The sequence below is a fragment of the Pseudomonas sp. 30_B genome (assembly GCF_017491605.1).
GTDB lineage: Bacteria > Pseudomonadota > Gammaproteobacteria > Pseudomonadales > Pseudomonadaceae > Pseudomonas.
Genome location: NZ_JAFGYY010000026.1, coordinates 1 through 56,895 on the forward strand (window position 1 = coordinate 1; position 56,895 = coordinate 56,895).

The following is a 56,895-nucleotide window of genomic DNA, read 5'->3' on the forward strand; positions in this document are numbered from 1 at the left end:
CGTGCCGGGGGAACTGCGGCGGGATGTAGGGCGCCTCGCTGCGCACGCAGCCGTCCAGGTACAGGTAGCGTTCGGCCGGCAGCGGGGTTCTGCGCGGGTAGCGCATCGGCGTCGGTGACAGCAGCAGGTTCAGCCAGGGCGAGTCCTCGAGGAACTGGCCGGGGGGCAGGGCGGGATGCCCGCACTCGGCGAGGAAGCGGGCGAAGCGCTCGTGGGTGGGTTTCACCGCCTGCAGGTAGTGCTCGCGGAAGGTTGCGCAGGCCTCGGGATCGCTGCTGCTGGCCCCGGACAGGTAGGGCGGCACGGCCAGGTCCGGCAGTTCAGTCTCGGCGCAGGAAACCATGCGCACCCAGGGGCAGCCGGCGGCGGCGATGGCCGGGAAGGCGACCACGTTGTCCAGCACGATGGCGTCCGGTTTCAGGCGGGCAAGCAGTTGCTGCAGCGGCTTTTCCGACTCGATGGCGGTATCGATGATGGCTTCCCAGGCCGGCGCCACGTAACTGTCGATCTGCGCCAGCGGCGTCTGGTCGAAGTAGGGCACGTTGCGCTCGATGAAGCGCTCCCAGTAGTGCTGGTGGTCGGCGGCGGACAGCGGCGAATCCAGTTGCAGCGGGTACTCGGCGAAACCGTACTCGGCAAAGATGCCCTGGAAGTGCGAATGGCAGATGAACACCGGGCGCGCGCCGAGGTCGCGCAGCGCCTGGGCGATGCCGATGCAGTTCAGCGCGGCGCCGAAGCTGGCTTCAGGGAAGAAGGCGATGGTTCTGGTTCTTTGCGTCATGGGGCACATCCACGATCGAGCGGGCACTGCGTAAAATGGATAGTGCCTTTTTTCGATAAAAAAAACACCGAGAATGAAAAAATTATCGGCGGGCAGCCGCCGGTGATTGCGGAATTCCGCGATTGGCCGTCTGCGGACGCTGCGCCGCGGACAGCCGCAGGTGCAGTCGCATCAGGTCGGCGGCGACTTCCAGCTGGCCGCGCTCGATCTGCTCGATGATCCGCAAATGCTCGCGCAGCGCTTCCTGCAGGCGGTGCACGCTGACCATCGGCAACAGGTTGGGCAGCCGGCGCAGGCGCTGGTGCTGCAACAGCGCATCGCCGACGAAGCGGTTGCCGCAGCCCAGGGCGATCAGCTCGTGGAAGCTGATGTCCAGCTCGCGGAACTGCGCCACGTCGAAGCGCTCGATGGGCGCCGCCAGCAGTTCCTCCATGGCCCCGCGCAGCAGCGCCAGGCGCGCCAGGTCGGGGTCGAAGCCAGCGGCGAGCAGCGCTTCGGGTTCCAGGATCAGGCGATAGCGCAGGCTGTCTTCCAGCGCCGCGAGGTTGTTCAGCAGCGGGCGGAACGACCAGCTCTGCCCGGCGCCACGTTCCAGCACCTGGTCTTCGCTGAGCTGCGCCAGCACCTTCTGCGCGGCGGCACGGTTGATGTCGTAGCGGCGTATCAGCTCGCTGGCGCTGAGGCTATTGCCTAGCCGGCCGGCCATGCGGTCACGCAATACGGAGGCGGCCAGCGCCTGTTCCTCGGCCTGGGGCAGGGCGGGGCCGAGTACCCGGGCGGACGGGTCGGCGCACAGGCGATAGCCCTTGCCCGGCTCGTGGGCCACCAGTTGCTGCTCCAGCAGCAGGTCGAGACCGGCGCGGATCAATGTACGCGACACGCCGAAGGTGCGCGCCAGTTGCTGCTCGGACAGCGCGTCGCCATCACCCAGGCCATTGTCCTGGGCGTGCTCGATGATCCGTCGGGCGAGTTCCAGATGATTGGTACGCGGTTTTTTTTCGGTGTCCTTGCTCAAACCGTTCTCTCTCCGACAGGGGTTTCAGCGATGCGAGCCCCTTATGCCACAGGGCGGGTGGTGCAACAAGGATGCAGGAAGTTGTTGACTTCGCCAGTCGTTCGGTTTTTATTTTGAAAAAAAGACATGTAACACGCTTTTTCGATCCGCTGCCTTCGAAACAACAACAACCATCGTTAGGTGCGCAACATGAAGCTGAAGACCATGCTCTACGCGGGGGCCACCCTCGCGCTTACGTTGTCGGCCACCACCGCCAGCGCCAAGGATCTCGTGATCTCCATCTGGGACGGCTACATGGCCCCGGATGCCCTCGAGAAGTTCCAGAAGGCCACGGGCCTTGAAGCCGACAAGTCGCTCCACGCCACCAACGAGGAGATCATGGGCAAGCTCATGGCCTCCGGCGGCGAAGGTTACGACGTGGTGTTCGTTTCCTCTCCTTTCGCCGAGATCCTGCACAAGCAGGGCCTGCTTGCCGACATCGATCCGGGCAAGGTGCCGAATCTCAAGAACCTCTACCCCGAAGCGCAGAAGCTCGAGTACGACCCGGGCAACCACTTCTCAGTGCCCTACACCTGGGGTACCACCGGCATCTGCTACCGCTCGGACAAGGTCAGCCCGACTCCGTCGAGCTGGAACGACCTGCTCAAACCGTCCGATGCGCTCAAGGGCAAGACCACCATGCTCGCCACCGACCGCTGGCTGCTGGGCGCGGGCTTCCTCGCCAACGGCTGGTCGGTGAACGACGGCAACCCGGACCAGATCAACGCGGTGCGCGACCAGTTGATCACCACCAAGAAGCGCCTGCTGTCCTTCGACGACACCACCTTCTACTCCAAGCTGGCTTCCGGCGAAGCGCTGATGGCCCACGCCTGGGACGGCTGGTGCAACTACGGCACCCAGGCCAACGACGCGATCAAGTTCGTCGTGCCCAAGGAGGGCTCCGACCTCTGGGTGGACACCATGGTGGTGCTGAAAAGCTCGAAGAACCCCGAGGCGGCCTACCGCTTCATCAACTACATGCTCGAACCGGCCAACCACGCGTGGGTCGCGGAGAACATCCTCTACAAGGTACCCAACCAGGCGGCGATGGCGACGCTCAAGCCCGAGCTGCTGGCCAAGTACCCGAACCTCACCACCACGCCGGCCGAGCTGGTCAAGCAGCAGCAGTTGCGTGACGTCGGCGGGTCCACGCAGAAGGCCTATACCCGCGCCGTGACGGAAATCATGGCGGCGCAGTAGGCCGGGCCGGCTGCGCGTCGGCGATGCGGCGTTGAGAACAAGCGCGGGCTTGCTCATTTAGCGGCCTAAACTCCGCGCCCGCGCTTGTTCTCAACTGGCCTCGCTCTAGCTCGCGCGCCCCGGAAACACACCCAATACGACAACCCTGAACCACCTCGCCTCGCGGGGTTGGGGGAACTACGCATGACCGCTTTGTCCGCCGACCGAAAACTGTCGGCCTGGCTGCTCGCGCCCGGTCTGGGCTGGCTGGCCCTGTTCCTGCTGCTGCCGTGCCTGCTGGTATTGCTCTACAGCTTCCTCGAACGCGGTGCCTACGGCGGCATCGACTATGTGTTCACCTGGGAAAACTACCGCCGCGCGGTGGACCCGCTGTACCTCGACATCCTCCTGCGCTCGGCGAAGATCGCCGGTCTGGCGATGCTCTTCGCGGTGCTGATCGGCTACCCGGCGGCCTACGCCATCACCCGAGCCACGCCGCGTCGGCAGGGGGTGTACCTGTTCCTGGTGATGCTGCCGTTCTGGAGCAACTACCTGATCCGCACCTATGCGTGGATCGTCCTGCTCAACCGCGAGGGCCTGCTCAACCGGCTGTTCAGCCTGCTGGGCTACAGCGGCGAGCCGATCAACCTGCTCTACACCGACGCCACCGTGGTGCTGGGGCTGGTCTACAACTACATCCCCTTCGTCATCCTGGCCATCTACAGCTCCCTGTCGCGCATCGACAACGAACTGTGGGAAGCCTCGCGGGACCTGGGCGCCTCCGGCTGGACCACCTTCCGCCGGATCATCCTGCCACTCTCGGTACCCGGCGTGGCGGCGGGCGCGGTGTTCGTCTTCGTGCTGTCGATCGGCAACTTCATCACCGCCGACCTGCTCGGCGGCAAGCAGGTGCAGATGGTCGGCAACCTGATCTACGCGCAGTTCCTCACCGCGCGGGACTGGCCCTTCGGCTCGGCACTGAGCTTCTTCCTGATCGGCATCATGTTGCTCCTGCTGTTCATCCAGGCCCTGGTTTCGCGCCGGGCCCAGGGCGCGGAGGGCGAAAACCATGCGTAACTCTTCCGGTATCGCCCTCGGTGCGCACCTCTGGCTGGTGTATGCCTTCCTTTATGTACCGATCCTGGTGCTGATCCTGCTGTCGTTCAACGCCAGCGGCCTGCCCACCGCCTGGGGCGGCGCCTCGCTGAAGTGGTACGCCAAACTGCTGGCCAATGCCTCGATCCAGCACGCCGCGCTGAACACCCTGATCGTCGCGCTGACCTCGACCTTCATCGCCTGCCTGCTCGGTACGCTGCTCGCCCTGGGCGTGGAAATGCGCTCGCGCAGCAGCGGCGGCAAGAAGGGCGGCAATCTCGCCGACACCCTGCTGATGGCGCCGATGATCATCCCCGACATCGTGCTGGCCATCGCGCTGCTGAGCTTCTTCAACCTGCTGAAGATGAGCCTGGGGCTGCACTCCATCATCCTCAGCCACGTGGTGTTCAACATCGCCTTCGTCTGCGCGGTGGTGCGCACCCGGCTCAAGCACTTCGACTACTCGATCCTCGAAGCCAGCATCGACCTGGGCGCCGGCTGGTTCACCACCGCGCGCCGGGTGCTGCTGCCGGCGATCTTCCCCGGCGTGCTGGCGGGCGGGCTGCTGGCGTTCACCCTGTCGGTGGACGAATTCATCATCGCCTTCTTCAACGCCGGCTCCGGCAGCGCCTCCACCACGCTGCCGATGCAGATCTACTCGATGATCCGCTTCGGCGTGACCCCCGAGATCAACGCCCTCGCCACCCTGGTGATGCTGGTCAGCTTCACCGCGCTGTTCGCTTCCCAACGTCTGAACAAGGTGCCCAAAGCCCATGAATAAGTCTTCCGACCTGCTCGTGCTGGACCAGGTGAGCAAATCCTATGGCGAGGGTATGACCGCCGTGGACCAGGTTTCCCTGGCGATCCGCGAGAACGAGTTCTTCGCGCTGCTGGGCCCCTCCGGCTGCGGCAAGACCACCCTGATGCGGATGATCGCCGGATTCGAGACGCCCACATCTGGCGCCATCTACCTCGGCGGCCAGGACATCTCGCCGCTGCCGCCGAACAAGCGGCCGCTGAACCTGATGTTCCAGTCCTACGCGCTGTTCCCCAACATGACCGTGCGCAGCAACATCGCCTACGGCCTGGAGATGGAGAAGCTGCCGGCCAGCGAGATTCGCCAGCGGGTGGACCAGGTGCTGGAAACCGCGCAGCTCGGCCAACTGGCCAACCGCCGTCCGGACCAGCTCTCCGGCGGCCAGCGCCAGCGCGTGGCCCTGGCCCGCGCGCTGGTCAAGCGCCCGCGCGTGCTGCTGCTGGACGAACCGCTCGGCGCGCTGGACAAGAAGCTGCGCGAGAAGATGCAGCTGGAACTCAAGCGCCTGCAGCACGAGAGCGGCATCACCTTCATCATGGTCACCCACGACCAGGAAGAGGCCCTGGTGATGTCCGACCGCATGGCGGTGCTGCGCGACGGCAAGGTCTGCCAGTGCGGCAGCCCGAGCGAGCTGTACGAGAACCCGGGCAACCGCTTCGTCGCCGACTTCATCGGCGTCAGCAACCTGATCGACGGCCGCCGCGTGGGCACCAACCGCCTGCAGGCGGGCGATCAGGTGCTCCATATCGAAACCACCGCCGAATCGAGCCCGGAAAGCGTGACCCTGGCCCTGCGCCCGGAACGCCTGCGGGTGATTACCGACGCCACGCCCGCCACCGACAACCAGATCCAGGGTGAGGTGGCCGAAGTGGCCTACCACGGCCTGGACACCAACCTGCACGTGAACACGGCGCTGTCCAGCAAGCCGCTGATCGTCCGCGTGCCGTCTTCGGACTACGACTTCTTGCGTCTTGCCGCCGGCATGCCGGTGCGCCTGGGCTGGGATGCGCGGCATGCCCGCGTGCTGACTCACTGACTGCCTAGAACAACAAGACCTACAGGAGAGCACCATGAGTGAACGCAAAGTCATCGCATTCTTCCCCGAGGCCGCCTACGGCCCGGCCCTCAACTCGGTCGGCATCGCCCAGGCCTGCGAGGCGCTGGGACACAAGGCGGTGTTCCTCACCGACCCGGGCATGACCGGGGTCTACTCGGCCTACGGCTTCGAGGAGCACTACGTGAACATGTCCGAGCCGATGCCGGCCGAGGAGATGGCGCGCTACTGGACCGACTTCATCAACGGCCACATCCCCAACTTCCGCAAGGCGCCCATCGACCAGCTCGACAACTACGTGAAGGAGTGCTGGGAGGCCATCGTCTCCACCGCCAAGTGGGCGCAGAAGGATCTGCCGGCGATCCTCGACAAGATCAAGCCGGACCTGATCTGCGTCGACAACGTGATTCTCTTCCCGGCCATCAAGCAGTACGGCAAGCCCTGGGTGCGCATCATCTCCTGCTCGGAGAACGAGGTGCACGACCCGGACATCCCGCCGTACCTGTCGGGCATGAGCGTGGACGACAAGGCCGGTCACGCGCGCTTCCAGAAGCGCTTCGAGGAAGTGATCGCGCCCATCCATGCCGACTTCAACGACTTCCTCTCCCAGTGCGGCGAGCGGCCGTATCCGCTGGGCGTGTTCTTCGAAGAGTCGCCCTACATGAACCTGCTGCTCTACCCGGACCCGGTGAAGTTCGAGCGCCGCCATCCGCTGCCGGCCCGGCAGTTCCATTACCTGCAGGGCTGCGTGCGCACCGACAAGCCGTATGACATCCCGCCGTTCAAGGCGAACAACGACAAGCCGCTGCTGTATGTCAGCTTCGGCAGCCTCGGCTCGGGCGACGTCGACCTGCTCAAGCGCCTGGTCGCCGCCGTCGGCAAGCTGCCGTATCGCGCCTTGTTCAACGTCGGCGAGCACGTGGAGAAGTACACCGACCTACCGGACAACGTGATCGTCTCCAACTGGTACCCGCAGCCCTCGGTGATCGCCCAGGTCGACGCGGTGATCCACCACGGAGGCAACAACAGCTTCACCGAGTGCCTGTTCTTCGGCAAACCCGCCATCGTCATGCCCTACGTCTGGGACGGCCACGACAACGCCATGCGCGCCCAGGAAAGCGGTCACGGCCTGCGCATGGACCGCTACGACTGGAGCGAGGAAGACCTGGCGCGGAACCTCGCCCAGCTGCTGGGCGACGAACTGATGCGCGAGCGACTGGCGCGCACCAGCGACTACATGCGTTCGCGCAAGGGCCCTGAAGATGCGGCGCGCATCCTCGACCGGCTCATCGCCGGCAAGGCGGTGAACCATGCCTGAGTTCAAGGCTGCGTTCTTCAATGGAGAGTCCACTGCACCGCACATCCGCGGCGCCCGCGACTACGACGACCTGGTGGACTGGGGCGTGCAGTCCGACGCCCTCGAAGGCGCCTCGCACTCCAGCGGCCGCCTGCTGTTCAAGGGGCCGAACAACAGCCCCGAGACCGGCCTGTGGGTCTGCACTCCCGGCCGCTGGCGGCTGTCGATCCCCCGTGACGAGCTGTGCCACTTCGTAGCCGGCCGCGCCACCTATCGCTCCGACGAGGGCGAGGTGATCGAGGTGGAGGCCGACACCCTGGTGCTGTTCCCGGCCGGCTGGACAGGCGAATGCACCGTGCACAGCACCCTCCGCAATCTCTACATGCTGGCGTGATTGCCACCCAAGCCCATCGGCGGATAACCGCAAGCGGTTATCCGCCCTACAAGAGCTCGGCGCGAGAGTCCGAGCTTGTAAACAGGAGTGAACAATGAAGCCCCCCGTAATCCACCGCCCGCTGCAGGTCACCGAACTCAAGGACTGGGGCGTGATCCCGACCATGCTCGAAGGCGAGTCCCACGTCAGCGGCGTGGTCCTGCACAAGGGGCCCGAAGGCCAGTCCGAATGCGGCATCTGGCACTGCACGCCGGGCAAGTGGTTCTGCCATGTCACCAGCGACGAGTTCTGTCATTTCCTCGAAGGCCGCTGCACCTATGTGCATGAGTCCGGCGAGGTGATCGAGATCACCCCGGACACTGCGGCCTTCTTCCCCAAGGACTGGAAGGGCGTGTGCACCGTCCACGAGACGGTGAAAAAGGTCTACATGATTCGGTGATGCCATGAGCCTGACTCTGGAAACCCACCGTGCCGCCGCCCGCGAGATGTTTCTCGCAGGCTGCGGCCATGCCGGCCAGCGCCTGCACGCGCTGCCGGCGGACGCCTCGGCGCGGCGCTACTTCCGCCTGGAAGGGCAGGGCCTGCTGCTGATGGATTCGCCGCCCGGCGCCGAGCCGCTGGCGCCCTACCTGCGGGTGGCGCACCTGCTGCGCGGCTGCGGGCTGTCGGCGCCGAAGGTGCTGGCCTCGGATATCGAACTGGGCCTGGCGCTGGTGGAGGACTTCGGTCATGCCACCTACACCCGGTTGCTCGCCACCGGCCATGACGAGGAGGCGCTGTATCGCCTCGCCGTGGATGCGCTGGTGCGCCTGCATCGGGCCGGCCCCCAGGCCGCCGATGGCGTGCCGGCCTATGACGGCCGGAAGCTGGACGAGGAGGCGGCACTGTTCATCGACTGGTACGCGCCGTTGCTGGTTGGCGAGCAGGCTGCAGCGCGACTGCGCGGGGCCTACCTCGATGCCTTCGCCACGGCGTGCCGCGAAGTCGCCCTGTGCCGCGAGGTGCTGGTGCTGCGCGACTACCACGTCGACAACCTGATGCTGCTGGAGGGCAGGGAAGGTGTCGCCGCCTGCGGCCTGCTGGATTTCCAGGATGCCCTGTGTGGCTCACCCGCCTATGACCTGATGTCCCTGCTCGAAGACGCCCGCCGCGATGTGCCCGAGGCGCTGCGGGCGTCGCTGCTGACGCACTACCTGGACCAGCGCCCGGAAGTCGATGGCCGCCGCTTCATGGCCGACTACCAGGCGCTGGCCGCGCAACGTCACGCCAAGGTGCTGGGCATCTTCGTCCGCCTGGCACGGCGAGACGGCAAGCTCGGCTACCTCGATCACCTGCCACGTGTGCTGCGCCTGTTCCGCGAGGCGCTGGACAGGCCGGCGCTGCATCCATTGCGTGACTTCCTCGATTGCAACCTGGTGCCCTGGCGCGACGAGCTTCCCGCCGCCGCCCTGGATGCCTTGCGCGAACCAATCCTCTGACATTCAAGGAAATGCCATGACCACTTTCACCTGCGATACCCCCATGCTGTTCATCAACCCTGACTACCGGGCCCCGGTGACCCGCCGCGTGCGCCACAACATCGACCCGGCCACCTTGCAGCAGGTCGGCAGCATCGCGCTGTGCGAGCAGGACGACGTGGAAGCCGCCATCGACGCCGCCAACACGGCGCACAAGGACTGGCGCCAGGTGGACGCCAAGACCCGCTCCACGCTGCTGCATCGCCTGGCCGACTCGATGGAACGGGACGAGGCCCTCAAGCGCGAAGTGGCGCGGCTGCTGACCCTGGAAATGGGCAAGCCGTTCCCCGAGGCCATGGGTGAGCTGGCCAACTGCCCGCCGATCTTCCGCTACTTCGCGGAAATGGCCCGGGACGATGCCGGCAAGATCGCCGGCACCACCCAGCTTGGCTCCTTCCAGCACATGCGCTACGACCCCTATGGCGTCAGCGTCCACATCCTGCCGTTCAACTTCCCGATCCTGCTGATCTGCTGGACGGTGGCCGCGTCGCTGGCCGCCGGCAACGCCTGCATCGTCAAGCCGGCCGAAGGCACCACCCTGTGCACGCTGAAGTTCATGGAGCACTTCCGTGTGCTGCCGGCAGGCCTGGTTTCCTGCGTGCCGGGCGACGCCCTGACCGCCCAGCTGCTGGTGCAGTCCGAGCGCACCCACGCCGTCGCCTTCACCGGCAGCGTGGCCGCCGGCCAGGCGGTTGCCCGCACCTGCGCTGAGCGGATGAAGCCGGCAGTCATCGAGGCCGGTGGCAGCGACCCGATGATCATCAGCAAGCACGCACCGCTGGACATCGCCGCCGCCGGCTCGGTGACCGCCGCCTTCCACCTGACCGGGCAGATCTGCACCTCGGCCGAACGCTTCTATGTGGTCGAGGACATTCACGATGAGTTCGTCGCCCGTTTCGCCGAGCGCACCCGCAAGCTGCGCATCGGTCACGGTCTGGAACGCAGCGAGATCGGCCCGCTGGTCAGCGAGGCTGCGCGCGACAAGGTGATCCGCCTGGTGAACGATGCGGTGGCCAAGGGGGCGACCGTCGTCTGTGGCGGGCGTATCCCGCCGGCGAACCCGGTCGGCTGGTTCTACGAGCCGACCATCCTCACCGGCGTCACCGCCGACATGGACATCTGCCACGAGGAGATCTTTGGACCGGTGGCGGCCATCCGCAAGGTCAAGGACTTCGAGGAGGCGCTGCAGCTGGCCAATGACTCGCCGTTCGGCCTCGGCGCCTGCCTGTTCTCCACCGATCTGGCGGAGGTCATGGAAGCCTCCGAGCGGCTGGAAGCAGGCATGGTCTGGGTCAACAACCCGCTGATCGACAACGACGCGCTGCCGTTCGGTGGCTCGAAGATGTCCGGCGTCGGCCGCGAGCTGGGCCGCCAGGGCCTGGACGCCTTCCGTCGCTCGAAGATGGTGATCATCGATCACCAGCCGCAGCTCCACTCCTGGTGGTACCCCTACGCCGACGACGTGTTCTACCAGGGCTGAGAACCGGTTCAAGGTTCCATCAGGGCGCGTGCAGGCCGTCGCATCCCCGAGAGGTGCTGCGATTGGCCTGTGATAAATCAGCGCCCGTTTTTTTCGAGCCGCCGCGGCGCACCCATGGCGCCGCGGCACGACCTGGCTCGATTCCGGACAGGCGCCGAGGAGGGCCTATGAATAACTATTCGACTCTGGCGGTGATTCTTGCCGCCGGACAGGGCACGCGCATGCGCTCGTCGCTGCCCAAGGTGATGCATTGCGTCGGCCACCGGCCGCTGCTCGGCCATGTGCTGGCCACCTGCGAAGCCGCGCGGGTGGACCAGGTGGCGGTGGTGCAGGGGCCGGACACGCCGGCGGTGGCTGACTACCTGATGCGCCAGGCGCCAGGGGCGCGCCGTTTCGTCCAGCGCGAACGCCTGGGCACCGCCCATGCGCTGCTGGCGGCGCGCGCGGCGCTGGAGGAGCACAACGAAGGCTGCGTGCTGGTGCTGTTCGGCGACTCGCCGCTGGTGAGCGTCGAAACCCTTGCCAGGCTGCGCGCCGCCTTGATCGACGGGGCGGCGGTGGCAGTGGCGGGCTTCACCACCGAGCGGCCAGGCGGCTACGGCCGGTTGCTGGTGGAAGATGGCCATCTGCGCGCCATTCGCGAAGCCAAGGATTGCACGGCGGAGGAATTGCAGGTGCGCTTGTGCAACGGCGGGGTAATGGGGCTGCGTGCCGATCACTGCCTTTGGCTGCTGGAACGCATCGGCAATGCCAACGCCCAGGGCGAGTACTACCTGACCGACGCGGTGGAAGTGGCGAACCGTGCCGGGCTCAAGGTGACGGCGGTGGAGGTGGAGGAGGAAGACATCCTCGGCGTCAACGACCGCGAGCAACTGCACGCTGCCGAGCAGGTGTTCCAGCGTCGCCGCCGCCAGCAGGCGATGCGTGCCGGGGTGACCCTGGCGGATGCGCAGTCGGTGTACTTCAGTGCCGACACCGAGCTGGCTGCCGATGTGCTGGTGGAGCCCTGCGTGGTGTTCGGCCCCGGTGTGCGGGTGGCTGCCGGCGTCAGGGTGCCAGCGTTCAGCCGGCTGGAGGCGGTCAGTCTGGAGCGCGATGCGGAGATATCGGCACTCGCCTCCTGACTCCGCCATCGCGCCGGTGTGGCACCGTATTGCGGATAAGATCCGCTCCTACAAAAGCCAATCCACAAGACGCGCTTTTGTAGGAGCGAGCTTGCTCGCGAACTGATCCCGGCGCCAATCCTCCCCGTAGGAGCGCCCCGTGGGCGCGAATCGCGGGCATGGCCCGCTCCTACAAGAACGGGTCACGCACACCTAGGAATGGACTCCGTTCGCGCTGGCGGCCGCAGATCGCCAACCTGACCTGCTCTCAGATATGCCAGATCTGCAGATCCTTGATTACGCACACCGAGGCATCGGTGGCCAGCGTGGTGTCGCTGAAGTCCACCTGGTTGTACACCCCGCCATGGAAGTCGAAGGTCTGCGCCGCCCAGCTGGCGTCGAGCGGCATCGTGGGCACGCTGGAGGTGCGACCGTTGCAGCTGGCCTGCACGCTGAGCATGAGGCTGGACGTGGCCAGTATCAGGATGTCGAAGTCCGCGCCAAGCGGCACGTTGTCCAGCACCGTACTGTTCACCGGAGTGGTCTGGTTGAAGTTCTGGCGAAAGCCCATGGTCAGCTTGCCTTTCTGCCAGAACACTTTGAGCAGCGGGCTGTCATCGTTCTTCACGTGCATCTGCGCCACCACTACCTTCTGCGCCGAGTTCACCTGGGTCACCTTCATCAGTTGGTGATTCACGTGCTCGGTGGCGCCGGTCAGGCTCCAGTAGATGGGCTCCTTCCATTCGCAGCGGGTCCGATGGACGCTCTTGCTCGCCGCTCCCCTGGTCGGCGCGGTGAGCTGCAGGCTGCCGTCCGGCAGTCGGGTGACCAGATCTGGATACTCCGCCAGAGCCACTGGACCGGGAACCTCAATAGCCAGCGTGTCGGTGGGCGTCTTTCCCACTGGCAGCGCGATATTGAGGTTGTCGATGTTCACGTTCATGCCGGCACTCCTTCACGGGTCTATGGGTGCTGGCTTTGACCGGCGCAGAGGAGCCTGTTTCGATTTTTCGGCCGAGCGGTCGCAGTGGGCGCGGTGCTCGGTGAAATCGGCGCGAGCAGCATCCACCACAACCGGAGCGTATCGGCAGGCAAAAAAGGTGGAGAAATCTGCAGGGCTGGCCTCAGCGGCCGGGCAGCATCGGGGTGAGGTGCAGGATGTTCAGCAGGTGCGGGACGCGCAGCGGGTAACAGGCCTGCAGGCGCACGCGAGCTTCGGAGAGGGTCATGTGGCGGGAGAACGAGCGAAGCACGGTCTTGCCCAGGCAGTGACCGTCCTGAAAGTGGACTAGGAATTCATTCATGGCAAAGCGACAGCGGAGAAACACGCACAAAATGGCGCACAGGCCGCAAATGATAGCGACTCTCGCTGTCTCGGCGTTGCCATAAATCATCCTTTACCGGGCTGCTCCGACGGAACTACCTGACCGATCCGACGACCGGCGAGTCGAAAGGGAGTCAGCGTTCTGTGGCGTAGTCCAGGCGCATACCGAAGGCATGCATGAAGAACGCCGACAACTGCAGCTCCAGCATCTGTGCATTGAGCGATGCCAGGTGCGAAGGCTGGCGCCGGGTGCGCCGGCTTACGGCGGTGAATTCCTCATGGACGATGCCCTGCGTCACCGGGTCGGCAATGAGGCGATAACAACTGTCCGGCAGGTCCTCGCGCTGCCTGGCGAGCAGGCTGAGTTCGGGGTGGCCGTCGGCGTTGGTGACGAGTTCCACGCTACAGCGCAGGCCTCGGTCGCGGGCGAAGCGCGAGGCTTCTTCGAAAGCGGGCAGGGCCTTCTGCAGGACCTGGATTTCGAAGGCGAGGAAGAACTGATCGTCGTAATCGACTTCCGGGGTGTTCCGGGCTGCCTGGTTATGCATCGCCGGCCTCTCCTGTGTCGATGAATCAATGAAACCCGCTGCGACCGTCGGGATCGCGTGAGCTTCGTCATCGTGGCATCGCAGCTACTACAACGCACACATCAGTCAACCGGCAATGCCATTTGCCTTAACGAAAGGCCATCTCACTGAAGCGCCACCGGACTGTCAACGAGCAATCCCGCATAAGGGGGGGAGCGGAAATAGCCAAGCGCTCTGCCGTAAGGCATGGCGCAAGCAGGGAGCAGGAACGGCGGTCGGCAGAGGGAGTGTAAAGTTGGCGTTACACGTTCCACACGCCCGTCCGGACTTCGGACGGGCGGTGAGCGTTGCTGTGGTCAGAACGCGAAGTCATCCATGCTCAGGGCGGCGTCGCCGCCGTCGATGATGCTCTGCGCCAGCCCTGGCGCGCGGGTAAGGATGTGTCCGGCGTAGAACTGCGCGGTACGCAGCTTGGCCCGGTAGAACGCGGCATCCCCACTGCCGGAGGTCAGGTGCTGTTGGGCGATCCGTGCGGCGCGCGCCATCTGCCAGCCGCCGGCAACGATGCCGAACAGCTCCAGCAGCGGCACGGAGCCCAGGGCCACCTGCCGTACCTGGTGATCGTAGTGATGGACGACGAAGGTCACGGCGTCGTCCAGGGCATTGATCGCCAGGAACAGGTGATGCCGGATGCCGGCCAGTTGCGCATCCTCATCCGGGAGCGCGCGTTGGGTGTCACGCATCTCCGCGATCAGTGCGGCTGCCGTTTCGCCGCGGTCGCGGGCGATCTTGCGGCCGATCAGGTCACTGGCCTGGATGCCGGTGGTGCCCTCATAAATGGGGGTGATCCGGGCGTCGCGCAGGTGCTGGGCGGCGCCGGTCTCCTCGATGAACCCCATGCCGCCGTGGACCTGTACACCCAGGGAGGCAATGTCCACGGCGTTTTCCGTGCACCAGCCCTTGATCACCGGAATCATCAGATCAACGAAGGCTTGTCGCTTCTGGCGCACGGCACTGACGGGATGGCCATGAGCCTGGTCCATGGCCAGCGCCACTTCACAGGCCAGGGCGCGCATGGCCTCGATGCGCGAACGCATCGACATCAGCATGCGGCGCACGTCCGGATGGCGCAGGATGGCCACTTTTTCGCGGCTGGAGCTACCGGTTTCGCCGCCCTGGATGCGCTGCCGGGCGTAGGTTACGGCGCGCTGGTAGGCCCGCTCGGCCAGGCCGATGCCTTCGATACCCACCGAGAAGCGCGCGGCGTTCATCATGATGAACATGTACTCCAGGCCGCGATTCTCTTCACCGACCAGCCAGCCGGTGGCACCGCCATGGTCGCCAAAGGCCAGCACTGCGGTGGGGCTGCCATGGATGCCGAGCTTGTGCTCGATGGAAACGCAGCGTACGTCGTTGCGTTCGCCCAGGCTTCCATCATCGTTCAGCAGCACCTTGGGCACCACGAACAGCGAGATACCCTTCACGCCCTCAGGCGCGCCAGGCACACGGGCCAGCACCAGGTGGACGATATTGTCGGTGAGGTCGTGCTCGCCGTAGGTGATGAAGATTTTCTGCCCGAACAACCGGTAGGTGCCGTCGCCCCTGGGTTCGGCGCGGCTGCGTACCGCGGAGAGATCGGAACCGGCCTGGGGCTCGGTGAGGTTCATGGTGCCGGTCCATTCGCCGCTCACCAGCTTCGGTAGCCAGGTGCGCTTGAGCTCGTCGGAGCCGCGCAGCTCGATGGCTTCGATGGCGCCGCGGGTGAGCATCGGGCAGAGGCCAAAGGCGACGTTGGCGGCGTTCCACATTTCTTCCACCAGTGCGGAAACCAGTCGCGGTGCGCCCTGGCCACCGAAGTCGGAAGGGCAGGAGAGGGCATTCCAGCCGTTGGCGACGAACTGCTGGTAGGCATTGTGCCAACCGGGGGCGGTCGTCACCTGGCCATCCTGCCAGCGTGCACCCTGGCGGTCGCCTACGACGTTCAGCGGCGACAGCACGCCCTGGGCGAAGCGGCTGGCCTCGGTGAGGATGGCATTCACCAGTTCCGCGCCCATGTCTTCATGGTTGGGCAGCTCGGCCACGGTTTCCAGCAGACGCAATTCGCGCAGGATGAACTGCATGTCGCGCAGCGGGGCGATGTACTCACTCATGTTGGAACTCCTGTGCAGCCAGCGGCGCGGCTTGGTTGTGTGAAGGCCTGCATTTAAGCGGACACGGACCGGGGCAGCGCCCCTCTCTTCGAGTGGGGCGTTCGGGGCTTGTTGAAGAGTTGACCGTCCTTGAGCGCCGGAAGTTTTCACCCCGGGCTCGGAAGTGGACCGTGAGGGCATTGACCTTGGCGGGAATTGACGGGGCAAGCCATGGGCGCTCCGCGGCCGGAGCGCCCACTGGGGTCAGCGGATGCCGGAGTTGCGTAGTGCAGCCGGGGTGAAGTCCGTGGAGGAGTACTTCATGCCGTACTGGGTGCCTTGCTTGGCCTCATTGATCAGGTTCATCACCAGGTAGCGGCCAGCGATGAGGTCATAGAGGGTCTGTGCGGCATACACGCCAGTACCCTCCTGATAGTCACTGGCCTGGTGACCTTCGGCAACCCGCCAGAGCTGGCCACGGCTGTCGTAATGATCGACTTCGGCGAGCATCCAGGTGTCCTCGTCGAAGTACATGTGGCGCTTGGCATACACATGGCGCGCACCGGGCTTGAGGGTGCCCTCGACTTCCCACACGCGGTGCAGTTCGTAACGGGTATGGTCAGGGTTGATGTGACCTGGACGGACGATGTCGGCGAGTTTGAGTTTCGGCGACATCAGGCGATAGCTGTTGTAGGGGATGTAGATTTCCTTCTTGCCGATCAGCTTCCAGTCGTAGCGGTCCGGCGCGCCGTTGTAGAGGTCGGAGTTGTCGGCGGTACGCATGCCGTCGGCGGCGCTGCCAGGGCCGTCATAGGCCACCTCCGGCGCACGGCGGACGCGGCGTTGGCCGGCGTTGTAGGTCCACGCCTGACGAGGGTCCTTGAGCTGGTCGATGGTTTCGTAGGCCAGATTTACCGTGCCGGTCAGGCGCGAGGGCGCGATGATCTCCTGCTTGTAGTAGTACAGGATGTTCGCGCTCTTGGCCGGATCGTTGTCACTCATGAACTGCGGGAATCCGGTGTTCTCCTTGAAACCGACGGCGGTGAAGTCGCCATTGACCTGGGGGGTCACCTGGGCGCTGTAGCGCTCCAGATTGGTTCCGCGGTAGCGGGTTTCATGGTTCCACACCACTTCCACGCCACTCTTGGGGATGGGGAAGGGCGTGTAGTGGCTGGAAAAATTGGCCAGCCCGTTGCCATCGTTGATCAGTTGCACCTGGGTCGCGCCTTTCTTGATGGCGTCGTAGACCGCTTGCGGTGAGCTTGCACTACGGTGGCTGGGGTAGACCGGAATCCTGTAGCTATCCGGATAGCGCTTGAACAGCGCCAGCTGGCCGGGGGTCAACTTGTCCTTGTACTGCTCGGCGTTGCTGGCGGTGATCACGAACAGCGGTTTTTCGCTGGCATAAGGATCGCCCAGAAAACCGTTCTCGACCGGGGCCGCACCCGCTTTCAGGCCACCGGTCCAGGCCGGGATACTGCTGTCGGCATTGCCTTCTTTCTGGGCGCCGACGGGGGTGAGGCTGGTGCCGAGCTTGTCTGCTTCTTGCGGGGAGATGGCTGCCAGTGCGCTTCCGGCAAACAGTGACAGTGCCAAAGCACCGCCGCCCAGGGTGAGGTGATTTTTCATTGTATTGCGTCTCCGCAGTTACGGTTCAGAAGTTCACACCGAGGCTCAGCGAGACGAAGTCGCGGTCGGTCATGGTGTTGTATTTGCCGTCGAAGTAGTTCGTGTAACTGAGCGCGGCGGTGTAGGTATTCCGGTAGTCGGCGTTCAGACCGAGGCTGACGGCCTTGGCGCCTTCCTCGAAGTTCGGGCCGCTGCCTTCCACGTCGTGGGACCAGGCCAGGTTGGGCGAGAGGTTGATCCCGGCGAATACGTTCGGGTAGTCGAGCTGCCCGCGTACGCGGTAGCCCCAGGAGTCAGCGGTGTAGAAGCCATGACTGTTGCACTGCTGCGCCGGGTTGCTGGCGTTGGGCTTCCCGACATTGGTGCCGCGGCAGGTGGCCGCGCCGGTCGCACCAGGCAGGATGCCGGAGCCGAAGGCCGGACTGCGGCCGAAGCGAAGGTCGGTGCCATCGGTGTCGCCCAGACTGTTGATGCGGTTGTAGCCGACCTCGCCGACCAGGGTCAGGCGATCGGCGCCCCAGACCTGGTTGAACAGCTTGGTCAGGGTGGTTTGCAGCTGCACTACCGGCTTGCGGTCGTAGCCGTTGATGACCCCGCCGGCCGGCACGTCGCTGGAGAAGCCTGTGGTGAACAGTGGCGATGGGGAGGCTCTGCCGACCGGCGTCAGGGTTGCGCTCACCAGGTCTGCGGTATTGAGCTGGAGCGGCATGTTCGGCCGGTAGCTCATTTCGCCGCCCCAGGACATGCCCGCCAGGTTGGTGGCGAAGCTCAGGCCGTAAAGCCTGATGTCCTCGGGGTAGTCGATGAAGTATTTGGCATCGCGGATCGAGGCCAGGGGATTGACCGCGTTGGCGTTAGTGGTACGAACGGTGCTCAGGAACGGACTGCGGCTGTGGTACTTCATGGCGTAGGCGCCGAACTCGGTCTCGTTCAGCTCCGGCACGAACCACCGCAGTGCCAGACCATACTGGCCGCTGTCGCGGGCGTCGTTGTCCTTGGCCCGGGGGATGTACGCGTCATCCATCATGGTCGCCAGTGCGGCGGCACCGCCGGTGTTGGCCGCTTCACCTGGCGCCAGGTCGTAGCCGGCGGTCACCAGGCGGTCGTCGCAGCCCTTGGCCACGCCATCGGCGCCGAAGAAGGTGCCGCAGTTGTCGGTGACGGTCTTGTCCCATTGGATCTGGTAGAAGGCTTCCGCCGTGATGTTCTCGGTGAGTCCCTGGGACAGGTAGAACATTTGCACGGGTACCAGGCCTTCCTTCACCTCCGAACCGGGGCGGCGCAGAGCGGCGACATCGAGCGGGTTGATCGAGCTGATGCCGTTCTGGATGAAGGTGCTTTCGCCCCAGTTCACCACCTGCTTGCCCAGGCGGACGTTACCCGGCAAGTCGCCGACGTTGTAATTGTGGTAGACGAAGGCGTCCATGAGCATCGCGCCGGAGCTTTTGGCCGCCTGGTCGCGACCATGGTCGTCGATGTCGTAGAAGTGCTGGTGGCCATCCTTGAGCTCGAAGTCGTACCAGTACTTGCCGCGCAGGAAGGCGCCGCTGTCCTTGTACTTGAGCTCGAGGTCGTGGATGCCCTTGACGACCGTCGAGATGTTCTCGCCGCTCTTGAAGTTGAGACGGCCATCGTCGGTGGTGCGCGACGACGACTTGCCTCCTTTTACACCCATGGAGTTGAAGTTCGAGATGAACTGCTTGTCGGGTGCGCTGGTGGCCCAACTGGTGCCGAAGGTCAGCGATGAGTCCAGCTTGCCCTCGATCTCCCCGATAGTGAAATCAACTGCGTTGGCCTGGGTGCCGCAGCCCATGGCGACGGCGATAGCCAGTAAACGCGGCTGGAAGACGCGGCTCTTTGTTGTTCTTGTAGTCATGCGGTACTCCAGTGAAACGCTTCGATGAGTCAGTGGAGTGGTCATGCTAGGGAGTCGTGCAGCGCCCCTGAATTGCCTGTTCAGGTAATTTCGTGCGTAACCCGGTGCCCCGGAGCTCCTCCTGTAACGAAGGAGACCGTACGCAAAATGGCGTTTCGGGGAAAAAGGTAACCGGCGCTGTAACCGTTTGAATCGAATACCTCGAATGGCTGATGGTGGAAAGCCTCATGGGCGACAAGGATCACCATAAAGTCACTCTGGTACTCGGTCCATGGCGCCCTCCAGCATGCTGTCCTCGACTTCCAGCCCGCTCGCTCACCTGCCGCGTGAACGTCTGAGTCGCCAGCTACTTGGCGCTGACCGCCTGTGCTTGCTCAATGCCCCGGGCGGGTTCGGCAAGACTGCCCTGCTGCGCGAGAGCCTTGCGCAGATGCCGGCAGGAGTGCGTTACGCCTGGCTGTCGCTGCACGGAAGGACACCGGGGCTTTGCGTCTTCTCGCGCCTTCTGGCGGGTCAGTTGGGGTTGCCGGCGGAACTCGCCCCCGAGGCGCTTCGCGAGCGCCTGTGTCAGTCGTCGATCCGGATCTGCCTGATACTCGATGACTATCCCGCCGGCGCCGATCCCGAGCTGGACGACTGGCTGATCCAGTTGCTGGAGGATGGCGGCAGCCCTGTGCGGCTTTGGGTCAGTTCCCGGCAGCGTCCGCATTGGCAACTGGCGCGGTTGGCGCTGGAAGGAGGCGTGGTCGAACTGGGTGCTGACAGCCTCGCCTTCAGCCGCGAGGAGTTCGACCGCCTGATGGCGTTGGCTGCGGATGCTGACGCAGAGTCGTTCGGCGATGAATTGTGGGACCTGACCTTGGGCTGGTGCGCGATGGTGCGCCTGGGCCTGCAGGGTGCGGATAATGCAATCCGGCCTCCGGTGCTCCGCCAGCGCGAATATGTCCGTGAGCAGTTGCTGGCCCGTCTGGATGAGGCGCAGCGCTCTATGTTGTGCGGCATCGCTCATCTACCCAAGGTATCCGCGGCCATGTGCGCCGAACTGTGGCCGGAGCTGGATGCCAGCCGGGAGTTCGCCACCCAGCTGTTGTCGTTGGGACTGCTGATACCATTGGATGCCGAGGCGCGCTGGTGGCAGATGCACCCGGCGCTGGCGCGGGCGTTGGTCGACGAGTTGCCGCCGCGCGAGCTCAGCCGCTTGCGTCTGCAAGCCTGCCGCCTGTTGCGCGATGCGGGCTTCGTCGGCGATGCGGTGGAATTGGCGCTCAGCGAAGGTCAGGTGGATACTGCGGCCAGCTACATGGAGCGCGTCCCTCTCGCCTGGCTGTACGCCGGCTCCCACCTCAACAGCTGGTTGCGGTGGCGCGAGCGGCTTTCTCCGAGTCTGCTGGAAAGCACACCGTTCCTGATCTATCTCAATGCCCAGGCCTTGCTCATCGGTTGGCGCCTGGACGAAGCGCAGACTTGCATCGATCGTCTCGGCTGGCAACTGCCTCAACCGTGCGCCCACCATCAGCGGCGTATGCTGGCCAACTGGGAGGCGTTGCAGGGGACTCTGATGGGATTGCGTGGAGATGCCAGGCGGGCGAAGGCACATTGCCGGTCGGCGCTCGATGACCTGGATGCGCGGGACTGGCACTCGATCCACCTGTGTTATTCGACCCTGGCACGGATCGCCATGTCCGAGGGGAATGTGGCGCAGTCCGCCGAGTTGCTGGAGTGTGCTGTGCGGCTGGCGCGCCGGCATGGCTGCGTGGCCAGCGAAGTGCTGATCGACACCGATCGCCTGCGTCTGCTGATCCTTACCGGCGAATGGGCGCAGGCCGACGAGCTGCTGCGTCACGATTTCGACCTGCTCAAAGCCCAAAGCACCGAGCATCCGATGCTTCTTGGGCGGCTGCATCTGCTGCAGGCCGAGATGGCGTTATTGGGCGGCGATCTGGAGCAAGGGGAGTCATCCTACCGGCGCGGCTTTGCCTATGCCCGTCGTTGCAGCGATCCGTTCATCCTGCATGCCGGTATCGGTTTGTCGGAGGTTGCGGTCCACCAGGGAGAGGTCGCACAGGCCGAAGCCTGCCTGCGGGAAGTACGGCGCCATCTGGAGTGCATGCGCGCGGAGGCGGTCTGCTACGAACGGGTACTCAAGTTGCAGGCACTGAGACTGATGGCGCGTCAACAACGCTGGACGGAAATGCAGGGGCAGGTGCACAGCCTGGCTGAAGCGCTCTGCGAGCCCGATGTGCTGCCACCGCTGAACGCACCTTCGCTGCGCTATCGCGCCCAGCAAGTGCTGGCACTGACACTCGAGGGGCTCGGTCAGCGCATGGCGGCCATGGAAGCATCGTGCACCTGGCGGGAAACCTGTGAGCGGCTAGGGCTCAATGGCCTGACCCGCTCGCGTGTCGAAGTGGTCCTGGCCGAGCCGGCCTGGGCGACGTTCGAGGAGGCTGCGGATACCACCCTGGTCCGCGTGCTGACACCACGGGAAATGGGGGTGCTGCGGCTGATGGCGGACGGCCTGACCAATCTGGAAATCAGCGGGCGCCTGTTCATTTCCCTCAACACCGTCAAGGCCCATACCATCCACATCAACCACAAGCTCGGTGTGAAGCGCCGCACCCAGGCGGTCAAGCGTGCCCGGGAACTGGGCTTGCTGGCCTAGTCGATCAATTGCCGGGCGCGCGCGATGGCGATGACCTCGGTACGCCCCTCGGCACCGAGCTTGACGCTGATATTGCGCAGATGGGTCTTCACCGTGTGCAGGGACAGGCACAGCCGGTCCGCAATGCTCTTATTGCGGTTGCCGCCAGCCAGCAGGCGCAGGACGTCCAACTCGCGGGGGCTGAGTGGCTGCTCCGCGGCTCCGGCGCTGCTCGTGGTACTGCCAGCCTGCTGCGCCACGCAGTGCACGAAGTCCGGTGAAATCCCCAGGCTGCTGCAGGATGGGCCGACCTTGACCAGCCAGTCCCGCAACAATTGCCCCAGGCGCTCGCCTTCCTCAACGAAAATTTGCACGAAGCCCTCCTGGCTGGCCCATTGCAAGGCCGGGACCAGCGTCTCGAAAGCTTCTTCATCGCTGCCACTGGCATGTCTTGCCATGGCCAGAAGAAGTCGTAGCTTGATTGCACGGCGCCGATGGCCCCGTGACTCCGCTTCGGTGAGGGCGTTTCCCAGCTCCTGGCGTGCCGATTGGGCTTCGCCATGGGCAATGCACCAGCGTTGGCGGGCAACGAACAGCGTATCGACGTCATTCCCGTACAGCAGCAGGCCGGGGCGTTCCCAGCCATTGTTGAATTCCGCCGAGCGTAGTGCCTGCGCTGCCTGATCAAGATGACCTTCCAGGGTGGCAATGCGTGCACGCTCCAGCCACACCGAATAGATCAGCCGGCTGGGGCCACCTTGGCGTCCCAGCTGCTCCAGGCTGGCGAGGTGGTTCATCCAGGCCGCTCGCTGCCCCTGCTGATAGGCGATGCGGGCGAGCAGGATGTGGCTGACGATCAGCACATCCGGTCCTGCGCTGAGGACAGAGAAGGCGGGTGCGTTGAGCAGGATCTGCTGCGCCTGTTCCAGCTCTCCAGTCTCATAAAGAACCTGGGCACGCATGGCGTCGACCGAAATGCGCCCGGCCAACCATTGCTCATTGGAACTCATCAGGTGGCGATGCGCGCTGGCTTCCACTCGGGCTCGGGCCGCGGCCAGGTTGCCTTGCACCAGATCAATCACGCTCTCGATACCGTCGGCGACGGACTCCACGACGATCAATGCATTCTGTCCGGACGACCGGGCCAGTCTCGCCAGCACTTCGCGCGCCGCCTCTGTGCGACCGCTGGAAAACAGGCAGTAGGCAAGGCAGCTGCCGAGCAGGCCGCGCTGCTGGAATTCCTTCTCAGGTAACCGCTCGAACAGAGGCTCGCCGAGGTCGCAGGTGGCCTCGATCTGGTCGCTGAAGGCCAGCAGCACGCATTGGATGACCTGACTCTCCACGGTGCTTGGATTGCGCTCCACCAGTTGCAGCGCTTGCTGGTAACGGCGCGCCAGCAGGAGGGTCCAGGCGTGCACCAGGGCCAGACGCGGGTGCTGATCGACCAGCGCGACGGGCAACTGATCGAGGCAGCGCAGGAGCGCGCGATAGCGCCCACCGTCGAGCAGTTCGTTGAGGTGCTGATCCAGCTGTTGGACGGCGGCACTGGCGTCGTCGATCTTCAGCAGGTGTTCGATGGCTGCCAGCGGTATGCCGAACTGCAGATGCCACTGGGCCGCGATGCGGTGCAGCTGCTTGAGTTCGCTGTCGGCGTGGCGGGCCAGCATGTGCTGGAGGAATCCGGCGAACAAACGGTGATAGCGGAACCACTCGCCCTGGTTATCCAGGGGCACCAGGAACAACCCCAGACGCTGGATCTGCTCCAATACCTCGGCGGCATCGCTGCGTCCAGTCAGGGCATTGCACAGGGGAGCGCAGAAACGATCCAGGACGCTGGTCTTGAGCAGAAAATCGCTCAGGGTATCGGGCAGGTGCGCCAGGATGTCTTCGGTGAGGTACTCCGCCAGCTCGTGCTGCGAGCCGCTGAACGTCGCGACGAAGGAGCCTGGATCGCGGCGGTCCTGCAGGGACAACGCCGCGAGGTGCAGTGCGGTCACCCAGCCTTCGGTGCGGGATTGCAAGGTGTCGATCGCGCTTTCCGAGAGGGCGGAACCCAGGCGCTCCTGAAGGAAACGGCGAGTCTCGTCGAGCTCGAAACGCAGCGCATCGGCCGTCAGTTCCAGCAGTTGCCCCTGCGCCCGCAACTGGCCGAGGCGCAGGTTCGGGGTGCTGCGGCTGGCAATGACCAACTGGGCATCAGGCGGGAAGGTGTCCCACAGTTCGCGCAGCAGTTCGAGCGCCTCGGTGGACTTGAGTACTTCGAACTCGTCCAGGAACAGGGTGAATGGCTTGGGGAGTGCCTCCAGCCTGGCCAGCAACTGGCTTGCCGCGCCGTCTCCGGGAAGTGGGGCGACCGGTGCGCACGGGGCGTCGAGCAGGGAATCCAGGCTCAGCGCCAGCGCGCGGGCGAGAACTCGGGGGTCGTTGTCGACGGCATCGAGACTCAGCCAGGCACAGTTGCTGCGTGCCGCGTGCAGTTGCGCCAAGAGGGTCGACTTGCCGAATCCGGCGGGAGCGCGGATCAGGATCAGGCGAGCATCGCGATGCGCATCGATGCGAGCGATGAGTTGTGGTCGAGGCAAATGCGCCTTGCCCGGGAGCGGCGCTCGGGATCTGCCTTGCAGCAGATCGGCGGTCATTCTCGACTCGCCGCGGCTTTCGGTGGACTTCCCGTGTTCTTCCGGCGTGTGCGCCAGGAACGCCAGAAGGGACTGCTGCTCGGCCATTGTGCAATGAGCTCCGTCTATCGGTGGCGGAAAACTGCCTGCACGCATATTGCCATGCCGCTCGAGGCTTGCCACCTCATCCCGGCCACTCAGCCATTCGAGCGATTGCGCCTGCGGGGCTGCCCGTTAGTGTCTGGTTTGCAGCGTGCATATGCCGCTGTTCGTCCGGATTGCCGGCCGACACAAGAACAAGAGGGAAAGGCATGGCGGGACCATTGGCGGGTATCAAGGTCGTTGAGATGAATGCAATCGGTCCAGCGCCATTCGCCGTGATGATGCTGGCGGACATGGGCGCTGAAGTCATTCGCGTTGACCGGTTGCAATCGGGATTCCTCAATGGCGATGGCAGCGTGATCGGCAGGGGGCGTCGCAGTATCGGCATCGACCCGCGCAAGCCCGGTGCGACGGAGGTCCTGCTGGCGTTGATCGACGCAGCCGATGTGCTGGTAGAGGGCTTCCGTCCCGGTGTGATGGAGCGTCTGGGCCTGGGGCCGGAAATCTGCCTGCAGCGTAATCCACGGTTGGTGTACGGGCGCATGACCGGTTGGGGGCAGACCGGCAGCCTGGCGCCGGTAGCCGGCCACGACCTCAACTACATCGCGCTCACCGGGGCCCTGCATGCCATGGGACATACTGACCGAGAGCCGACGCCGCCCTTGCACCTGGTGGGTGACATGGGCGGCGGCGCACTGTTCCTGGTGGCTGGCGTGCTGGCAGCGCTGTTCGAGGCGCAACGCTCGGGCAAGGGCCAGGTGGTGGATGCGGCGATCAGCGATGGTGTGGCGCTGATGTCGACGATGTATTACGAGTTCCGCCAGCGTGGCGAGTGGGGAGGGCGGGGCAGCAACCTCTTCGATGGCGGGGCGCCTTTCTACGGTTGCTACACCTGCGCCGATGGGCAGCTGATCTCCATAGGCTCCATCGAGCCGCAGTTCTACCGGCAACTGCTGGAACTCTGCGAGATCGATGATCCCGAGTTCGAGAAGCAATGGGATCGCGAGCGCTGGCCAAGCCTGCGCAGCAAGCTGGAAACGGTGTTCCGCGGGCGTACCCGCGACCAGTGGTGCCAGCTGCTGGAAGGGACTGACGTCTGTTTCGCGCCGGTACTGGATTTCGACGAGGCGCCCAATCACCCGCATCTGCGTGCCCGCGGCACCTTCATTAACGACGCCCAGGGCATTTATCCGGGGCCGGCGCCTCGCTTCAGTCGCACGCCGGCCAAGCCGGGCGAACGGGTGAGCAATGGCGCGCAGACCCTGGAGGTACTGCGAGAACTGGGTCTGGACGACGCGGCGGTCGCGACGTTGCGCGCCGCCGGCGCCATCGCCTGAGGTTGCAGGGGCCTGCGGGGCTGGAAGGGGTGGGTGGCCCACTCCTCATGGGCGGGATACAGCCCGACCGGCATGCAAGACCATGGCTGCAGGGTGCGCTGGTCTAGGCGGGCCCTTCACACACAGATTACTGGAGATCGCGATGTCGCAGAAAACCTATGTTGCCGGTGTAGGCATGATCCCGTTCGCCAAGCCCGGCGCCAGCGGCTCCTACGTCGAGATGGGCGCCGAAGCCGTGCGTCTTGCGTTGAAGGATGCCGGTCTGAGTTACGACCTGGTTCAGCAGGCCTATGCCGGATATGTCTACGGCGATTCAACCTGTGGCCAATCGGCGCTGTATGAAGTGGGCATGACGGGGATCCCCGTCATCAACGTCAACAACAACTGCGCCAGTGGCTCGACAGCGCTCTACCTGGCGCGTCAGGCGGTGGAAAGCGGCGCCGTGGATTGCGCCCTGGCCTTCGGCTTCGAGCAGATGCAACCCGGGGCACTGCGCAACGCCTGGACGGATCGCGTAACGACGATGGGCAAAGGCTTCGACTCGGCAGCGCAAGTCTTCCCCGAAGGCGTCGGCATGCCCGGGGCGCTGATGTTCTTCGGCGGCGCCGGCAAGGAGCACATGCTCAAGTACGGGACCCGCATGGAAACCTTTGCGGCGATTCGCGCCAAGGCCAGCCGCCATGCCGCAAACAACCCGTTGTCGGTGTTCCGGAAGGTCGTCACCACCGAGGAAGTGATGGCCGACCAGGTTGTCTGGGAGGGTGTGATGACCCGCCTGATGGCCTGCCCGCCGACCTGTGGCGGCGCCGCGGCGATCATCGTATCCGAGCGCTTTGCGCGCAAGCACGGCCTGCGCACCGACGTGACCATCCTGGCCCAGGCCATGGCCACCGATAAGCCCGAGGCTTTCGATCCACCGTCGATGATCAACATTGTCGGTGTCGGCATGACCCATGACGCCGCCTATGAAGTCTACGAGAAGGCCGGGGTCGGTCCGGAAGACATCCGCGTCTGCGAACTGCACGACTGCTTCGCCCACAACGAACTGCTGACCTACGAGGGGCTGGGCTTCTGCAAAGTCGGCGAAAGCGAGAAGTTCGTCATGGACGGCAACAACACCTATGGCGGCCAAGTGGTGGTCAACCCGTCCGGCGGCCTGCTGTCCAAGGGGCACCCGCTGGGCGCCACCGGTCTTGCGCAGTGCTATGAGCTGACTCACCAACTGCGCGGCACGGCGGACAAGCGCCAGGTGGAAGGCCTGCAGCATGCCCTGCAGCACAACCTGGGCTTGGGCGGCGCCGGCGTCGTGACCCTCTACGGGCGCGGCTGAGGAAAGCGGACATGGCAGACAAATCCCTGATCGGCCGTTCCACCGGGGTCACCACCACCGAGGTGGAGAAGGGCCGCCTGCGCTTCTTCGCCAAGGCGATCGGCGAGACCGATCCGGTGTATTTCGATGAAGAGGCGGCGCGTGCTGCCGGCTATCGAGCATTGCCGGTGCCGCCAACCTTCCTCATGTGCCTGGAAAGCGAAGGCCGCAACCCACAGGCCATCGTCGAGGAGGTGATGGGCTTCGACCTCGGCCGCATCCTCCATGCCGAGCAGGAGTTCATCTATCACCGCATGGTCTTTGCCGGCGACGTGCTGACCTTCGATACGCGCATTGCCGACGTCTACGAGAAGAAGGGCGGCGCATTGCAGTTCGTGGTCCAGGAAACCCGCGTCACCAACCAGGATGGCGAGCATGTCGCCGACATCCGTTCGTCCCTTGTGCAGCGCTGAGGAGCCGCCCATGAACATTCCGCTCTACAGCGACGTCCAGGTCGGCGACACCCTGCCGCTGCTCAAGCTGCGCCCGATCAACCGCACCATGCTGGCGCTCTACGCCGGCGCCTCGGGCGATCACAACCAGATCCACATCGACATCGACTTCGCCCGCAAGGCGCGCCAGCCCGACGTGTTCGCCCACGGCATGCTGTCCGCCGCCTACCTGGGCCGTCTGCTCACCCAATGGGTGCCGCAACCCCGCTTGCGTCGCCTGGCGGTTCGCTTCGTCGGCATCACCCAGCTGGGGCACATCCCGCATCTCACCGGGCGAGTCGCCGAGAAGTTCGAACAGGCCGGCGAGAAGCGCGTGCGCCTGGAAATCCAGTGCGCCAACCAGTACGGCGAACCCAAGATCGTCGGCGAAGCCATCGTGGCGCTGGCCTGATCCCCCATCGAATCCATCAGCAGGAATAGAACAACATGCAGAAACTAGAAGGAAAAGTAGCCCTGGTGACCGGCTCCGGTCGGGGCATCGGCCGTAGCGTGGCGCTGAAGCTGGCCTCCGAGGGCGCCCGCGTGGTGGTCAACGATCTGGACGCGGCGCCCGCCGAGGAAGTGGTGGCGGAAATCCGTGCCGCCGGCGGCGAAGCCGTGGCCTGCATCGGCAGCGTCACCGCGGTGGATTTCGCCGACCGCTTCGTCAAGACCGCGGTCGACAACTACGGTGGCATCGACATCATCGTCAACAACGCGGGCTACACCTGGGACAACGTGATCCAGAAAATGACCGACGAGCAGTGGTACGCCATCATGGATTGCCACCTCACCGCACCGTTCCGCATCCTCCGCGCCGCTTATCCGGTCATCAGCGCTGCGGCCAAGGTGGAAGCGGCCGAAGGCCGGGTGGTCAACCGCAAGGTGGTGAACATCTCCTCGGTATCGGCCAGCGGCAACGCCGGGCAGGTCAACTACTCCACCGCCAAGGCGGGTGTGATGGGCCTGACCAAGGCGCTGGCGAAGGAGTGGGGACGGCACAAGGTCAACGTCAACGCCGTCGCCTACGGCCACATCGAAACCCGGATGACCGTACCAGTCGAAGGTGAAGTGAAGACCGTCAAGATCGAAGGTCGCGACATTCGCGTCGGCATCAGCCCGCAACTGGTCGAGCAATCGAAGCACATGACCCCGCTGGGCCGCCCGGGCACTCCGGACGAAGCCGCCGGCGCGGTATACATGTTTTGCATTCCCGAGTCCGACTACGTCACCGGCCAGGTCCTGGTCTGCGGCGGCGGTCTGGGCACTGTCGTTTGATCGGCGGAGACTCCTGACATGCGCGTGGAAAATTATCGTTCCCCCTGGATGGATCCCGACCTGGATGCCTTCCGTGACAGCATCCGTCGTTTCGTCCGTGAGCAACTGGTGCCCCATGACGATAAATGGCGTGCTCAGCACCACTCTGACCGTGCGGCCTGGCTGGCTTGCGGCGAGATGGGCATGATCCTGCCGGATATTCCTTCCGAGTATGGTGGTGTTGACGGTTCGCCCGCCCACTATACGGTGGCCATGGAGGAGCTGACCTATGCCGGCGTCATGAGCATTGCGCTGAGCATCAACCACATCGTCGGCCACTATATTCTCGCCAGCGGCACCGAGGAGCAGAAGCGCCAGTGGTTGCCCGGCATCGCCTCCGGGAAGGTCATCACCTCCATCGCCATGACCGAGCCGGGGACGGGTTCCGACCTGCAGGGCGTGAAGACCCGCGCGGTGAAGAAAGGGGATCGCTATGTAATCAACGGCTCCAAGACCTTCATCAGCAATGGCCAGAACAGCGATGTGGTCATCGTCGTTGCCAAGACCGATCTGGAGGCCAAGGGCTCCCGTGGCATTTCGCTGTTCATCGTGGACACCTCGACGCCCGGCTTCCATCGTGGCAAGTGCCTGGACAAGATCGGCCTGCCGGGTCAGGACACCTCGGAGATGTTCTTCCAGGACTGCGAGGTGCCGGCCCATTGCCTGCTCGGCGGTGTGGAAGGCCAGGGCTTCATCCAGCTGATGCAGCAGTTGCCCTACGAGCGTGCGGAAATCGCGCTTCAGGCTGCCGCCGGCATGGAGCGCGCGTTGTCTCTGACGCTGGAGTACACCCGCGAGCGCAAGGCCTTCGGCAAGTCGATTCTGGACTTCCAGAACACCCGCTTCACCCTGGCGGAAGTGAAAACCACCGTTCTCGCTTCGCGCACCCTGGCCGACCTGATCGTCCAGCGCTGGGTTGACGGCACGCTGGATACCACCCTGGCGTCGATGGGCAAGTTCTGGCTGACTGATCGTCAGGGCGAAGTCATCGATACGTGCCTGCAGTTCTTCGGTGGCTTCGGCTACATGAACGAATATCCCATCGCCCGCATGTTCGCCGACGCCCGTGTGTCGCGAATCTATGGTGGGGCCAATGAGATCCAGCGCGAGCTGGTAGGCCGTTCGTTGTAATGGTAGCCGGCACCCGGTTGCCGGCCACAGCGAGCGACGCCAGGGGAGGCCCTGTCACCCCTGGCGTCATTGTCGATGCGAGGATGCCGATGCCGATTGAACTGGAACGCTATCCGCTGCATACCCGGCAAGTGGTGTGCGAGGGATTTCGCCGCAGCGATGGGTATTACGAGTTCGAAGGGCGCCTGCTGGACCGCAAGGCCCATGATCTACATCTGCTGTTCAAGCAGGTGCCGGCCGGACAGCCGGTTCACCAGATGCGGGTCGTGCTGGTCGTTGATCAGGATTGGCGGGTGCGGGAGGCCCGGGCGAGCAGCGATGCCGCGCCGACACCCTACTGCGGAGAAATCGCGGCGGCCTATGCGAACCTCCAGGGCTTGACGATCGGCCGTGGTTTCAAGCGCGAGCTGCTTCGACTGCTGGGTGGTGAGCGGGGCTGTACGCATCTCACCGATCTTGTGGAAGCCCTGGCGACCACGGTGTTCCAGACGCTCATGACCTTGCGTTACGACGGCCGGCAAACGCCTGGTGGCGCCACCGACGACAATCCGGTCCGTCACGTGCTGGGCACCTGCCACGCCTATCGGTGGGACGGACCGGCTGCCCGGAAATTATCCGGTCCATGAGGATTCATCAGTAAGCAACGAGCACCAGCGCAGTGCATCCAGATGCCGAGTGTGTTCCCCGATAACAAGAACACTGGAGAACGACATGTACATCACCCAAGGTCTACACCGTCACATGCAGCAACGGCCCCATGCGACGGCGATTCGCTGCCAGGGGCGCGGCATGACCTTCGCACAACTGGGCGGACGCGTCGCACGTCTCGCCGGGGCGCTCAAAGCGCTCGGACTGCAAAGCGGCGACTGCGTGGCCATGCTGTCACGCAACTCTCCCCAATACATCGAATACAGCCTGGGCGTGCCCTGGGCCGACGGCATCCTCAACCCGGTCAATACGCGCTGGAGCGTGGCGGAGGTGGTCTACTCCCTGGATGACTCCGGCACCTCGATCCTCATCGTCGACGACAGCTTCAAGGACATGGGCCTGGCGATCATGCGGCAGGCCAGGACGCTGCGCCACGTGATCCACGTCGGCGAGCAGGAGACTCCCGAAGGCATGCTCGGCTACGAGGCGCTGCTGGCCGGGGCCGAGCCGGTGGACGACGTGCGCCGGCATGGCGATGCGCTTCTTGGGATTTTCTATACCGGCGGCACCACCGGTTTCCCCAAGGGGGTGATGATCAGCCATAACAATCTGGCCTTTGCCGCCATGGCCTCCGCCAGCAAAGGCTTCTTCGGACGTGACGCCCGTTTCCTGCATGCCATGCCGATGTTCCACCTGGCGGATTTCTCGGCGATGTACTGCCTGATCATGTCCGGTGGCGTGCACGTGATACTCCCGGCGTTCAGCGGAGAGGCGGCGATCCGTACGGTGGCCGAGGTGCAGATGACCGACCTCATGCTCGCCCCGACCATGATCCAGATGATGCTGCAGGCCCGCGAGGCCAGTCCGGAACTGCAGTCGCTGCAGCTGAGCAGCATCCGCAACATCATCTACGGCGCTTCGCCGATTTCCCCGGCGCTGCTGGACCGCGCCTGCATCGCATTCCCCAAGGCCCGCTTCTTCCAGGGCTACGGGATGACCGAACTGACCACTGGCGGCACCATGCTCGATGCTGAGTACCACTGTGCCGAGCACCAGGTGAGCGGCAAGATGTATTCGGCCGGTCGGGCGATCAGTTGCGTCGAACTGCGCATCGTCGACGAACACGACCAGGAAGTACCGCGCGGCAGCGTGGGCGAGATCGTCGTGCGCGGCCCCAACGTCATGCTCGGCTACCTGAACCAGCCGGAGCTGACCGCCGAAGTGCTCAAGGGCGGCTGGATGCACACCGGCGACGGCGCCTACATGGACGACGAGGGCTTCGTGCACATCGTCGACCGGCTCAAGGACATGATCGTCAGCGGCGGCGAGAACGTCTACTCCGCCGAGGTCGAGAATGCCGTGGCCAGTCACCCGGCGGTGGCGCAGTGCGCTGCCATTGGCATTCCCTCGGAGAAATGGGGGGAGAGCGTGCACGTGGTGATAGTGCTCAAGCCCGGCGCCGAGCTCGATGAGGAGCAGATCATCGCCCATTGCCGCGAGCGGATCGCCGGCTACAAGTGCCCGCGCAGCATGGAGATCCGCGAGAGCCTGCCGCTGTCCAGCGTCGGCAAGATCCTCAAGAGCGAGCTGCGCAAGCCTTACTGGGAAAAACACGCACGCAACATCGCCTGACGCCGGTCGAGCTCGACGCAATCATGTTGACAAGGAATCTGCCCATGCCCCCCCATCCGACTCGCCTGCTGGCAGCCGGCCTGGCGATCTTCGCCGCCGGGCTCGCCTGGGGCGACCAGCCCACCCCCGAGGAATCCCGGGCCATTGCCCGGGAAGCCTACGTCTATGGCTTCCCGCTGGTGGACAGCTACCGCATCCAGTACACCTACTTCCAGGACCGCGCCAACCCCGAATTCAAGGTGCCCTGGAACACCCTGCACAACGAGGCGCGGCTGTATACGCCGGAAGACACCGCGATCCAGACGCCCAACGCCGACACCCCCTATTCGCAACTGGGCGCCGACCTGCGCAGCGAGCCCCTGGTGCTGAGCGTGCCCGACGTAGAGGCGCAACGGTATTACTCGCTGCAGTTCGTCGACGCCTATACCTACAACTTCGCCTATGTAGGCAGCCGCGCCACCGGCAACAAGGCCGCCCGCTATCTGCTGGCCGGACCTGACTGGAAAGGGCAGACGCCGCCGGGGATCGCCAAGGTCATCCGTTCCGATACCCAATTTGCCTTCGTCTTCTACCGTACCCAGCTGTTCAATCCGCAGGACATGGAAGGGGTACGCAAGGTGCAGGCGGGATTCAAGGTGGAACCGCTGTCGGCCTACCTGGGCCAGCCGGCGCCGAAGCCTGCTCCCGCGGTGAACTTCATCAAGCCGCTGAGCGCCGAACAGGAGCGCAAGTCGCCGGAGTTCTTCCAGGTCCTCAACTTCGTGCTGGGGTACTGCCCGACCCTGGACTCCGAGAAGGCGCTGATGGAGCGCTTTGCCCGGTTGAACATCGGCCCCGGAAAGACCTTCGACTTCCAGGCTCTGTCGCCGGAGCTGCGCGAAGCCGTGCAGGCGGGCATGGCCGATGCCTGGAAACAGTCCATGGCCGATTTCGAACGCCTGCGCAATGCCGGCAAGGTGTCCAGTGGCGACGTGTTCGGCACCCGCGAGCACCTGGCCGGCAACTACCTGTACCGGATGGCGGCCGCGGTCGGGGGGATCTACGGCAACTCTGCCGAGGAAGCGGTGTACGTCAGCTACAACCTGGATGCCGGCCAGCAGAAGCTCGATGGCGGCCACCGCTACGTCCTGCGTTTCGCCAAGGATCAGCTGCCCCCCGTGCATTCGTTCTGGTCGCTGACGCCCTACACCCTGCCCGAGCGCAACCTGGTGGCCAACCCGCTGCAGCGCTACCTGGTCAACTCGCCGATGCTGCCCGACATGCAGCGCGACGCCGATGGCGGCCTCACGCTCTACGTGCAGAACGACTCGCCGGGCGGCGCGCGTGAGGCCAACTGGGTCCCGGTACCGAAGGGGCCCTTCCTGCTGGCCATGCGTCTCTACTGGCCGAAGGCGGAAGTGCTTTCCGGCAACTGGCAACGGCCGACCCTGCAACGGGTCGAGTGACAGCGGAGGAACAACCACATGCATAAGACCATTCGCCATTCCCTGTTGTTGCTCGCCGCCCCCTGGCTTGCCGTGCATCAGGCCGCCTGGGCGGCGACGGCGCCCAGGCCGGTGAGCGTCGACAACTTCGCCCAGGCGGAGTCGGACCGCTACTTCGCCGCCATCGCCAAGCGCTATGGCGTCGGCCATCTGCAGCACAACCGCCAGGTGGCATCCATCGACCAGCAGACGGTCATCCGGCTCAACCGCGACACGCTGTATTCAGTCGGGGTCTTCGACCTGGAGGCCGGGCCCCTGACGCTGACCCTGCCGGATACCGGCGGGCGTTACCTGTCGCTTCAGGTGATCAACGAGCAGCATTACGTGCCGGCGGTGTTCTACGGCGCGGGAACGCACCGCTTGACCCGCGATGCCATGGGTAGCCGCTATGTGGCGATCGCCTTGCGTATTCTCGCCAACCCCGCCGATGCCCAGGACATGCAGCACGCGCACGCGCTGCAGGACGCGGTGCGCGTCGAGCAGGCCGGCGCCGGGCAACTGGAGCTGCCGCAATGGGATAGTGAAAGCCAGAGCAAGGTTCGCAGCGCGCTGTTGGCGCTGGCCGCGCTGGAACCGGACCTGAACCGTGCCTTCGGCGCCCAGGGGCAGGTCGACCCGGTGCGTCACCTGATCGCTTCCGCCTCGGCCTGGGGCGGGTTCCCGGAGAGGGACGCGACCTACCTGAACGTCACCCCGGCGCGCAACGACGGTTCGACGCCGTATCGCCTGCATGTCAGGGACGTACCGGTAGACGCGTTCTGGTCGGTCAGCGTGTACAACGCCAAGGGCTATTTCGAGCCCAACTCCCTGGGCGCCTACAACCTCAACAGCGTCACGGCGCAACGGGGCGAGGATGGCAGCATCGAGGTCGCCTTCGGCGGCTGCGACGGCAAGCGGCCCAACTGCCTGCCGATCATGCCGGGCTGGAACTACATGGTCCGCCTGTATCAGCCGCAACCCCCAGTGCTCGAGGGCAGTTGGCGCTTCCCCGAGGCCACGCCGGCGAACTGAGTTATCGCAAGGCGGAAGGGGCAGGTCGACCTGCCCCTTTTTTCATCTACTCGTTCAGCGCAGTGGTCATGCCCTTGCCGGTGGCGCGAACCGCCAACTCGCTGACTTCAAGGCTGAGGATGGCCAGGTCGTAGGTGCGACCGTCATGGTCCTTGACGTGATTGCGCAGCACCGACTCCGCCTGGAATCCCAGCTCCTGGAAGGCGTTGATGGCGGCGCTCTGGTCCACCGTCATGTGTACGGTCAGCTTCTCCAGGCCGAGGCTGACGGCCAGGTTGACGCACTCCTTGATCAGCGCCCGTCCCAGGCCTACGCCACGCCAGGCAGGCGCCACCAGCACGCGCAGGTCGCCGACATGGGACGACCAGGACCATACGTCGACCGCCACGGCGGTGCAGCCCACCATCTGGCCGTCGGCGTAGGCCACCAGGCTGGTGACTTCCTTGCCCAGGGCACCCAGCCAGGCGGCGATGACCTTTGGATGGCTGATGTCGCGGCGCACGAACAGCAGATCGCGCATCGGCAGCCCGGCGATGAACTCGGTGAGCGGCGGCCCGTCCTCCATGCGCATCAGGCGGAACTCCACCTGGGTGCCGTTGAGTGCGAGGTGACGAGGGTAGTTTCGTTGCGTGGGTTTCTTCATACGGAGCGTTTCCCTAACCAGTGATCCAGTGATGGCCACATGCGCTTGATGGCCGCGGGCCCGGCGACCAGGCTGACGTGCCCGCCGGGAATGATCAGTTCTTCCTTGTCGACGGAGCCCACCTTGTGCAGCAAGGGTTGCGCGCTGGCCGGAGGCACCAGGGTGTCGTGCTCGGCGATGACGTGCAGCAGCGGCACCTTGATCGCATCGAGCCGGACGGCGCGTCCGCCGATGCGCAGGCTGTCCTTGAACAGGCCGTTCTGCCAGACCAGTTCCTTGACGATCTGCCGGTAGTAGTCGCCCGCCAGCGGCAGGGTATCGGCGCCCCAGCCGGTCATCATGCGGTAACCCTTGACGTACTGATCGTTCCACAGGTTGTCCCACAGGCGCAGCTGGCCGGCGATGCGGCCGGCCGGGCGGAGCAGGTCGAAGGCGTTCTGGATCATCTTCGAGGGGATGATGCCCAGGCGGTCCGCCAGTTCGTCGACGTCGAAGTAGTCGGGGTTCGCCACGGCGCGTGTCCAGTGCACCTGGCTCCAGTCCACCGGCGTGGTGAAGCACACCAGGTTCTTCAGCGGACCCTGCGGATGCAGCGCCGCGTAGATGCAGGAGAGGATGCCGGCCATGCAGTAACCGACCAGGGTGACTTCCTCCACCCCCGAGTCCTGCTGCACGCGGCGTAGGCAGTCGGGGAGGAAGTCGAGCACGTAGTTCTCGATCTTCAGGTGCTGCTCGGCCCGGGTCGGCGGGTTCCAATCGACCACGTAGATGTCGTAGCCGCGGTGCAGGAGGAACTCGATCAGGCTCTGCCCCTTGGCCAGGTCGAACAGGTAGGCGCGGTTGGTGGTGGCCATGACCAGCAGTAGCGGGACGCGGTACACCTCATCGGCCGTGGACTGGTAGTGGTACAGGCTCAGCGTGCCGCGGCGGTGCAGGAGACGCTTGGGCGTTTCCCCTACCTTCGGCCCGGGGGAGCTGATGTAGTCCAGCGCGTTGAGCCTGCGCTTGAGCATGCGCCGGGCTTCGCTTTTCAGGCGCCCCGCGAAGGTTTTTTCGAATGGCATGGCTCAGGGTTTCCTCTTGGCTTTGGCCGCGGGCTGCTTGGCCCGCTGCCGCGCTTTGCTCAATGCCTGCTCCGGTTGCAGCTCCAGGGGGCGGCGGCTGCGGGGCGGGCGGGGCACCATGGCGCTGGGCGCCACGTCGGGGAGCAACTGGTCGAGCTTGTCCTCGATGCGGCGTACCGCATCAGCCAGTTCCCGGACCTCGTCCCGGCTGGGCAGGTCCAGCTGTTCCAGCAGGCGGGCGATGGAGCGCTCCGCCAGGTAGCGGGCGCCGGTGGAGGCTCGTGTGTAGGCCATCATGGCCTGGGCGAATTCACTGGAGTCCATCTTCCGGGCGGCAAAACCGTTGATGCCGTTTTCGAGCTTGTTCAGGGCCTCGCGGCACAGTTGCAGCGGGTCGGGAAAGCGTGAAGCGGTCATGCTGGACTCTCCTGTCATCAGGTGGGGTAGGTCTGCAGCGCCATGAGCGGAGCGCCACGTTGCAGGCAGCGGCGCAAGGGCCGGGTACTGGCCGAGTAGGGCAAGAGCGCCCAGCGTGTGGTGCGGGCCAGCCAGGGGGAAACCTGGGCCAGCAGGGCGTCGCGCCAGCCATCGGCGGCATTCCAGAAGGTCAGCGCGGCGGCGCGGGTTTCTCCGGCGACATTGGCGTGATGCGTGGCATCGGCGATCTCCAGCGTGGCATCGCTGTGGCGCCCTTCGAAGGCCTCGACCAGGGCGGCGCCGATGCGCTGCATGGCGTCGACGGCGGCGCCGTTAATGGCGTCGAAGTTGAGGAAGCCGTGGAATTGCCCCGGATAATGCAGCAGTTGCACCGGGACGCGGGCCTGGCGCAGCCGCGCCGCGTAGTCCAGGCCGTCGTCGCGGATGGGATCGAGCCCGGCGCTGATCACCAGCGCTGGCGCCAGGCCGCGCAGGTTGGTCTGCCGGCGGGGCGACAGCCAGGGCGAACTGGTGTCCAGGTGCGCCGCGGAATCCGCCAGGGCGCGCTGGATGTAACCGAGCATGTGCTGGGTGACCATGTAGCCGTCGGCGTTCTCGGCCAGCGACGGGAAGGACTCCACCAGCTCGGTGGCGGGGTAGGCGAGGACTTGCAGCGCCAGCTTGATGCCCCGGCGCCGCGCTTCCTGGGCGATCACCGCGGTGAGATTGCCGCCCGCCGAGTCGCCGCCGACCGCCAGGCGCTCAGCGTCTATGCCCAGCTCCTGCGCATGGCCGATGACCCAGTCGAGAACGGCCAGGCAATCCTCGCGGCTGGCGTTGAGATCGTGTTCGGGCGCCAGCCGGTAGCTGACGGCGATGGTGATGCAGCCGGCGGCCAGGGCGACGTTGCGGCAGATCGATTCCGCGGTGTCGAGGCCGCCGACCATGAAGCCGCCGCCATGGATCCAGAGGAAGGCAGGGCGGGGCTCCTCGCTGCGCGCCGGGCTGTAAATGCGCAGGCTCAGCTCGCCGCCCGGCCCCTCGATCTCGTACTGGCGCACGCTGTCGAGCGCCGGGCGATTGCCCAGCGCCAGGGCGGTGAGACGCCACAGCTCGCGGATTTCGCTCACCGAGTAGGATTCGATGGGCTTGATCTGCGTCGCCAGGTTGAGCATGCGCAGGAAGGCGCGCGCGTCGCGGTCCGGAGCGGGCGTGCGCAAGGTGAGGGGGAGGCCCTTGCCGGAAGGGCGGGGGGCCTGGGGAGTCGGATTGGCATGGGTGGTCACGACGGAACTCCTTGTGGTCGCGGAAATACCGGCCATGCTATGGACCTGCCCCCTCGCGCGCCCCCCTCCTGTGGAACGGGAGGGGGCCAACCCTTTCCGGTTACAGGTTGTTGACCAGTTGCCCGCCGTCCACCGCCAGCACGCTGCCGGTCATGAAGGCGCCGGCCTCGCTGGCCAGCAGCAGGAAGGGGCCGTCCAGTTCGGACAGCTCGCCCAGGCGGCGCATCGGAATGGCGTCGTGAACGTATTTGCGGCCCTGTTCGCTGTCGAAGTAGCCACCGGTCATTTCGGTGATGAAGTAACCGGGGGCGATGGCATTGACGCGTATGCGCTTGCGCGCCAGTTCCAGCGCCAGTGCCTTGCTCAGCTGCACCACGCCGGCCTTCGCCGTGCAGTAGTGGCTGTAGCCCATGCCGACCCGCAGGCCGAGCATCGAAGCGATGTTGACGATGCTGCCGGGACGGTCGGCCTGGACCAGCCGCTGCGCCGCGCACTGGGCCACGCGCCAGACGCCATCGAGGTTGGTGGCGAGCATCGCGCGCCAGTCGTCCTCGCTCAGTTCCAGGGCGCGTTGCCCCTGGCCGATGCCGGCGTTGTTCAGCACTACGTCGACCACCCCGAAGCGAGCCTGCGCGGCGTCGAAGGCGGCCTCGACGCTGGCGCGGTCGGTGACGTCCAGCGGCACCGCCAGTGCCTCGCCGCCCTGGTCGGCGAGGCGCGCAGCCAGTTCCGCCAGGCGCTCCACGCGGCGGGCCGCCAGTACCACCCGGGCGCCCGCCGTGGCGGCCACCTGCGCCAGGTGCGCGCCAATACCGCTGGAAGCGCCAGTGATCAGGACGACCTTGCCGGCCAGGGAGAAACGTTGGGATTGCTCGGTCATGGCATTGCCCCGCTCAGTGGAAAACTTCGAACAGGCCAGCGGCACCCATGCCGCCACCGACGCACATGGTCACCACCACGTACTTCACTAGGCGTCGACGGCCTTCCAGCAGGGCGTGGCCGACCATGCGGGCGCCGCTCATGCCGTAGGGATGGCCGATGGCGATGGCGCCGCCATTGACGTTCAACCGCTGGTCATCGATGCCCAGCCGGTCGCGGCAGTACAGGACCTGGCAGGCGAAAGCCTCGTTGAGCTCCCACAGGCCGATATCGTCCACCGTCAGGCCGTGCTGGCGGAGCAGCTTGGGCACCGCCAGCACCGGGCCAATGCCCATTTCCTCCGGCGCCAGGCCCGCCACGGCGATACCGCGATAGGCGCCCAGCGGCTCCAGGTTGCGCTGTTCGGCCAGGCGGCCGTCCATCAGCACACAGGCGCTGGCGCCATCGGACAACTGGCTGGCGTTGCCGGCGGTGATGCAGCCGCCCTCGATTACAGGCTTGAGGGCCTGGAGGTCTTCGAGGCGGGTCTGCGGGCGGTTGCCTTCGTCGCGGTCGAGGACCAGCGATTCGTAGCTGATCTGGCCACTGGCCTTGTCGGTGACCGCGCGGGTGACCTGCACCGGCACTATCTCGCCGGCGAAGCGCCCGGCTTGCTGGGCGGCGGCGGTGCGCTGCTGGGATTGCAGCGAGTAGGCGTCCTGCTCTTCGCGGCCGATGCCGTAGCGCCGGGCCACCAGTTCGGCGGTCTGCAGCATGGGCATGTAGGCCAGCTCGGCATGCCGCAGCACCAGCGGGTCCTGCTCGCTCATGGCCCATTCCATGTGGCGGCTCTGCACCCGGCTGATCTGTTCCTGGCCGGCGCCGATGGTCACCTGCATGCCGTCGACCATGATCTGCTTGGCGGCGGTGGCGATCGCCATCAGCCCGGAGGCGCACTGGCGGTCCAGGGTCTGGCCGCTGACCGACAGCGGCAGGCCGGAAGCGAGCGCGCTCATGCGCCCGAGGTTCCAGCCGGCGGTGCCGGCGGGCATCGCGGTGCCCATCACCAGATCGTCGATTTCCGCCGCTTCGATGCCGGCGCGCTCGACGGCCGCGCGGATGGCGAAGGCCGCCATGCTCGGCGAGGTGGTGTGGTTGAAGGCGCCGCGGAAGGCCTTGCCGATCGGCGTGCGCGCGGTGGAGAGAATGACGGCTTCTTTCATGTCCTGTTCCTTGCGTCAGAGGCGTTCGATACGGCTGCGGCCGGCGGCGACCAGGCGTTCCAGCAGCGGCGCCGGCTGGAACCACATGGCCCCGTAGTCGCTCAGGCTGTCGCGGTAATGGCGGATGCGCTCCAGCACCAGGGGCAGGCCGAGGGTTTCGGCGTAATGCATCGGGCCGCCGCGCCAGGCGGGGAATCCGTAGCCGTTGATCCACACCAGGTCGATGTCTCCGCTGCGCAGGGCGATGCCGTCGTCCAGCAACTGGATGCCTTCGTTGATCAGCATGAACAGGCAGCGGTCGTGGATTTCCTCATCGCTGATCGGCCGCCGGGCGATGCCCAGGTCCCCGGCGATGCGCTCGGCGAGGGCGACGACCTGCGGATCGTCGCGGCGTTCACGGCCCTCGTAGAGGTAGTAGCCGCGGCTGGTCTTCTGCCCGTAGCGACCCAGGGCGTACAGCTCGTCGGCCAGCTTGCAGTAGCTGGGGTCGTGGGCGATGGCGTCGCGTCGCGACTCGCGGATCAGGTAGCTGACGTCGATGCCGGCGAGGTCGTGCATGGCGACGACGCCCATCGCCAGGCCCAGGCGGGTCAGCACGCCGTCGATCTGCGCCGGGGTGGCGCCTTCCAGCAGCAGGCGGTGCGCCTCGCGGGAGTAGGGCTCGAGCATGCGGTTGCCGATAAAGCCGAAGCACACGCCGGATACCACCGGCACCTTGCCGATGCGCCGGGCGACCTTCAGGGTGGTGGCCAGCACCTCGGGCGCGGTCTTTTCCGCACGCACCACTTCCAGCAGGCGCATCACGTTGGCGGGGCTGAAGAAGTGCAGGCCGAGGACGTCCTGTGGACGCCGGGTCACCGCGGCGATGGCGTCGACATCCAGGGTGGAGGTGTTGCTGGCCAGGATCGCCCCCGGCTTGCATACCTCGTCCAGGGTGCGGAATACCTGCTGCTTGATCGGCAGGCTCTCGAACACCGCCTCGATGACCAGGTCGGCCTCGGCCAGGTCGGCATACTCCAGCGTGCCGCGCAGCAGCGCCATGCGCTGCTCCAGCTGCTCGGCGGAAAGCTTGCCGCGCTGTACGCTGATCTCGTAGTTGCGGCGGATCTGCGCCAGACCGCGCTGCAGGGCTTCAGCCTTGAGTTCCAGCAGCGTCACCGGGATGCCGGCATTGGCGAAGTTCATGGCGATGCCGCCGCCCATGGTGCCGGCGCCGATCACCGCGACCTTGTCGATCACGCGCAGGGGCGTGGCGGCGGTGATGCCCGGCAGCTTGCCGCAGTCGCGTTCGGCGAAGAACACATGGCGCAGCGCGCCGGATTCCGCCGAGGCTTCGGCCGCCTTGAACAGCTCGCCCTCGCGACGCAGCCCTTGCTCCAGCGGCAGGGTGCAGGCGGCTTCCAGCGCGGCCAGGGCGCGCAGGGGCGCCTGCTGGGTCTTCCACTGTTTGTGCCGGGCCTGCCGGTAGTCGTTCAGGTAGCCGGCCGGAGCCGATGCGCCCGGCTGTTCCCAGCGCCAGGCGGGGCGAGCGGGGGCGCCTTCGGCCAGCAGTTCGCGGGCGTAGTCCAGCGCCTGTTCGAGCAGGTCGCCGTCGCCGGCGACGCGGTCCAGCAGGCCGAGGGCGAGGGCCCGGGCGGCGCTCAGCGGCTCGCCGCCAAGGATCATGTCGGTCGCCGCCTCGATGCCGATCAGCCGGGGCAGGCGCTGAGTACCGCCGGCGCCGGGCAGCAGGCCCAGCTTGATCTCCGGCAACCCCAACCGGGCGCCGTTCTGGGCGATGCGGTAGCCGCAGGCCAGCGCCAGCTCCAGCCCGCCACCCAGGGCCACCCCGCCGATGGCTGCGATCAGCGGTTTGTCGAGTTGCGTCAGGCGCAGCAGCAGGCCCGGCAGGTCGTGGCTGGCGAAGGAAGCCGGCGTGGCGAGTTCGCCGAAGTCGGCGCCCGCACTGAAGGGCCGGCCATCGCCGAACAGCACGATGACGCGTACCGAGGCGTCCGCCGCGGCGTGTTCCACGGCCTGCAGCAGCTGCGCGCGCAGGGGCTGGCCGAGGGCATTGACCGGGCCGTGGGCGAGGCCCACCAGGGCGATTTCGCCTTGCTGCCGGTAGTGAATGAGTTCAGTCATGTCGATAGCTCCCGATAGGTGCGCGGTTCTGCTCAGAACCAGGCGTCCTGCATGTCCAGGGCAAGGCTGTCGCCCGCCATCAGTAGTCGTGCCATGCCGTCCAGCGGCGCGAGTTCCCAGGCCATGAAGTACTCGGCGGCCTGCAGCTTGCCCCGGTAGAAAGCCGCTTCGTCGCCGGCGGCGCCTTCGGTCAGCGCGGCACCGGCCACCAGGGCCTGGCGCAGCCAGGTCCAGCCGACCACCACGCGGCCGAACAGGTCGAGGTAGACGCTGGCATTGGCCAGGCCACGGGTCGCGTCCGCGTCGACCTGGCCGCGCAGCTCCTGGGTGACTCGATCCAGCAGGTCCAGGGCATCGCCCAGCGCAGCCGCCAGCGTGGCGCAACGGGCGCCGTCGGCGGCATGCAACAGGCAGCGGCGAACCTCGGCGAGGAACAGCCGGTAGCCGTCGCCGCCGCGCGGGCCCAGCTTGCGGCCCAGCAGGTCGATGGCCTGGATGCCTTCGGTGCCCTCGTGGATGGGGTTCAGGCGGTTGTCGCGGTATAGCTGCTCCAGCGGGTATTCGCGGGTATAGCCGGCACCGCCGAGTATCTGGATGCCGAGGTCCGAGGCGATCAGGCCATAGCGCGAGGGGTAGGACTTCACCACCGGCGTCAGCAGGTCCAGCAGCTCGGCGGCGTCGCGGCGTTGCTGCGGACTCGGTGCGGTATGGCTGTCCTCCACCAGGCTGCTGGCGTACAGGCACAGGCTCAAGCTGCCTTCGGCGTAGACCTTCTGCTGCAGGAGCATGCGCCGCACGTCGGCATGCTCGATGATCGGTACCTGCGGCGAGGACGGGTCCTTGCTCGCGGGCAGGCGCCCCTGGGGGCGCTGGCGGGCATAGTCCAGCGCATGGACGAAGCTCTGGTAGCCCAGCGCGGCGGCGCCCAGGCCGACGCCGACGCGGGCCTCGTTCATCATCTGGAACATGTAGCCGAGGCCCTGGTGGGCCTCGCCGATCAAATAGCCGACGGCGCCGTCGCGCTCGCCGAAGTTGAGCACGGTGGAGGTGGTGTTGCGGTAGCCCATCTTGTGCAGCAGGCCGGCGAGCGACACGTCGTTGCGCCCGCCGCAGCTGCCGTCGGCATTCACCAGGCGCTTGGGCACCAGGAACAGCGAGATGCCGCGGGTGCCGGCCGGCGCGCCCTCGATGCGGGCCAGGACCATGTGCACGATGTTCTCGGTGAGCTCGTGGTCGCCGCCGGAAATGAACATCTTCTGCCCGAAGATACGGTAGGTGCCATCGCCCGCCAGGCGCGCGCTGGTGCGCAGATCGCCCAGCGCCGAACCCTGGCCCGGTTCGGTCAGCGCCATGGTGCCGCTGAAACGCCCGGCCAGCATCGCCGGCAGGAAGCGCGCCTTGAGCTTGTCGCTGGCGAAGCTCTTGACCAGGTTGGTGGCGCCGATGCTGAGGAAGGAATAGCCCAGGGTGGCGATGTTGGCCGCATTGAAATAGGCCATGCAAGCGCGCAGCACGACCTCGGGCAGTTGCAGGCCGCCATCGGCATGGTCGTGGTGGGCGGCCAGGAAGCCCGCTTCGGCGAAGGCGTCCCAGGCCTGCTGGGTTTCCGGGATCAGGTGTACGCGTTCACCGTCGAAGGTGGGTTCATGCTCGTCCCCCTTGCGGTTGTGCGGCGCGAAATAATCGGCGGCGAGCTGACGGGCGGTTTCCAGAGTGGCATCGAACACTGCGCGATCATGATCGGCGTAGCGCTGACGCTGGAGCAGGGACTGGGTGTCGAGCACTTCGTAGAGCTGGAAACGCAGGTCGCGTTCGTTGAGCAATGCACGGGTCATGCGCGGTCTCGTCGAGGTGATGCGAAGGGTGCTGGGAGCATAGGCGGACAGTCCGTTGCGGTATCCCACTCGACTGGAGTGGGGTGGGGGCGGGCGAGGAGTGGTTGAATGGCTGGCCAGGGGAGTGGGCGCGCCGGCGGACGTCGCGCCTGTGTGGTAGTCCCGTTCCTGATGTGCCCGCGCTCCCTGCCGATGCTCCGTATGGACAGTCCCGGTGCCCTTCATCACTATGCGGGGGCTGCTCCGTCCGTCCCGGCGGTCGGGCCGGAGAACAATACCCAGATGACGGCCATACCCATGCTCAGTACCAAGTTTGCCCCGCCCCGGGTGAGCCCCGGCGCGGTAATCCGCGAGGATCTGCTCAGCCGCCTGCAAGCCGCCGGCGAGAGCCGCCTGTTCCTGGTCATCGGCGGCGCCGGGTTCGGCAAGTCGACCCTGCTGGCACAGTGGCGGCAAGCGCTGGTCAAGGGCGGGGCCACGGTGGCCTGGATGTCGGTGACGCCCGACGACGGGGAGGTCGAAACCTTCGTTTCCCATCTGGGCGGCGCCCTGCGCCATGCCGGGGTGGCCATCCCGGCGGAGCCGGGGAGTGGCATCGACGGTGATCCGCATTTCCTGGTATCGCCGTTGATCAATGCGCTGATGGAGTGGGGGGATGAGGTCTATCTGCTGCTCGACGACTTCCATCAGGCGGAAACGGCTTCCGTACTTCCCGTCGTCCAGGCGCTGATCGATCACGCACCGGCCAACCTGCATCTGGTACTGGCCTCGCGGCGGGACCCGCCCCTGTTGCTCGGTCGCTGGCGCGCCAAGGGCGAGCTTTGTGAGATCGGCAGCGACGGATTGGGTTTCGATCTCGCGGAGGCCCACGCCTTCCTCAAGGCCTACCTGGACCCGGCGATCGCCATGGACACCGCCCATCGTCTGCATGGCCAGGCGGACGGCTGGCCCATCGGTCTGCAACTGCTGTCCCTGTCGATGAAGGCCAATCCCCGGCGCAAGGACCACGCCGTTGCGCTGCAGCCCGGTGCTCCGGGGCTGTCGGAATACCTGGCCGAAGACGTGCTGGCGGGGTTGCCCGTCGACCTGCTGGAGTTTCTCCAGCAGATTTCCATCCTGCGCCGCTACAACCTCGATGTGGCACGCTATGTCACCCAGTCGGAGCACACCGAGCAGTTCATCCGCTACATCGAAGAGAGCAACCTCTTCGTGCAGGCGGTGGACATTCCCGGTGAGGCCCAGTGGTACCGCTTCCACCCGATGTTCCAGGAGTTCCTCGCTCAGCGCCTGCGAGCCTCCGGCGCTGACCTGGCCCATCTGCACCAGCGCGCCTCGGCCTGGTTCGAGGAGGGCGGACTGGTGGGCGACGCCGTGCAGCACGCACTGGCGACGGATGACCTCGACTACCTGGTGGCATTGCTGGAGCGGGTACAGCCGCCGCAGAAGAACGTCAGCCACCTGAGCCAGTTCGTCCGTTGGCTGCAGCGCGTTCCACTGGAGCGGCTCTCCCGCCATCCGGCGTTGCTGCTGCTCGGTGCCTGGGGAGCGGTGATGACCGTGCGTACCGCCCAGGCCGAAGAATGGCTGGCACGTTTCGAGGAGCTGCCCGATGCCGTGGAGAGCCGGCACCAGGTGCTGCTCCTGCGCGCGGCGCTGGCGACCCAGCGGGACGACGCTGCCCTGTGCGCACAGTTGCTGACCCCGATTGCCGAGGCACCGCTGAACAACGTCTTCCTCGAGCAGGTGCGCGCCAGCCTCTACGTGCCAGCCTTGAGTAGCCTGGGGCAGCACGCGGCCGCCCGGCGCTACCTGAATTCCGCGGCCGCGCGTGCTTCTCGCGGAAGCACCCATGAGATGGCGCTCATCGGTGCGCTGTCCACCGCGCTCGTGGCGCTGTTCGAGGGGCAGTTGCTGGAGCTGGAGCAGGTCGCCGCCGCCACGCTCGCCAAGGCCGAGCAGCGCCATGGCCGGCGCTCGGTCAGCGCTTGCCATTGTGCCGCGTTGCTGGCGTTCGCCTATTGCGAGTTCGGCCGTGACGAAGCAGCCCACGGGGCGCTGGCCAATCGCCTGGACATCCTGCACTTCTCGGTGCCGGAATACATGATCGTCGCGGCCCTGGCCCATGCGCGCCTGCAGCCGCGAGCGGCGGCAATGGAATACCTGCGCCAGCGCGAAGAGTATTTCCGCGAGCGAGAGCTGGACCGCTGTGCGGCGAACATGCTCGCCGAGCGGATTCGCCTGTTGCTGCTGGACGCCGACTGGCGACGGGCGGAAGGCCCGCTGATGGCCCTGGAGGACTTGCGCCAGGCCCATGTCACGACTCCGCAGCACGCCGAGGTGAGCGTATTGGCAGCGCTGGCCAAGGCCCGCCTGGTGCTGGTGCGAGGGCAGCCGGAGCTGGCGATCCAGGTGCTGGATTCCATACAGGGGCTGATCCGCGAATACGGCCGGGGTGCCTGGACAGTGACCAGCGCGATCCTCCGCTGCCTGGCGCTGGATCATCTGGGGCGCGATGACGAAGTGCTGGAATCCCTGCGTGAGGTGGTCCTGCAGGGTTACCGGATGGGCTTGTCGCGCACCTTCCTGGACGAAGGCGAGCCGTTGCGCCGCCTGCTGGTGAAATTGGGCAGCCTGGGCATGGAGGAGCTTGACCGCTATCTCTCCGCCTTGCTGTCACATACCACCGGTGCGCCGCTTGAAAAGGGCTCAAGTCCGGAACGGGGGCCCCTGGTCATCGATGCGCCGATGCTGACGCCCCGCGAACTGGAAATCCTCGCCTTGCTGGAGCAGTCGATGTCCAACAAGCGCATCGCCCTGGCGCTGAACCTGAGTTTGCAGACGGTGAAGTGGAACCTGCGCAACATCTTCGCCAAGCTCGGCATTTCCAGCCGCTACGAAGCCATTCTGTTCGCCAGGCGGCACGGGGGAAATCGCTGAGCGCTGGAGTCTTTCCAGTGAGAGCGCCGATCGCGGCATTGGCGCCCCTCGGCAGGGAGAGGCGCATCTGGCGCGCATCAAATCGATACCCCACTCCAGACGGGTGGAGGCCCGCTCCCGATAAATGCCTATCGTAGCCGCACAGGACAGGGAGCCTCAGGCCGCGCGCCTGCTCCAGGTCCTGCTTCGATAGCGTTCCCGTAGGAACCTTCGCCTTTTCCGTCATTGGAGACTTTTCGATGATTCGTCGTACGAGCCTGGTGCTCATCATCGGTCTTTTCCCTGGCCAGTCGGTATTTGCCGGGGTTACGCCAAAAGATCCTTCCGCTGTCACGATTGCCGCCCAGGCCAAGGTGCTCCAGGAGCTGCCCTTCAGTGACCGTAGCGATTTCGACCGGGTGGAGAAGGGCCTGATCAAGCGTCCGGAGAACCTGGTGATCAAGAACGAAGATGGCAGCATTGCCTGGCAACTGGCCAACTACGATTTCCTCAAATCCGGACAGCAGCCGGACAGCATCAACCCCAGTCTGTTGCGACAGGCCCGCCTGAACCTGAGTTACGGCCTGTTCAAGGTCGTCGATGGGATCTACCAGGTGCGTGGCTACGACCTGGCCAATATCACCTTCATCGAAGGCAATAGCGGCTGGATCGTCATCGATACCCTGACCACCCCGGCCACCGCCAAGGCAGCCTACGCACTGGTCAGCCAGGAACTGGGGCAGAAGCCGATTCGCGCGATCATCTACAGCCATGCCCATGCCGACCATTTCGGCGGGGTGAAGGGCCTGGTGACCCAGGAGCAGGTGGACAAGGGCGAGGTGCAGATCATCGCGCCCAAGGGTTTCATGGACGCCGCGATCAAGGAGAACGTGCTGGCCGGCAACGCCATGCTGCGTCGCGCCACATTCCAGTACGGCACGCTGCTGCCCAGGGGCGAGCGTGGGCAGGTCGACATGGCCATCGGCAAGGCCGCCGCGCGGGGCCCACTGTCGCTGATTGCGCCGACGCGCCTGATCGAAGGCGAGCTGCAGGAACTGGATGTCGATGGTGTTCCCATCACCTTCCAGAACACGCCGGGCACCGAGTCGCCCTCCGAGATGAACGTCTGGCTGCCGCAGCAGAAGGCCCTGCTGATGGCCGAGAACGTGGTCGGCACGCTGCACAACCTCTACACCCTGCGCGGCGCCGAGACCCGTGATGCGCTGGGCTGGAGCAAGTACATCAATGAAGCGTTGCATCGCTTCGGTGACAAGGCCGAGGTGCTGTTCGCCGTGCACAACTGGCCGCGCTGGGGGCACGACGACATCGTGCGCACCCTGGAAAAGCAGCGTGACCTGTACGGCTACTTGAACGACCAGACCCTGCACCTGGCCAACCAGGGCATCACCATCAGCCAGATTCACGAGCGCCTGAAAGTACCGCCGGAACTGGCCAACGAGTGGTTCAACCGGGGCTATCACGGCAGCGTCAGTCATAACGTGCGCGCGGTAGTGAACAAGTACCTGGGCTACTACGATGGCAACCCGGCGACCCTCAACCCGCTGGCGCCGGAGGATTCGGCGAAGAAGTACGTGGAGTTCATGGGCGGCGACGACCACCTGCTGCAACTGGCGAAGCAGTCCTACGACAAGGGCGAGTACCGCTGGGTGGTGGAGGTGGTCAACAAGCTGATCTTCGCCGATCCATCCAACCAGGCCGCGCGCAACCTGCAGGCCGACGCTCTGGAGCAGCTGGGTTACCAGTCGGAAAACGCCGGCTGGCGCAACAGCTACCTGGAAGCGGCGCAGGAACTGCGCAACGGCGTGCCGCGCAAGGCGCCGGGGGCGAAGATCACCAGCGCCGATGCGCTGACGGCGATGGACACCGGCCTGCTGTTCGACTACCTAGGCGTACGCCTGAACGCGCAGAAGGTCGAAGGCAAGGACATCAGCATCAACCTGATTCTGCCGGACCGGAACGAAAAGTACCTGCTGGAGCTGAAGAACTCGCACCTGAACAACATCAAGGGTGTGCAGAGCGACAAGGCGGGCCAGACGGTGACCATTGATCGTGCGGACCTGGACCGCCTGATCCTCAAGCAGGCCACCGGGGCTGATCTCGTCGCCCAGGGCCGCCTGAAGGTGTCCGGCAATCCCGGTTTGCTCAAGCAACTGTTCGAAATGGCGGATGAGTTCGACTTCTGGTTCGACATCGTGACGCCGGCCGGTCGCAACGGCTGATCCCAGCGCTTGGCAAGGGGGTGGCCGACCTTCGGGACGCCCCCTTGAGCGCACCCCACTCCCCTGGAGGGGGAGACCTGGCCCCTGCAATCGTCGGACAGTCTGCCTGGCACCGGGTGGCCAGACCTTTCGCGTCGAGCCGCTCCTTCTCTCCAGGCACTACGCGAGGGCTTCCATGCTGACCATGACGTTCAATACCACCCGTTCGATTCTCATCGAACCGGGCGCTTCCCGGCGGCTGGCCGAACATGTTCGCGGGCTGGGAGGGCGCAAGGCCCTGCTGGTGACGGATGCCGGGGTGGTTGCGGCGGGCCTGCTGGATGCTGTGCTCGCCGGATTCCAGGGCAGCGGCGTCGAAGTCGAGCTGTTCACCGAGGTCGTGGCGGACCCATCGGAAGCGGTGATCCTGGCCGCCTTACGGACGGCGCGGGCATGCGCCGCCGACTGTGTGATCGGCTTCGGCGGCGGCAGTTCCCTGGACGCCGCCAAGCTCGCCGCACTGCTGGCCTGCAGCGGCGAGTCGCTGGCCGAGGTCTATGGCGCCAATCTCTGCAAGGGGCCGCGCCTGCCGCTGATTCTTGTGCCGACCACGGCTGGCACTGGTTCCGAAGTCACCGCCGTCTCGGTGGTGACGACCGACGCCGGCAAGAACGTGGTGGTCTCTCCGTTGCTGCTGCCTGACCTGGCGCTGCTCGACGCCGAACTGACGTTGAACCTGCCCGTGCCGGTGACCGCGGCCACCGGTATCGACGCCATGGTCCACGCGGTCGAGGCGTATACCACCCGTCACCTGAAGAATCCGATCTCCGACTGCCTGGCGCGAGAGGCGTTGCGCCTGCTTTCCAGCGACCTGCAGCGTGTCTGCGATAACGGCCATGACGTTGAGGCTCGCGGCCGCATGCTGCTCGGTGCCTGCCTTGCCGGCATGGCGTTCGCCAATGCCCCGGTGGCGGCAGTTCATGCGCTGGCCTATCCGTTGGGAGCGCGCTTCCACATCCCGCACGGTCTGTCCAACGCATTGGTGCTGGGGCCGGTACTGCGCTTCAACCTGTCCGTGGCCGCTCCGCTCTATGCCGAATTGACGGACATCGTGCTGCCGGGGATTGTCGGCGATACCCAGACCAAGGCCCGCGCCCTGGCCGATCACCTGGGCGCTCTGGCCGGCACGCTGCAGTTGCCGACCCGCTTGAGCCAGCTGGGCATCACCGAGCGAGACATCGAATCCCTCGCACAGGACGGTTTCAAGCAGCAGCGGCTGCTGGGCAACAACCCCCGGGAAATGGGGCTGGCCGACATTCGTGCGATCCATGAGGAAATCCTGTGAGCGAGAAGGCACGGCGCCCGCGGCGGAGCGATTTCCGCCGCTTCTATCCGATCACCACCCGCTGGGGTGACCACGACTCCTACGGCCACGTGAACAATGTGGTCTACCACTCCTACTACGAATCGGCGGTGAGTCGCTTCCTGGTGGAGGAGGGGACGCTGGATATCGCCAGCAGTCCGGTAATCGGGCTGATCGCCGAGAACTGTTGCACTTATTTCTCCTCGATCAACTTTCCCGACCGCATCAGTGTCGGCGTCCGTATCGCCCGACTGGGCAACAGCAGCTTGCGATACGAACTGGCGGTATTCCGTGACGAGGAGGAGGAGGCTTCGGCGGCCGGCTATATCGTCTATGTCTACGTGGACCGCGCAAGCAACCGGCCTTCGCCGATTCCGGAGGCAGTCCGCAGGGTGTTCCTGCAATTGCTCGACTGAACCGTTACTGCTCACGGCGCAATCCGCCAAGGAATGCCTGATCGTCGCGCTGCTCACCAGCCGGAATATCTCCGGCTGGTGAGCAGGCTCATGTGGTTGTTACGGCCCAGGTGATGGCACCGGCGTTGATCGCCGTGAACGCCAGAGCGATGAGGAAGACCGCGTCGGCGATGTGCATCATCACCCGGCCGCGCCGCGTGCGGTGAGCACGCAGGCTCCAGTAGGAACAGAACGCGGATGTCAGATAGAACATCAGGTTGACCGCGACCAGGTCGTCGATGATCAGGTCCTCCTGACGCAGGGTGATGACTACACGGATGATCCCGATGACCGTCAGACAGACTCCGACCATGGTGGCCGAGACGGAGAAGATGTGGACACAGATGTCATCGTCCAGCGAGGGTGTTTCCGGGTTGCTCATGGCAGGGTACCCCTGGATGCGAGGCAAGCGGGCGTTACGCTAGCCATTTCATGTTCGGGCGCACTTAAGACAGCGTGGCACAGCTCATGGTAGAACTGACGCCCCGCTGACCGTCGACGAATGACCCGCATGATCGAATTCAACAACGTCACCGCCTACCAGCAGCAGACCCGCGTGCTGGATGGTTTTTCCCTGCACATTGGCGAAGGCGAGAAAGTCGCCATCCTCGGCCCCAACGGCGCCGGCAAGAGCACGCTGCTCAAGCTGATCAGCCGCGAGCTCTACCCAGTGGTTCGCGAAGGCAGCTCGCTGAGCCTGTTTGGCCTGCAGAACGTCACCCTCTGGGACCTGCGCAGCCGTATCGGTTTTGTCTCCCAGGACCTGCAGGAAGACTACACACCCTTCACCCAGGCGCTGGATGTGGTGATTTCCGGCTTCTTCGGCGCCATTGGTAGCCACGGCCACCTGCAACCTTCGCCGGAGCAGGTCGAGAAGGCTCGCGCACTGCTTGCCACCGTAGAGATGGAAGGCTTTGCGGATCGCATGTTCCAACGCCTGTCGACAGGCCAGAAGCGCCGGTTGCTGCTGGCTCGCGCGTTGGTCCATGAACCCCGCGCGTTGATCCTCGATGAGCCGGCCAACGGCCTGGACATGGGCGCAAGCCAGCAGATGCTCACGCTGCTGCGGCGCTTCTGTGGCGCGGAGCACGCGATGATCATCACCACACACCATATCGACGAGATCATCCCGGAGATCGAGCGTGTGGTCCTGATTGCGCAGGGCAAGGTGGTGGCTGACGGGCCGAAGGCGGAAATCCTAACCAGCGAGCATCTGTCCGCGCTGTACCACGTGCCGTTGAAAGTCACCGAACAGGATGGCTGGTATCGCTGCTGGCATGCCTGATGGCAGGAGCGGGCTTCCTCCGTGGTTGGCTTCGTGCCGCGCCATACGGTTCGCGAGCAAGCTCGCTCCTACGAAAAGCGTGACGGTGCCTGACTGTAGGAGCGAGCTTGCTCGCGAACCCGAGATGGAAACGGATTAACCGGCGGAATCGCGAGCCGGCATTGCACCGGACTAACCGTTATCGAACTCCCAGACCGCGCAGGTACTCCCACGGGTAGATACCCCGGTCGTGCCCATCGTCGAACACCAGCTGAACGCCATAGCCTTGCAAGTTGATGGCCCGCAAGGTCACGGACGCCGACACCAGGTCGATGCGCCCCTGCAGCCGCGCCGCCCGGCACTGCGAGCAGGGGCAAGCCCCGCGTAGGCGGGCGAAGGCGATGCACTGTTCGACGCCATCGTCCCAGCGGATGCGCAATTCGCCATCGGCGCTGGAACGGTGCAGCGCGACTGGCGTGTTCATGCCGATTGCCCCAGTTGAGTCAGCGCGATGCGCACGGCCTTACGGACTTCCGGGTCACCGTCGTTTTCGGCGCTGCGCAACGCCACTACGGCATCCGCGCTACCTAGCTCGCCCAGGGCCAGTGCGGCCTCCTTGCGCAGGTTGCTGATGCCGTGGCCGAGCACGACCTTCAGTGCCTCCAGTGCTGGCAGGTAACGCAGCTTGCCCAGCGAACGGGCGGCGCGCAGGCGCACCTGCCAGAAGTCGTCTTCCAGTGCCCGCACCAGCGCTTCTCCCGCTTCCGGCAGGGCCAGTTTGCCAAGGGTGCCGGCGGCTTCCTCGCGCACCTGCCAAGCCGGGTCGGCCAGGGCCGCCTGCAGGGCCGGCAGCACGCTGGCGTCGATGGCCAGGCCGAGCGCGCCGGCAGCGGCGCGGCGGACTTCGGCATCCGGGTCGTCACGGGTCAGGCGCGCCAGGTGCGGCAGGGCGTCGGTGCGCTTGAGCCAGCCGAGGATGCCCACGGCTTCGCGGCGTACGCCGGCGTCGCTGTCTTCCAGCGCATTAAGGGCCGGTTCGGCGGCGTCTTCCAGGCGCAGTTCGCGCAGGGCGCGCAGGGCGCTGCGGCGGACGAAGATGTCGGCATGGGTCGCCCACGGCAGCAGGCGCGCGCCGGCCTCGGCGGTCTTCAGCTCGCTCAGGCTCTGGGCGGCGGCTTCGCGCACGTCGTCGTCGGTGTCGGCCAGGGCCTGGCAGAGGGCGTCCACCACCTCGGGATCTTCCCAGGCTTCGAGCAGGCGCGCGGCCTCGGCGCGGACGCTGGCGGCGTCGTCATGATTCAGCGCATGGGCCAGCCAGGGCAGGCCGTCGGGCTCTTCCAGGTCCGCCAGCTCGATCAGGGCGATGCGGCGCACGCCGGCGTCGGCGTCCTGCAGGCGCGGTTGCAGGTCGAGGATGTCGGGGTTGTCGGTGCTCAGATTGAAATAGGTCATATGGCGAATCGCGGTATCCGTTGTTGGGTGGGCAGGCCCAGTGGCGTCAGGCGTGGCAACTGGCGGCCGTCTTCGTGGCGCAGCAGTTCCAGGCAGTGGCGCTTGAGCCGGGAGAATTCCGGGGTGGTGAGCAGGTCGGCGTGGCGCGGCCGCGGGAAGTCGAGGCGGATGTCTTCGAGGATGCGTCCGGGGCGCGGGCTCATCACCAGGATGCGGTCGGCGAGGAACAGCGCCTCGTCGATGTCGTGAGTGATGAACAGTACGCTGGTGCGCAGGCGCGTCCAGATGTCCAGCAGCAGCTCCTGCATCATCATCCGCGTCTGCGCGTCGAGGGCGCCGAAAGGTTCGTCCATCAGCAGCAGGCGCGGCTGGTTGATCAGCACGCGGGCGATTTCCACGCGTTGCTGCATGCCGCCGGAGAGCTGCGATGGCCAGCGATGGGCGAAGCCGTCCAGGCCCACCAGCTGGAGCATGTCGTCCGCCTGGCGATGGCGCTCGGCGCGGGGCACGCCGCGCATCTTCAGGCCGAAGGCGACGTTGTCGCGCACGCGCCGCCAGGGCAGCAGGGTGTGGTGCTGGAACACCATGCCGCGCTCGGGGGAGGGGCCGGCGACGGTCTGACCGTCTACTTCCAGCAGGCCGGCGCTGGGCGCCAGGTGCCCGGCCAGGGCGCCGAGCAGGGTGGACTTGCCGCAGCCGGAGGGACCGAGCACACAGACGAACTCGCCCGGCTCGATGGCGAAACTCAGGGAGTGCACGGCCTCGAAGGCATCGCGGCCGCTGCCCAGGTGGATCGACAGGCCGTCGACGCGCACGCGCCCCGGAGCACTGGCGGGCAGGGTCATGGCTTGCCTCCGGTCTGGCGCTGCCAGGGTGTGACGAAGGCGCCCAGTTGGCGTACCAGCAGACTGCTGGCCATGCCGAGTACGCCGATCAGCAGCATGCCGACGACGATGTCGGGGTAGTTCTGCAAGGTGTAGGACTCCCAGGTGTAGTAGCCGATGCCCCATTGCCCGGAGATCATCTCGGCGGTCACCAGGCAGAACCATGAGGTGCCCATGCCGATGGCCAGCCCGGTGACGATGCTCGGCGTCGCGCTCGGCAATACCACTTCGCGCAGCAACGCCAGGCGGCCCGCGCCCAGGCTGCGGGCGGAGGCGAGCAGGCGTGGATCGACCGCCTCCACGCCGTGGATGGTGCTGAGCAGGATGGGGAACAGCGCGCCGGTGAAGGTGATGAAGATCATCGACAGCTCGGAGCTGGGGAACATCAGGATCGCCAGCGGAATCCACGCCACCGCGGGGATCGGCCGCAGCACTTCCAGCGGCGGCAGCAGGCTGTCCCGCGCCCAGCGGCCGCGGCCGATGATCAATCCCAGGAGGATGCCGGCGACGGCCGCGAGCAGGTAGCCGGCGAGCACCCGCAGCAGGCTGCTGCCCAGATGACGGCCGAGCTTGCTCGATTGCGCGAGGTTCCACGCGGCTTCCAGCACGTCGCGCGGGCCGGGTACGTTGGCGAAGGTGACCACGCCGAGGTTCACATGGCGCGCACTGAGCAGCTGCCAGAGCGCGAGGCAGGCCAGCAGCGAGGCCAGGCGCAGGCTCCAGCGGGTGAGGGTGGTGCTGTTCATCGGTTTGTCTCCGCAGCCCCGGCGGTTGAGCGCCGGGGCTGGTCTCCAGGGTTGGCTGCCGGTTCAGCGGCTGGCCACGGCCTGCTGGCTGGCGGCGGTGAAGTCGGCGACCTCGCCACCGTGCTGGCGGGCGAAGGCATCGGCCTGTTCGCGCAGCAGGAAGGCATCCAGCGAACCGTCCTTGCCGCGCACGAACCAGGCCTGCCCGGCGAGCAGCTTGATGCCGCTGTCGCTGGCCTGGGCGTATACCGCGCGGATGTCCTTGCCCTGTTGCTTGAGTTCGGCGAGCTGGCCCAGTGCCTCCTTGGCGGTGGCGTAGCTGCGCACCTTCGCCTCGCCGCGCACCCAGATCTGCGCGACCTTGCGGGTATCGCTGATCGGCTTGTCGGTCAGTGCGTCGTTGCCCAGCAGCGGCTGTTGCGTGTAGTTCTTCAACGCCTGCTCGTAGTCGGCTCCGGAGGCCTTGAAGGCGGCGCGGATGTAACGGTCGTCGACGAACTGCTCGACGTTCAGCCCGCGGTCGGCCTTTTTCAGCAGCTTCAGGGTGTCGATGGCGGTGGCCACGGCCTGGCGGTACTCCGGCTTCCAGGTCAGGTCGCGGGTCTGCAAGCCGAGCGGGCCGTGGAACAGGTAGTTCACTTCGGCCGGAATGCCGGCGACCTTCTCGATCAGCTCGCTGTATTTCTCAGGCTCCTTGGCCAGCAGCTGGTTGGCCTCGTAGGTTGCGCGCAGGTAGGCCTCGACGATTTCCGGGTACTTCTGCGCGTAGTCGGCTTCCACCAGCGCACCGTGGAAGGTCGGCGCCTTGGCCTGGGAGCCGTCGTAGATCTTGCGGGCGATGCCACGGCTTTCGAACAGCTCGGCGAAGGGTACGAAGTCGGCGTGGGCGGCGATCTTGTTGGCCTGCAGGGCGGAGCCGGCGACTTCCGGCGGCTGCGCGATGATGGTGACGTCCTTCTCCGGGTCCCAGCCCTGGGCGGCGATGGCGCGCAGCAGCAGGCCGTGGGCGGTGGAGGCGAAGGGCACGGAAATGGTCTGGCCCTTGAGTTCGGCCAGCGACTGCACCTTGGACTCGGCGGGCACGACGATGCCGTTGCCGCTGCCCTCGATGCTGCCCGAGAGCACGCTGATGAACAGGCTGCGCTTGCCGGCGGCCTCGTGGGCGACGC

At 65.7% G+C, this 56,895-nt stretch carries 48 protein-coding genes and 1 pseudogene (1 of these 49 only partly in view); 26 read left to right on the top strand and 23 right to left on the bottom strand.

Going from position 1 to position 56,895, the window contains the following annotated elements; all coding sequences use genetic code 11:
• Together J5M67_RS22775 and J5M67_RS22780 are read right to left on the bottom strand one after the other, a co-directional pair.
• Positions 1-781, bottom strand: a pseudogene (locus J5M67_RS22775) (glycosyl transferase family 1); the annotation flags it as partial.
• 82 nt (positions 782-863) lie between these two features.
• Positions 864-1,796, bottom strand: a complete 933-nt coding sequence (locus J5M67_RS22780; protein ID WP_207887586.1) for a GntR family transcriptional regulator — start codon at positions 1,794-1,796, stop codon at positions 864-866.
• 189 nt (positions 1,797-1,985) lie between these two features.
• Between J5M67_RS22780 and J5M67_RS22785 the strand changes: the two genes are divergently transcribed.
• The 10 genes from J5M67_RS22785 to J5M67_RS22830 all read left to right on the top strand — a co-directional run bounded on the left by J5M67_RS22785 (position 1,986) and on the right by J5M67_RS22830 (position 11,792).
• The gene (locus tag J5M67_RS22785) at positions 1,986-3,035 is read left to right on the top strand and encodes a spermidine/putrescine ABC transporter substrate-binding protein (RefSeq protein ID WP_207887587.1); all 1,050 of its coding nucleotides are present in this window, start codon (positions 1,986-1,988) and stop codon (positions 3,033-3,035) included.
• A 183-nt stretch (positions 3,036-3,218) separates the two neighbouring features.
• Positions 3,219-4,091: an ABC transporter permease gene (locus J5M67_RS22790; RefSeq protein WP_207887588.1), complete on the top strand. Its 873-nt coding sequence runs from the start codon at positions 3,219-3,221 to the stop codon at positions 4,089-4,091.
• Positions 4,084-4,890, top strand: coding sequence for an ABC transporter permease (locus J5M67_RS22795; RefSeq protein ID WP_207887589.1), 807 nt, complete (start codon positions 4,084-4,086; stop codon positions 4,888-4,890). Before J5M67_RS22790 ends, J5M67_RS22795 begins: the two co-directional genes overlap by 8 nt.
• Complete coding sequence (locus tag J5M67_RS22800) at positions 4,883-5,962, top strand: ABC transporter ATP-binding protein (RefSeq protein ID WP_207887590.1); 1,080 nt, start codon at positions 4,883-4,885, stop codon at positions 5,960-5,962. The genes J5M67_RS22795 and J5M67_RS22800 overlap by 8 nt, the downstream gene beginning before the upstream one ends.
• 34 nt (positions 5,963-5,996) lie before the next feature.
• On the top strand, positions 5,997-7,298 hold the full coding sequence (locus J5M67_RS22805) for a glycosyltransferase (protein WP_207887591.1): 1,302 nt from the start codon (positions 5,997-5,999) through the stop codon (positions 7,296-7,298).
• Positions 7,291-7,671 carry a cupin domain-containing protein gene (locus J5M67_RS22810; RefSeq protein WP_207887592.1) on the top strand — a complete coding sequence of 127 codons (381 nt, stop codon included), beginning with the start codon at positions 7,291-7,293 and terminating at the stop codon, positions 7,669-7,671. The genes J5M67_RS22805 and J5M67_RS22810 overlap by 8 nt, the downstream gene beginning before the upstream one ends.
• A 94-nt stretch (positions 7,672-7,765) precedes the next feature.
• Entirely contained in the window at positions 7,766-8,110 is a 345-nt protein-coding gene (locus tag J5M67_RS22815; RefSeq protein WP_207887593.1) for a cupin domain-containing protein, read from the top strand.
• Positions 8,111-8,114: 4 nt separating this feature from the next.
• The gene (locus tag J5M67_RS22820; RefSeq protein ID WP_207887594.1) at positions 8,115-9,149 is read left to right on the top strand and encodes an aminoglycoside phosphotransferase family protein; all 1,035 of its coding nucleotides are present in this window, start codon (positions 8,115-8,117) and stop codon (positions 9,147-9,149) included.
• 16 nt (positions 9,150-9,165) lie between these two features.
• The gene (locus J5M67_RS22825) at positions 9,166-10,668 is read left to right on the top strand and encodes an aldehyde dehydrogenase (protein ID WP_207887595.1); all 1,503 of its coding nucleotides are present in this window, start codon (positions 9,166-9,168) and stop codon (positions 10,666-10,668) included.
• Between the two features lie 167 nt (positions 10,669-10,835).
• A complete protein-coding gene (locus tag J5M67_RS22830) occupies positions 10,836-11,792 on the top strand; it encodes an NTP transferase domain-containing protein (RefSeq protein ID WP_207887596.1) in 957 nt (318 codons plus the stop codon).
• 247 nt (positions 11,793-12,039) lie between these two features.
• Here J5M67_RS22830 and J5M67_RS22835 read toward each other — a convergent pair whose 3' ends face one another.
• The 6 genes from J5M67_RS22835 to J5M67_RS22860 form a co-directional block, all read right to left on the bottom strand.
• Positions 12,040-12,714 carry a polysaccharide lyase family 7 protein gene (locus J5M67_RS22835; protein ID WP_207887597.1) on the bottom strand — a complete coding sequence of 225 codons (675 nt, stop codon included), beginning with the start codon at positions 12,712-12,714 and terminating at the stop codon, positions 12,040-12,042.
• 181 nt (positions 12,715-12,895) lie between these two features.
• Positions 12,896-13,075 carry a hypothetical protein gene (locus J5M67_RS22840; protein ID WP_207887598.1) on the bottom strand — a complete coding sequence of 60 codons (180 nt, stop codon included), beginning with the start codon at positions 13,073-13,075 and terminating at the stop codon, positions 12,896-12,898.
• A 154-nt stretch (positions 13,076-13,229) separates the two neighbouring features.
• Positions 13,230-13,643: a hypothetical protein gene (locus J5M67_RS22845; protein ID WP_207887599.1), complete on the bottom strand. Its 414-nt coding sequence runs from the start codon at positions 13,641-13,643 to the stop codon at positions 13,230-13,232.
• Positions 13,644-13,978: 335 nt separating this feature from the next.
• Positions 13,979-15,772 carry an acyl-CoA dehydrogenase gene (locus J5M67_RS22850; RefSeq protein WP_207887600.1) on the bottom strand — a complete coding sequence of 598 codons (1,794 nt, stop codon included), beginning with the start codon at positions 15,770-15,772 and terminating at the stop codon, positions 13,979-13,981.
• Between the two features lie 243 nt (positions 15,773-16,015).
• Entirely contained in the window at positions 16,016-17,380 is a 1,365-nt protein-coding gene (locus J5M67_RS22855) for a DUF1329 domain-containing protein (protein WP_207887601.1), read from the bottom strand.
• 25 nt (positions 17,381-17,405) lie between these two features.
• Complete coding sequence (locus J5M67_RS22860) at positions 17,406-19,256, bottom strand: DUF1302 domain-containing protein (RefSeq protein ID WP_207887602.1); 1,851 nt, start codon at positions 19,254-19,256, stop codon at positions 17,406-17,408.
• A gap of 286 nt (positions 19,257-19,542) precedes the next feature.
• Here J5M67_RS22860 and J5M67_RS22865 point away from each other — a divergent pair, with 286 nt between their 5' ends.
• Positions 19,543-21,918, top strand: a complete 2,376-nt coding sequence (locus tag J5M67_RS22865; protein WP_207887603.1) for a LuxR C-terminal-related transcriptional regulator — start codon at positions 19,543-19,545, stop codon at positions 21,916-21,918.
• On the opposite strand, the gene J5M67_RS22870 is transcribed toward J5M67_RS22865, so the two are convergent.
• Positions 21,915-24,623, bottom strand: coding sequence for a LuxR C-terminal-related transcriptional regulator (locus J5M67_RS22870; protein WP_207887604.1), 2,709 nt, complete (start codon positions 24,621-24,623; stop codon positions 21,915-21,917). The two genes, J5M67_RS22865 and J5M67_RS22870, sit on opposite strands and share 4 nt — an antisense overlap.
• A 203-nt stretch (positions 24,624-24,826) precedes the next feature.
• Here J5M67_RS22870 and J5M67_RS22875 point away from each other — a divergent pair, with 203 nt between their 5' ends.
• The 10 genes from J5M67_RS22875 (at position 24,827) to J5M67_RS22920 (ending at position 34,977) form a co-directional block, all read left to right on the top strand.
• Positions 24,827-25,954, top strand: coding sequence for a CaiB/BaiF CoA-transferase family protein (locus J5M67_RS22875; protein WP_207887605.1), 1,128 nt, complete (start codon positions 24,827-24,829; stop codon positions 25,952-25,954).
• Between the two features lie 142 nt (positions 25,955-26,096).
• Entirely contained in the window at positions 26,097-27,284 is a 1,188-nt protein-coding gene (locus J5M67_RS22880; RefSeq protein WP_207887606.1) for a lipid-transfer protein, read from the top strand.
• A gap of 11 nt (positions 27,285-27,295) precedes the next feature.
• Positions 27,296-27,736 carry a MaoC family dehydratase N-terminal domain-containing protein gene (locus tag J5M67_RS22885; RefSeq protein WP_207887607.1) on the top strand — a complete coding sequence of 147 codons (441 nt, stop codon included), beginning with the start codon at positions 27,296-27,298 and terminating at the stop codon, positions 27,734-27,736.
• Between the two features lie 10 nt (positions 27,737-27,746).
• Positions 27,747-28,166 (top strand): MaoC family dehydratase, encoded by a 420-nt coding sequence (locus J5M67_RS22890; RefSeq protein WP_207887608.1) that lies wholly within the window; start codon positions 27,747-27,749, stop codon positions 28,164-28,166.
• Between the two features lie 35 nt (positions 28,167-28,201).
• Positions 28,202-29,032, top strand: a complete 831-nt coding sequence (locus J5M67_RS22895; protein WP_207887609.1) for an SDR family NAD(P)-dependent oxidoreductase — start codon at positions 28,202-28,204, stop codon at positions 29,030-29,032.
• Between the two features lie 18 nt (positions 29,033-29,050).
• A complete protein-coding gene (locus J5M67_RS22900; protein WP_207887610.1) occupies positions 29,051-30,202 on the top strand; it encodes an acyl-CoA dehydrogenase family protein in 1,152 nt (383 codons plus the stop codon).
• Positions 30,203-30,291: 89 nt separating this feature from the next.
• A complete protein-coding gene (locus J5M67_RS22905; protein ID WP_207887611.1) occupies positions 30,292-30,828 on the top strand; it encodes a DUF2889 domain-containing protein in 537 nt (178 codons plus the stop codon).
• Between the two features lie 85 nt (positions 30,829-30,913).
• Positions 30,914-32,482: a long-chain fatty acid--CoA ligase gene (locus tag J5M67_RS22910; protein ID WP_207887612.1), complete on the top strand. Its 1,569-nt coding sequence runs from the start codon at positions 30,914-30,916 to the stop codon at positions 32,480-32,482.
• Positions 32,483-32,526: 44 nt separating this feature from the next.
• Entirely contained in the window at positions 32,527-33,927 is a 1,401-nt protein-coding gene (locus J5M67_RS22915) for a DUF1254 domain-containing protein (RefSeq protein ID WP_207887613.1), read from the top strand.
• Between the two features lie 18 nt (positions 33,928-33,945).
• Complete coding sequence (locus J5M67_RS22920) at positions 33,946-34,977, top strand: DUF1214 domain-containing protein (RefSeq protein ID WP_207887614.1); 1,032 nt, start codon at positions 33,946-33,948, stop codon at positions 34,975-34,977.
• A 46-nt stretch (positions 34,978-35,023) separates the two neighbouring features.
• Here J5M67_RS22920 and J5M67_RS22925 read toward each other — a convergent pair whose 3' ends face one another.
• From J5M67_RS22925 to J5M67_RS22960, 8 genes are all read right to left on the bottom strand, one after another.
• Positions 35,024-35,620: a GNAT family N-acetyltransferase gene (locus J5M67_RS22925; protein ID WP_207887615.1), complete on the bottom strand. Its 597-nt coding sequence runs from the start codon at positions 35,618-35,620 to the stop codon at positions 35,024-35,026.
• Positions 35,617-36,684: an alpha/beta fold hydrolase gene (locus tag J5M67_RS22930; RefSeq protein WP_243434837.1), complete on the bottom strand. Its 1,068-nt coding sequence runs from the start codon at positions 36,682-36,684 to the stop codon at positions 35,617-35,619. The genes J5M67_RS22925 and J5M67_RS22930 overlap by 4 nt, the downstream gene beginning before the upstream one ends.
• A 3-nt stretch (positions 36,685-36,687) precedes the next feature.
• Complete coding sequence (locus J5M67_RS22935; RefSeq protein ID WP_207887616.1) at positions 36,688-37,101, bottom strand: hypothetical protein; 414 nt, start codon at positions 37,099-37,101, stop codon at positions 36,688-36,690.
• A gap of 17 nt (positions 37,102-37,118) precedes the next feature.
• A complete protein-coding gene (locus J5M67_RS22940) occupies positions 37,119-38,387 on the bottom strand; it encodes an alpha/beta hydrolase (RefSeq protein ID WP_207887617.1) in 1,269 nt (422 codons plus the stop codon).
• A gap of 100 nt (positions 38,388-38,487) precedes the next feature.
• Positions 38,488-39,267, bottom strand: a complete 780-nt coding sequence (locus J5M67_RS22945) for an SDR family NAD(P)-dependent oxidoreductase (RefSeq protein WP_207887618.1) — start codon at positions 39,265-39,267, stop codon at positions 38,488-38,490.
• A gap of 13 nt (positions 39,268-39,280) precedes the next feature.
• A complete protein-coding gene (locus J5M67_RS22950) occupies positions 39,281-40,468 on the bottom strand; it encodes an acetyl-CoA C-acyltransferase (RefSeq protein WP_207887619.1) in 1,188 nt (395 codons plus the stop codon).
• Between the two features lie 15 nt (positions 40,469-40,483).
• Positions 40,484-42,592 (bottom strand): 3-hydroxyacyl-CoA dehydrogenase NAD-binding domain-containing protein, encoded by a 2,109-nt coding sequence (locus J5M67_RS22955; protein WP_207887620.1) that lies wholly within the window; start codon positions 42,590-42,592, stop codon positions 40,484-40,486.
• Positions 42,593-42,624: 32 nt separating this feature from the next.
• Entirely contained in the window at positions 42,625-44,427 is a 1,803-nt protein-coding gene (locus tag J5M67_RS22960; RefSeq protein WP_207887621.1) for an acyl-CoA dehydrogenase, read from the bottom strand.
• 297 nt (positions 44,428-44,724) lie between these two features.
• Here J5M67_RS22960 and J5M67_RS22965 point away from each other — a divergent pair, with 297 nt between their 5' ends.
• The 4 genes from J5M67_RS22965 to J5M67_RS22980 all read left to right on the top strand — a co-directional run bounded on the left by J5M67_RS22965 (position 44,725) and on the right by J5M67_RS22980 (position 51,341).
• Entirely contained in the window at positions 44,725-47,364 is a 2,640-nt protein-coding gene (locus tag J5M67_RS22965) for a LuxR C-terminal-related transcriptional regulator (RefSeq protein WP_207887622.1), read from the top strand.
• A gap of 239 nt (positions 47,365-47,603) precedes the next feature.
• Entirely contained in the window at positions 47,604-49,583 is a 1,980-nt protein-coding gene (locus J5M67_RS22970) for an alkyl/aryl-sulfatase (protein ID WP_207887623.1), read from the top strand.
• A gap of 175 nt (positions 49,584-49,758) precedes the next feature.
• Positions 49,759-50,907, top strand: coding sequence for an iron-containing alcohol dehydrogenase (locus J5M67_RS22975; RefSeq protein ID WP_207887624.1), 1,149 nt, complete (start codon positions 49,759-49,761; stop codon positions 50,905-50,907).
• The gene (locus J5M67_RS22980) at positions 50,904-51,341 is read left to right on the top strand and encodes a thioesterase family protein (protein WP_207887625.1); all 438 of its coding nucleotides are present in this window, start codon (positions 50,904-50,906) and stop codon (positions 51,339-51,341) included. The genes J5M67_RS22975 and J5M67_RS22980 overlap by 4 nt, the downstream gene beginning before the upstream one ends.
• Before the next feature lie 88 nt (positions 51,342-51,429).
• Here J5M67_RS22980 and J5M67_RS22985 read toward each other — a convergent pair whose 3' ends face one another.
• On the bottom strand, positions 51,430-51,762 hold the full coding sequence (locus tag J5M67_RS22985; RefSeq protein WP_207887626.1) for a hypothetical protein: 333 nt from the start codon (positions 51,760-51,762) through the stop codon (positions 51,430-51,432).
• A gap of 129 nt (positions 51,763-51,891) precedes the next feature.
• On the opposite strand from J5M67_RS22985, the gene J5M67_RS22990 reads away from it, so the two are divergent.
• Positions 51,892-52,665, top strand: a complete 774-nt coding sequence (locus J5M67_RS22990) for an ABC transporter ATP-binding protein (RefSeq protein WP_207887627.1) — start codon at positions 51,892-51,894, stop codon at positions 52,663-52,665.
• Positions 52,666-52,843: 178 nt separating this feature from the next.
• Here the strand turns inward: J5M67_RS22990 and J5M67_RS22995 are convergent, their stop codons facing one another.
• The 5 genes from J5M67_RS22995 to J5M67_RS23015 all read right to left on the bottom strand — a co-directional run.
• Positions 52,844-53,128 (bottom strand): gamma-butyrobetaine hydroxylase-like domain-containing protein, encoded by a 285-nt coding sequence (locus J5M67_RS22995; RefSeq protein ID WP_207887628.1) that lies wholly within the window; start codon positions 53,126-53,128, stop codon positions 52,844-52,846.
• On the bottom strand, positions 53,125-54,096 hold the full coding sequence (locus tag J5M67_RS23000) for a HEAT repeat domain-containing protein (RefSeq protein WP_207887629.1): 972 nt from the start codon (positions 54,094-54,096) through the stop codon (positions 53,125-53,127). Before J5M67_RS23000 ends, J5M67_RS22995 begins: the two co-directional genes overlap by 4 nt.
• Positions 54,093-54,941 (bottom strand): ABC transporter ATP-binding protein, encoded by an 849-nt coding sequence (locus J5M67_RS23005; RefSeq protein WP_207887630.1) that lies wholly within the window; start codon positions 54,939-54,941, stop codon positions 54,093-54,095. The genes J5M67_RS23000 and J5M67_RS23005 overlap by 4 nt, the downstream gene beginning before the upstream one ends.
• Positions 54,938-55,726 (bottom strand): ABC transporter permease, encoded by a 789-nt coding sequence (locus tag J5M67_RS23010; RefSeq protein ID WP_207887631.1) that lies wholly within the window; start codon positions 55,724-55,726, stop codon positions 54,938-54,940. The genes J5M67_RS23005 and J5M67_RS23010 overlap by 4 nt, the downstream gene beginning before the upstream one ends.
• Before the next feature lie 63 nt (positions 55,727-55,789).
• Positions 55,790-56,895 carry the 3' portion of an ABC transporter substrate-binding protein gene (locus J5M67_RS23015; RefSeq protein ID WP_207887632.1) on the bottom strand. It continues 301 nt past the right edge of the window, so the window shows 1,106 of its 1,407 coding nt (coding positions 302-1,407); its start codon lies beyond the right edge, outside the window; it ends in the stop codon at positions 55,790-55,792.

Coding starts and splice junctions, on each gene's coding strand:
- J5M67_RS22820 (WP_207887594.1), top strand. CDS start 8,115: ATGAGCCTGACTCTGGAAACCCACCGTGCCGCCGCCCGCGAGATGTTT.
- J5M67_RS22805 (WP_207887591.1), top strand. CDS start 5,997: ATGAGTGAACGCAAAGTCATCGCATTCTTCCCCGAGGCCGCCTACGGC.
- J5M67_RS22815 (WP_207887593.1), top strand. CDS start 7,766: ATGAAGCCCCCCGTAATCCACCGCCCGCTGCAGGTCACCGAACTCAAG.
- J5M67_RS22855 (WP_207887601.1), bottom strand. CDS start 17,380: ATGAAAAATCACCTCACCCTGGGCGGCGGTGCTTTGGCACTGTCACTG.
- J5M67_RS22985 (WP_207887626.1), bottom strand. CDS start 51,762: ATGAGCAACCCGGAAACACCCTCGCTGGACGATGACATCTGTGTCCAC.
- J5M67_RS22790 (WP_207887588.1), top strand. CDS start 3,219: ATGACCGCTTTGTCCGCCGACCGAAAACTGTCGGCCTGGCTGCTCGCG.
- J5M67_RS22900 (WP_207887610.1), top strand. CDS start 29,051: ATGCGCGTGGAAAATTATCGTTCCCCCTGGATGGATCCCGACCTGGAT.
- J5M67_RS22880 (WP_207887606.1), top strand. CDS start 26,097: ATGTCGCAGAAAACCTATGTTGCCGGTGTAGGCATGATCCCGTTCGCC.
- J5M67_RS22935 (WP_207887616.1), bottom strand. CDS start 37,101: ATGACCGCTTCACGCTTTCCCGACCCGCTGCAACTGTGCCGCGAGGCC.
- J5M67_RS22910 (WP_207887612.1), top strand. CDS start 30,914: ATGTACATCACCCAAGGTCTACACCGTCACATGCAGCAACGGCCCCAT.
- J5M67_RS22975 (WP_207887624.1), top strand. CDS start 49,759: ATGCTGACCATGACGTTCAATACCACCCGTTCGATTCTCATCGAACCG.
- J5M67_RS22905 (WP_207887611.1), top strand. CDS start 30,292: ATGCCGATTGAACTGGAACGCTATCCGCTGCATACCCGGCAAGTGGTG.
- J5M67_RS22825 (WP_207887595.1), top strand. CDS start 9,166: ATGACCACTTTCACCTGCGATACCCCCATGCTGTTCATCAACCCTGAC.
- J5M67_RS22845 (WP_207887599.1), bottom strand. CDS start 13,643: ATGCATAACCAGGCAGCCCGGAACACCCCGGAAGTCGATTACGACGAT.
- J5M67_RS22970 (WP_207887623.1), top strand. CDS start 47,604: ATGATTCGTCGTACGAGCCTGGTGCTCATCATCGGTCTTTTCCCTGGC.
- J5M67_RS22840 (WP_207887598.1), bottom strand. CDS start 13,075: ATGAATGAATTCCTAGTCCACTTTCAGGACGGTCACTGCCTGGGCAAG.
- J5M67_RS23010 (WP_207887631.1), bottom strand. CDS start 55,726: ATGAACAGCACCACCCTCACCCGCTGGAGCCTGCGCCTGGCCTCGCTG.
- J5M67_RS22850 (WP_207887600.1), bottom strand. CDS start 15,772: ATGAGTGAGTACATCGCCCCGCTGCGCGACATGCAGTTCATCCTGCGC.
- J5M67_RS22785 (WP_207887587.1), top strand. CDS start 1,986: ATGAAGCTGAAGACCATGCTCTACGCGGGGGCCACCCTCGCGCTTACG.
- J5M67_RS22890 (WP_207887608.1), top strand. CDS start 27,747: ATGAACATTCCGCTCTACAGCGACGTCCAGGTCGGCGACACCCTGCCG.
- J5M67_RS23005 (WP_207887630.1), bottom strand. CDS start 54,941: ATGACCCTGCCCGCCAGTGCTCCGGGGCGCGTGCGCGTCGACGGCCTG.
- J5M67_RS22990 (WP_207887627.1), top strand. CDS start 51,892: ATGATCGAATTCAACAACGTCACCGCCTACCAGCAGCAGACCCGCGTG.
- J5M67_RS22860 (WP_207887602.1), bottom strand. CDS start 19,256: ATGACTACAAGAACAACAAAGAGCCGCGTCTTCCAGCCGCGTTTACTG.
- J5M67_RS22965 (WP_207887622.1), top strand. CDS start 44,725: ATGCTCAGTACCAAGTTTGCCCCGCCCCGGGTGAGCCCCGGCGCGGTA.
- J5M67_RS22925 (WP_207887615.1), bottom strand. CDS start 35,620: ATGAAGAAACCCACGCAACGAAACTACCCTCGTCACCTCGCACTCAAC.
- J5M67_RS22915 (WP_207887613.1), top strand. CDS start 32,527: ATGCCCCCCCATCCGACTCGCCTGCTGGCAGCCGGCCTGGCGATCTTC.
- J5M67_RS22960 (WP_207887621.1), bottom strand. CDS start 44,427: ATGACCCGTGCATTGCTCAACGAACGCGACCTGCGTTTCCAGCTCTAC.
- J5M67_RS22835 (WP_207887597.1), bottom strand. CDS start 12,714: ATGAACGTGAACATCGACAACCTCAATATCGCGCTGCCAGTGGGAAAG.
- J5M67_RS22945 (WP_207887618.1), bottom strand. CDS start 39,267: ATGACCGAGCAATCCCAACGTTTCTCCCTGGCCGGCAAGGTCGTCCTG.
- J5M67_RS22795 (WP_207887589.1), top strand. CDS start 4,084: ATGCGTAACTCTTCCGGTATCGCCCTCGGTGCGCACCTCTGGCTGGTG.
- J5M67_RS22870 (WP_207887604.1), bottom strand. CDS start 24,623: ATGGCCGAGCAGCAGTCCCTTCTGGCGTTCCTGGCGCACACGCCGGAA.
- J5M67_RS22830 (WP_207887596.1), top strand. CDS start 10,836: ATGAATAACTATTCGACTCTGGCGGTGATTCTTGCCGCCGGACAGGGC.
- J5M67_RS22865 (WP_207887603.1), top strand. CDS start 19,543: ATGCTGTCCTCGACTTCCAGCCCGCTCGCTCACCTGCCGCGTGAACGT.
- J5M67_RS22920 (WP_207887614.1), top strand. CDS start 33,946: ATGCATAAGACCATTCGCCATTCCCTGTTGTTGCTCGCCGCCCCCTGG.
- J5M67_RS22895 (WP_207887609.1), top strand. CDS start 28,202: ATGCAGAAACTAGAAGGAAAAGTAGCCCTGGTGACCGGCTCCGGTCGG.
- J5M67_RS22950 (WP_207887619.1), bottom strand. CDS start 40,468: ATGAAAGAAGCCGTCATTCTCTCCACCGCGCGCACGCCGATCGGCAAG.
- J5M67_RS23000 (WP_207887629.1), bottom strand. CDS start 54,096: ATGACCTATTTCAATCTGAGCACCGACAACCCCGACATCCTCGACCTG.
- J5M67_RS22930 (WP_243434837.1), bottom strand. CDS start 36,684: ATGCCATTCGAAAAAACCTTCGCGGGGCGCCTGAAAAGCGAAGCCCGG.
- J5M67_RS22800 (WP_207887590.1), top strand. CDS start 4,883: ATGAATAAGTCTTCCGACCTGCTCGTGCTGGACCAGGTGAGCAAATCC.
- J5M67_RS22995 (WP_207887628.1), bottom strand. CDS start 53,128: ATGAACACGCCAGTCGCGCTGCACCGTTCCAGCGCCGATGGCGAATTG.
- J5M67_RS22810 (WP_207887592.1), top strand. CDS start 7,291: ATGCCTGAGTTCAAGGCTGCGTTCTTCAATGGAGAGTCCACTGCACCG.
- J5M67_RS22955 (WP_207887620.1), bottom strand. CDS start 42,592: ATGACTGAACTCATTCACTACCGGCAGCAAGGCGAAATCGCCCTGGTG.
- J5M67_RS22875 (WP_207887605.1), top strand. CDS start 24,827: ATGGCGGGACCATTGGCGGGTATCAAGGTCGTTGAGATGAATGCAATC.
- J5M67_RS22885 (WP_207887607.1), top strand. CDS start 27,296: ATGGCAGACAAATCCCTGATCGGCCGTTCCACCGGGGTCACCACCACC.